Annotated in this window: 57 protein-coding genes (1 of these 57 only partly in view); 9 read left to right on the top strand and 48 right to left on the bottom strand. The window is 65.2% G+C overall.

Translation table 11 applies throughout. The annotated features are described in order from the left end of the window. From BMY30_RS06745 to BMY30_RS06705, 8 genes are all read right to left on the bottom strand, one after another. Positions 1–350, bottom strand: the 5' portion of a protein-coding gene (locus BMY30_RS06745) for a phosphatidylglycerophosphatase A family protein (RefSeq protein ID WP_089711865.1). It extends 124 nt beyond the left edge of the window; only the first 350 of its 474 coding nucleotides appear in the window; it begins with the start codon at positions 348–350; its stop codon lies off the left edge, out of view. Beyond that, positions 347–1306 (bottom strand): thiamine-phosphate kinase, encoded by a 960-nt coding sequence (gene thiL / locus BMY30_RS06740; protein ID WP_089711863.1) that lies wholly within the window; start codon positions 1304–1306, stop codon positions 347–349. The genes BMY30_RS06745 and thiL overlap by 4 nt, the downstream gene beginning before the upstream one ends. Positions 1307–1319: 13 nt before the next feature. Next, positions 1320–1823, bottom strand: a complete 504-nt coding sequence (gene nusB, locus BMY30_RS06735) for a transcription antitermination factor NusB (RefSeq protein ID WP_089711861.1) — start codon at positions 1821–1823, stop codon at positions 1320–1322. Beyond that, on the bottom strand, positions 1820–2320 hold the full coding sequence (gene ribH / locus BMY30_RS06730; RefSeq protein WP_089711860.1) for a 6,7-dimethyl-8-ribityllumazine synthase: 501 nt from the start codon (positions 2318–2320) through the stop codon (positions 1820–1822). Before ribH ends, nusB begins: the two co-directional genes overlap by 4 nt. Before the next feature lie 84 nt (positions 2321–2404). Beyond that, entirely contained in the window at positions 2405–3568 is a 1164-nt protein-coding gene (ribBA, locus tag BMY30_RS06725) for a bifunctional 3,4-dihydroxy-2-butanone-4-phosphate synthase/GTP cyclohydrolase II (RefSeq protein WP_089711858.1), read from the bottom strand. A gap of 364 nt (positions 3569–3932) precedes the next feature. After that, positions 3933–5081: a bifunctional diaminohydroxyphosphoribosylaminopyrimidine deaminase/5-amino-6-(5-phosphoribosylamino)uracil reductase RibD gene (gene ribD, locus BMY30_RS06715; protein ID WP_089711854.1), complete on the bottom strand. Its 1149-nt coding sequence runs from the start codon at positions 5079–5081 to the stop codon at positions 3933–3935. Then, entirely contained in the window at positions 5081–5566 is a 486-nt protein-coding gene (gene nrdR, locus BMY30_RS06710) for a transcriptional regulator NrdR (protein WP_089711852.1), read from the bottom strand. Before nrdR ends, ribD begins: the two co-directional genes overlap by 1 nt. An 85-nt stretch (positions 5567–5651) precedes the next feature. Continuing rightward, positions 5652–6116: a copper chaperone PCu(A)C gene (locus BMY30_RS06705; RefSeq protein WP_170840091.1), complete on the bottom strand. Its 465-nt coding sequence runs from the start codon at positions 6114–6116 to the stop codon at positions 5652–5654. Positions 6117–6310: 194 nt separating this feature from the next. Here BMY30_RS06705 and dsbG point away from each other — a divergent pair, with 194 nt between their 5' ends. Next, entirely contained in the window at positions 6311–7075 is a 765-nt protein-coding gene (gene dsbG, locus BMY30_RS06700) for a thiol:disulfide interchange protein DsbG (RefSeq protein WP_089711848.1), read from the top strand. Positions 7076–7168: 93 nt separating this feature from the next. Here dsbG and BMY30_RS06695 read toward each other — a convergent pair whose 3' ends face one another. The 14 genes from BMY30_RS06695 to BMY30_RS06630 form a co-directional block, all read right to left on the bottom strand. Next, on the bottom strand, positions 7169–8200 hold the full coding sequence (locus BMY30_RS06695; RefSeq protein WP_089711846.1) for a c-type cytochrome: 1032 nt from the start codon (positions 8198–8200) through the stop codon (positions 7169–7171). A gap of 12 nt (positions 8201–8212) precedes the next feature. Continuing rightward, positions 8213–8869, bottom strand: a complete 657-nt coding sequence (locus tag BMY30_RS06690; protein ID WP_089711844.1) for a c-type cytochrome — start codon at positions 8867–8869, stop codon at positions 8213–8215. 83 nt (positions 8870–8952) lie between these two features. Next, positions 8953–9381: a DUF6691 family protein gene (locus tag BMY30_RS06685; RefSeq protein WP_089711841.1), complete on the bottom strand. Its 429-nt coding sequence runs from the start codon at positions 9379–9381 to the stop codon at positions 8953–8955. Further along, positions 9378–9839: a YeeE/YedE family protein gene (locus BMY30_RS06680; RefSeq protein WP_089711839.1), complete on the bottom strand. Its 462-nt coding sequence runs from the start codon at positions 9837–9839 to the stop codon at positions 9378–9380. Before BMY30_RS06680 ends, BMY30_RS06685 begins: the two co-directional genes overlap by 4 nt. Before the next feature lie 12 nt (positions 9840–9851). After that, positions 9852–11660 carry a SulP family inorganic anion transporter gene (locus BMY30_RS06675; protein WP_089711837.1) on the bottom strand — a complete coding sequence of 603 codons (1809 nt, stop codon included), beginning with the start codon at positions 11658–11660 and terminating at the stop codon, positions 9852–9854. Positions 11661–11663: 3 nt separating this feature from the next. Next, positions 11664–12098 carry a protein tyrosine phosphatase family protein gene (locus BMY30_RS06670; RefSeq protein WP_089711835.1) on the bottom strand — a complete coding sequence of 145 codons (435 nt, stop codon included), beginning with the start codon at positions 12096–12098 and terminating at the stop codon, positions 11664–11666. A gap of 26 nt (positions 12099–12124) precedes the next feature. Continuing rightward, on the bottom strand, positions 12125–12991 hold the full coding sequence (locus BMY30_RS06665) for an MBL fold metallo-hydrolase (RefSeq protein WP_089711833.1): 867 nt from the start codon (positions 12989–12991) through the stop codon (positions 12125–12127). A gap of 132 nt (positions 12992–13123) precedes the next feature. Then, positions 13124–14032, bottom strand: a complete 909-nt coding sequence (locus BMY30_RS06660; protein WP_089711831.1) for an MBL fold metallo-hydrolase — start codon at positions 14030–14032, stop codon at positions 13124–13126. A 220-nt stretch (positions 14033–14252) separates the two neighbouring features. Then, positions 14253–14444: a YgaP family membrane protein gene (locus BMY30_RS06655; RefSeq protein ID WP_089711830.1), complete on the bottom strand. Its 192-nt coding sequence runs from the start codon at positions 14442–14444 to the stop codon at positions 14253–14255. A 28-nt stretch (positions 14445–14472) separates the two neighbouring features. Then, positions 14473–14775 (bottom strand): hypothetical protein, encoded by a 303-nt coding sequence (locus tag BMY30_RS06650; protein WP_244516138.1) that lies wholly within the window; start codon positions 14773–14775, stop codon positions 14473–14475. A 321-nt stretch (positions 14776–15096) separates the two neighbouring features. Next, positions 15097–16362: a serine hydroxymethyltransferase gene (gene glyA, locus BMY30_RS06645; RefSeq protein ID WP_089711964.1), complete on the bottom strand. Its 1266-nt coding sequence runs from the start codon at positions 16360–16362 to the stop codon at positions 15097–15099. A 168-nt stretch (positions 16363–16530) separates the two neighbouring features. Further along, positions 16531–17949, bottom strand: coding sequence for a hypothetical protein (locus BMY30_RS06640; protein ID WP_089711828.1), 1419 nt, complete (start codon positions 17947–17949; stop codon positions 16531–16533). 72 nt (positions 17950–18021) lie between these two features. After that, positions 18022–20622, bottom strand: coding sequence for an ABC transporter permease (locus BMY30_RS06635; RefSeq protein ID WP_089711826.1), 2601 nt, complete (start codon positions 20620–20622; stop codon positions 18022–18024). Continuing rightward, positions 20619–21335, bottom strand: a complete 717-nt coding sequence (locus BMY30_RS06630) for an ABC transporter ATP-binding protein (RefSeq protein WP_089711824.1) — start codon at positions 21333–21335, stop codon at positions 20619–20621. Before BMY30_RS06630 ends, BMY30_RS06635 begins: the two co-directional genes overlap by 4 nt. On the opposite strand from BMY30_RS06630, the gene BMY30_RS06625 reads away from it, so the two are divergent. Continuing rightward, positions 21334–22032, top strand: a complete 699-nt coding sequence (locus BMY30_RS06625) for an arylesterase (RefSeq protein WP_089711822.1) — start codon at positions 21334–21336, stop codon at positions 22030–22032. The two genes, BMY30_RS06630 and BMY30_RS06625, sit on opposite strands and share 2 nt — an antisense overlap. Here BMY30_RS06625 and BMY30_RS06620 read toward each other — a convergent pair. The 4 genes from BMY30_RS06620 to BMY30_RS06605 form a co-directional block, all read right to left on the bottom strand. Continuing rightward, complete coding sequence (locus BMY30_RS06620; RefSeq protein ID WP_089711820.1) at positions 22023–22913, bottom strand: DMT family transporter; 891 nt, start codon at positions 22911–22913, stop codon at positions 22023–22025. The two genes, BMY30_RS06625 and BMY30_RS06620, sit on opposite strands and share 10 nt — an antisense overlap. Beyond that, a complete protein-coding gene (locus tag BMY30_RS06615) occupies positions 22910–24379 on the bottom strand; it encodes a sodium/proline symporter (RefSeq protein ID WP_211607264.1) in 1470 nt (489 codons plus the stop codon). The genes BMY30_RS06620 and BMY30_RS06615 overlap by 4 nt, the downstream gene beginning before the upstream one ends. A 132-nt stretch (positions 24380–24511) precedes the next feature. Beyond that, positions 24512–24814 (bottom strand): nucleotidyltransferase domain-containing protein, encoded by a 303-nt coding sequence (locus BMY30_RS06610; RefSeq protein WP_139195487.1) that lies wholly within the window; start codon positions 24812–24814, stop codon positions 24512–24514. Positions 24815–24821: 7 nt separating this feature from the next. Then, the gene (locus BMY30_RS06605; protein ID WP_089711817.1) at positions 24822–25091 is read right to left on the bottom strand and encodes an Rdx family protein; all 270 of its coding nucleotides are present in this window, start codon (positions 25089–25091) and stop codon (positions 24822–24824) included. 221 nt (positions 25092–25312) lie between these two features. Here BMY30_RS06605 and BMY30_RS06600 point away from each other — a divergent pair, with 221 nt between their 5' ends. From BMY30_RS06600 to BMY30_RS06585, 4 genes are all read left to right on the top strand, one after another. After that, the gene (locus BMY30_RS06600; protein WP_089711815.1) at positions 25313–25747 is read left to right on the top strand and encodes a PAS domain S-box protein; all 435 of its coding nucleotides are present in this window, start codon (positions 25313–25315) and stop codon (positions 25745–25747) included. Positions 25748–25942: 195 nt separating this feature from the next. After that, positions 25943–26143, top strand: a complete 201-nt coding sequence (locus tag BMY30_RS06595; protein WP_089711812.1) for a PA3496 family putative envelope integrity protein — start codon at positions 25943–25945, stop codon at positions 26141–26143. A 107-nt stretch (positions 26144–26250) separates the two neighbouring features. Next, entirely contained in the window at positions 26251–27912 is a 1662-nt protein-coding gene (gene ettA / locus BMY30_RS06590) for an energy-dependent translational throttle protein EttA (protein ID WP_089711810.1), read from the top strand. Between the two features lie 302 nt (positions 27913–28214). Beyond that, positions 28215–29552 carry a DUF2254 domain-containing protein gene (locus BMY30_RS06585; protein WP_089711808.1) on the top strand — a complete coding sequence of 446 codons (1338 nt, stop codon included), beginning with the start codon at positions 28215–28217 and terminating at the stop codon, positions 29550–29552. Positions 29553–29568: 16 nt separating this feature from the next. Here BMY30_RS06585 and lpxL read toward each other — a convergent pair whose 3' ends face one another. The 19 genes from lpxL to BMY30_RS06485 form a co-directional block, all read right to left on the bottom strand. Further along, a complete protein-coding gene (lpxL, locus tag BMY30_RS06580) occupies positions 29569–30471 on the bottom strand; it encodes an LpxL/LpxP family Kdo(2)-lipid IV(A) lauroyl/palmitoleoyl acyltransferase (RefSeq protein WP_089711806.1) in 903 nt (300 codons plus the stop codon). Further along, positions 30468–31583, bottom strand: a complete 1116-nt coding sequence (gene alr, locus BMY30_RS06575; protein WP_089711803.1) for an alanine racemase — start codon at positions 31581–31583, stop codon at positions 30468–30470. The genes lpxL and alr overlap by 4 nt, the downstream gene beginning before the upstream one ends. Positions 31584–31649: 66 nt before the next feature. Continuing rightward, on the bottom strand, positions 31650–32654 hold the full coding sequence (rpoS, locus tag BMY30_RS06570; protein WP_089711801.1) for an RNA polymerase sigma factor RpoS: 1005 nt from the start codon (positions 32652–32654) through the stop codon (positions 31650–31652). Between the two features lie 122 nt (positions 32655–32776). Then, positions 32777–33970 carry a peptidoglycan DD-metalloendopeptidase family protein gene (locus BMY30_RS06565; protein ID WP_089711799.1) on the bottom strand — a complete coding sequence of 398 codons (1194 nt, stop codon included), beginning with the start codon at positions 33968–33970 and terminating at the stop codon, positions 32777–32779. Continuing rightward, a complete protein-coding gene (locus BMY30_RS06560) occupies positions 33963–34937 on the bottom strand; it encodes a DUF368 domain-containing protein (RefSeq protein ID WP_089711960.1) in 975 nt (324 codons plus the stop codon). Before BMY30_RS06560 ends, BMY30_RS06565 begins: the two co-directional genes overlap by 8 nt. Before the next feature lie 10 nt (positions 34938–34947). Further along, positions 34948–35616: a protein-L-isoaspartate(D-aspartate) O-methyltransferase gene (locus BMY30_RS06555; protein WP_089711797.1), complete on the bottom strand. Its 669-nt coding sequence runs from the start codon at positions 35614–35616 to the stop codon at positions 34948–34950. Continuing rightward, positions 35603–36349: a 5'/3'-nucleotidase SurE gene (gene surE / locus BMY30_RS06550; protein WP_089711795.1), complete on the bottom strand. Its 747-nt coding sequence runs from the start codon at positions 36347–36349 to the stop codon at positions 35603–35605. The genes BMY30_RS06555 and surE overlap by 14 nt, the downstream gene beginning before the upstream one ends. Beyond that, positions 36349–37464 (bottom strand): tRNA pseudouridine(13) synthase TruD, encoded by a 1116-nt coding sequence (gene truD / locus BMY30_RS06545; RefSeq protein WP_244516137.1) that lies wholly within the window; start codon positions 37462–37464, stop codon positions 36349–36351. The genes surE and truD overlap by 1 nt, the downstream gene beginning before the upstream one ends. Further along, positions 37457–37951, bottom strand: coding sequence for a 2-C-methyl-D-erythritol 2,4-cyclodiphosphate synthase (ispF, locus tag BMY30_RS06540; RefSeq protein ID WP_089711956.1), 495 nt, complete (start codon positions 37949–37951; stop codon positions 37457–37459). The genes truD and ispF overlap by 8 nt, the downstream gene beginning before the upstream one ends. Positions 37952–37970: 19 nt before the next feature. After that, entirely contained in the window at positions 37971–38741 is a 771-nt protein-coding gene (gene ispD, locus BMY30_RS06535; RefSeq protein ID WP_089711793.1) for a 2-C-methyl-D-erythritol 4-phosphate cytidylyltransferase, read from the bottom strand. Then, positions 38738–39088 (bottom strand): cell division protein FtsB, encoded by a 351-nt coding sequence (gene ftsB / locus BMY30_RS06530; RefSeq protein WP_089711791.1) that lies wholly within the window; start codon positions 39086–39088, stop codon positions 38738–38740. Before ftsB ends, ispD begins: the two co-directional genes overlap by 4 nt. 214 nt (positions 39089–39302) lie before the next feature. Beyond that, positions 39303–40361, bottom strand: a complete 1059-nt coding sequence (locus BMY30_RS06525) for a transporter (protein ID WP_089711789.1) — start codon at positions 40359–40361, stop codon at positions 39303–39305. Between the two features lie 155 nt (positions 40362–40516). Beyond that, complete coding sequence (locus BMY30_RS06520) at positions 40517–41314, bottom strand: hypothetical protein (protein WP_089711787.1); 798 nt, start codon at positions 41312–41314, stop codon at positions 40517–40519. Between the two features lie 44 nt (positions 41315–41358). Then, positions 41359–42063 carry a C39 family peptidase gene (locus tag BMY30_RS06515; protein WP_089711785.1) on the bottom strand — a complete coding sequence of 235 codons (705 nt, stop codon included), beginning with the start codon at positions 42061–42063 and terminating at the stop codon, positions 41359–41361. Positions 42064–42179: 116 nt separating this feature from the next. After that, on the bottom strand, positions 42180–43304 hold the full coding sequence (locus BMY30_RS06510) for a hypothetical protein (RefSeq protein WP_089711783.1): 1125 nt from the start codon (positions 43302–43304) through the stop codon (positions 42180–42182). A 52-nt stretch (positions 43305–43356) separates the two neighbouring features. Beyond that, complete coding sequence (locus tag BMY30_RS06505; RefSeq protein WP_139195486.1) at positions 43357–43944, bottom strand: hypothetical protein; 588 nt, start codon at positions 43942–43944, stop codon at positions 43357–43359. Between the two features lie 604 nt (positions 43945–44548). Next, entirely contained in the window at positions 44549–44998 is a 450-nt protein-coding gene (locus BMY30_RS06495) for a hypothetical protein (protein ID WP_089711775.1), read from the bottom strand. Positions 44999–45345: 347 nt separating this feature from the next. Continuing rightward, positions 45346–46521, bottom strand: a complete 1176-nt coding sequence (locus BMY30_RS06490; protein ID WP_089711954.1) for a sigma-54-dependent transcriptional regulator — start codon at positions 46519–46521, stop codon at positions 45346–45348. A 405-nt stretch (positions 46522–46926) separates the two neighbouring features. Continuing rightward, positions 46927–48066, bottom strand: coding sequence for a GNAT family N-acetyltransferase (locus BMY30_RS06485; RefSeq protein ID WP_089711773.1), 1140 nt, complete (start codon positions 48064–48066; stop codon positions 46927–46929). Between the two features lie 111 nt (positions 48067–48177). On the opposite strand from BMY30_RS06485, the gene BMY30_RS06480 reads away from it, so the two are divergent. The 3 genes from BMY30_RS06480 (at position 48178) to BMY30_RS06470 (ending at position 52620) form a co-directional block, all read left to right on the top strand. After that, on the top strand, positions 48178–49572 hold the full coding sequence (locus tag BMY30_RS06480) for a coniferyl aldehyde dehydrogenase (RefSeq protein ID WP_089711771.1): 1395 nt from the start codon (positions 48178–48180) through the stop codon (positions 49570–49572). A gap of 133 nt (positions 49573–49705) precedes the next feature. Next, positions 49706–51592, top strand: a complete 1887-nt coding sequence (gene edd, locus BMY30_RS06475) for a phosphogluconate dehydratase (RefSeq protein ID WP_089711770.1) — start codon at positions 49706–49708, stop codon at positions 51590–51592. 80 nt (positions 51593–51672) lie between these two features. Next, entirely contained in the window at positions 51673–52620 is a 948-nt protein-coding gene (locus BMY30_RS06470; protein WP_089711768.1) for an aldose epimerase family protein, read from the top strand. Positions 52621–52701: 81 nt separating this feature from the next. Here BMY30_RS06470 and BMY30_RS06465 read toward each other — a convergent pair whose 3' ends face one another. The 3 genes from BMY30_RS06465 to zwf all read right to left on the bottom strand — a co-directional run bounded on the left by BMY30_RS06465 (position 52702) and on the right by zwf (position 55674). Beyond that, a complete protein-coding gene (locus BMY30_RS06465; protein ID WP_089711767.1) occupies positions 52702–53376 on the bottom strand; it encodes a bifunctional 4-hydroxy-2-oxoglutarate aldolase/2-dehydro-3-deoxy-phosphogluconate aldolase in 675 nt (224 codons plus the stop codon). A 16-nt stretch (positions 53377–53392) separates the two neighbouring features. Further along, a complete protein-coding gene (gene pgl / locus BMY30_RS06460; protein WP_089711765.1) occupies positions 53393–54070 on the bottom strand; it encodes a 6-phosphogluconolactonase in 678 nt (225 codons plus the stop codon). Positions 54071–54162: 92 nt separating this feature from the next. Continuing rightward, the gene (gene zwf / locus BMY30_RS06455; RefSeq protein WP_089711763.1) at positions 54163–55674 is read right to left on the bottom strand and encodes a glucose-6-phosphate dehydrogenase; all 1512 of its coding nucleotides are present in this window, start codon (positions 55672–55674) and stop codon (positions 54163–54165) included. Between the last annotated feature and the right edge of the window lie 17 nt (positions 55675–55691).

Here is a 55691-nt window from a genome sequence, read left to right as displayed (position 1 = left end):
AAGACATCGAAGATTCGGAAGACCACGAACCCCCAGAGGGCGGCTTCCCAGGAGAAAGGCACCGCCGCCATGGTCAGCCAATAGCCGACGAACTCGTCCCAGACGATGCCCGAATGGTCGTGAACCCCCAGGTCGTGGGAGGTCTTGTCACACAGCCAGATGCCCCAGAAGAAGGCCACCGCCACCAGGCCCAGGTACCAGCCCAGCGGCAGCTCGGAGAGCAGCCAGTAGAAGGGAATCGCCGCCAGGGTGCCGAAGGTACCGGGCGCGAAGGGTACGCTGCCGCTGCCCAGCCCGAAAGCCAGGAAGTGCACGGGGCGTCGCCAGACGCTGGCGGGGGCCTGGTTCATGGGGCGCCGCCTCCCGCAAAGTGCTGCCAGCCCCGCTCGCCGGTAGCCGTCACACCCTGCACGCCGGATTCGTCGCTGAAGCGGCCGATCACCGTGAGGGCCAGGCCCAGCGCGGCCAGCCGGTCGCGAGCCTTGTCGAGATGTTCGGGGGGCAGGCCAAGCAGCAGCTCGTAGTCGTCACCACCATTAAGCCCGGCCTGCTGAGCTTCCTCCTCGCCCAGCGCCGCCACCAGACCCTCGGCCAAGGGCAGCGAGTCGAGCGTCAGCTCGGCCCCGACGCCCGAGGCGTCGAGGAGATGGTCAAGATCGGCCAGAAGACCATCGGAAACATCGATGGCGGCGCTGGCCAGGCCGCGCAGGGCGAGGCCCGCCTCGAGGCGCGGAAGCGGATGAAGATAGCGCTGCAACAGGGGGTGGTCGGTGTCCCGCTCGCCGCGTTGCCACAACGCCAGCCCCCCGGCCCCGCCACCCAGCGCACCGGTTACCACCAGCAGGTCGCCCGGCCGGGCTCCGCTGCGGGTCAACGCCTGCTCGGGGGGCACCTCGCCCATCACCGTCACGCCGATGGCCAGCTCGCCACGGGTCACGTCGCCACCCACCAGGGCCGTGCCAGCAGCGTCGCAGAGGGCATGGAAGCCGCGGGCAAAATCCGCCAGCCAGGCTTCGTCATCGGCCGCCGGCAGGGTCAGCGACATCAGGCACCAGCGGCCATGGGCGCCCATGGCGGCAAGGTCGCTCAGGCTGACCGCCAGCGCCCGGTGGCCGACCGCGACGGCCGGAGCATCCACGGGAAAGTGGATGCCGGCCACCGAGGTATCCACGCTGACCGCCAGCCGCTGCCCCGGCGTCGGCGCCAGCAGGGTGCAGTCGTCCCCCACGCCCAGGGTCACACCGGCCTCCGCCCCCGGCGGGTCTGGCGTGAAGAAGCGGGTGATGAGTTCGAATTCGCTATGCATCAGGGGCTGGCCTTCAGCGGCGGCGAGCGGTGACCTCGGCAGATCGCAATCGCCCGGCAAGCTTGTCGAGAATGCCGTTGACGTATTTGTGCCCGTCGGTGGCACCGAAGGACTTGGCCAGTTCGACCCCCTCGTTGATCACCGCGCGATAGGGCACCTCGAGGCGCCGGGAGAGCTCGTAGGCGCCCAGGCGCAGTATCGCCAGCTCGATGGGATCGAGGTCCTCGAGGCGCCGGTCAAGCAACGGCGAAATAGCGGCATCGAGCTCCCGGCGCTGATTCGCCACGTTGTGCAGCAGCTCGTGGAAGAGCGCCAGGTCGGCGATCTCCATGACCTTGTGCCAGTTCTCATGGTCCTCGAGATCATCATCGGCTACCTGGCTACGAAACTCGGCCTCCACGGCGGTGATCGACTTGCCGGTCATCTGCCATTGATAGAGGCCCTGCACCGCCAGCTCACGGGCCGCATGGCGGGACTGCTGGTCCTTCGAGGGGGGCCGCTGACGCTCGCCGCTCATGCCTCACCTTCCTCGTCGGCATCGTCACTGAAGCAGCGCAACAGCGAGACCATCTCCATCGCCGCCATGGCCGCCTCGGCACCCTTGTTGCCGGCCTTGGTACCGGCGCGCTCGATGGCCTGCTCGATGGACTCGACGGTCAACACGCCGTTGGCCACCGGGGTATCGAACTCCAGCTGCAGGTTGCCCATGGCGGTATTGCAGCCACCGGCGACATACTCGAAGTGCGGGGTGCCGCCACGAATCACCGCCCCCAGGGCGATCACCGCCTCGGGGCGTGCCACCTGAAGCACGCGCTTGATGGCCAGCGGCAGTTCCCAGGCACCGGGCACGTGGACAATATCGATGCCCTGCGGGTCGACGCCATGGCGCACCAGGCTGTCCACGGCACCCTCGACCAGGCTGTCCACCACATGATGATTGAAGCGGCCGACAACGATCACGTAGCGGCCATCGACGTCGACGAAGCTGCCTTCGACTTGGGAAATCGGTTGCATGGTTCTGTGTCCTGAAAGGTCCGGTGCTTGGGGATCCGGAAGGCACGGCGCGTGGGCCATGCCATGATGTTAAAGCCGGCAGCGCTAGTCGTCGCCCTGCTCGCCGGTTGCCTTCTCACTGGGCTCCAGGCGCTCCACCACCTCGAGGTCGAAACCAGAGAGCGCCGAGAACTTCCAGGGCGAACTCAGCAAGCGCATCCTGCCCACCCCCAAGTGACGCAGGATCTGCGAGCCGGTACCGATGGTCAGGTAGTTGCCCGCACCGTCGGAGTCGCTGGTGCGCGGCGTCCGCCGACGCTCCAGGAACACCTCGAGCAGGTCATGGAGGTCCTGATGCGGACGCCCGTCATCGAGCAGCACGAAGACCCCGTGCTCGGCCCGCGCCACCTCGGCGAGAGCCTGCTGGGCAGTCCAGCTCGGCGTGTCGCCCTTCTCCAGGGCGAGCAGGTCGCGCATCACGTTAGCCAGGTGCACGCGCACCGTGGTCAACGCCTCGGGGTGGGGATGGCCCTTGACCAGCGCCAGGTGATGGGCGCCCTGAATACTGTCGCGGAAGACATGCAGGCCGAGTTCGCCGAAGGCAGTCTCGACCGGCGTCGACTCCACCGGCTGCACGGTCTGTTCATTATGGATGCGGTAATGGATCAGGTCGGCGATGGTGCCCATCTTCAGATCATGCTCGACGGCGAAGCGCTCGAGCTCTGCCCGGCGTGCCATGCTGCCGTCCTCGTTCATGACCTCGCAGATCACCCCGCTGGGGTCGAGACCGGCCAGGGCGGAGAGGTCGCAGGCCGCCTCGGTATGGCCGGCGCGACGCAGCACACCGCCGGGCTCGGCCATCAGCGGGAAGATGTGGCCGGGCTGGACGATGTCGGAGGCAACAGCATCTCGGGCGACCGCGGCGCGCACGGTGCGCGCACGGTCGGCGGCGGAGATGCCAGTGGTCACGCCTTCGGCGGCCTCGATGGAGAGGGTGAACTTGGTGCCGAAGCCGGAACCGTTGTCGCGCACCATCAGCGGCAACTGGAGACGCTCGCAGCGCTCGCGGGTCATCGGCAGGCAGATCAGGCCCCTGGCGTGGCGCGCCATGAAGTTGATGTGCTCGGCCTCGACCTTCTCGGCGGCCATGATGAGGTCGCCCTCGTTCTCGCGATCCTCGTCATCCATCAGGATCACCATCTTGCCCTGACGAATATCCTCGACCAGTTCTTCGATGGGGGCCAGGCCCCCGGATGAGGATTGCACCATGGAGTCTCCATTGATTCAGCGTGGTGGCTGTCGGCATCCGGCGACGAACGGATCGCTATCGGACGTCGCCACCTCGAAACCGCGTCAGGGTACCGTGGCGCGTCTTCGGGCGCCAGTTTCAAGCGCCGAGCGCCAGTTCATACAGCTCGGAGCTGACCCGGCAACAGGTCCCGAAGTGTCGGACCATCGAGGAGGCGCTGTGAACCCATCCCTGGGCGCTACCGACGCCCTGCAACGCTCTCGCGTCCCGCTCCGCTTGCAGGGCCGGTGCTGGCCATCCATGGCCAGCCCGTTCGGAGCAGTGCTCCTCACCCATGGCGTAGGACCTCCTCTGCGCCCTGTCCCCGGCGTTCCTCGCAAAAAATCACGTCGATACCTGGGTAAGCCGCCGTGGCCTGGCGGTGATGCGCCAGTCATCCCCCACGGCACGAATATCGAGGATCTCCAGCCCCTTCTGTTGGGCCATAAGGCTCAGGCCCGGCAGCTCGAAAAGCGGCCGTGCCTCGCCGCCGAGCAGGGTCGGCGCCACGAACAGCTGCATCTCGTCGATCAGACCGGCCTCGAGCATGGCACCGGCCAGCGTTGCCCCGGTCTCCAGCAATACCTCATTGGCCAGCTCCACCTCGGCCAGGTGACGTAGCAGGGCGTCCAGGTCGACGCGGCCATCGGTACCCGCGGGCAGCGCCACGACCTCGGCGCCGGCGGCCTGGAGCGTCTCGCGCCGCTCGGGCTCGTGGTCGTCCAAAGTGACCACCAGGGTACGGCCGGGTTCGCGAAGACAGGCCGCGGCCAGGGGCAGGCGCAGCCGGGAGTCCACCACCACGCGCAACGGCTGGCGGGCGGCGAGCGCCTCGCCCTCGGGCAGATCGAGCTGCTCGGGGCGCACCGTGAGCCTGGCATTGTCGAAGATGATCGACTCGACCCCGGTAAGGATGGCGCTGGAGCGAGCGCGCAGGCGCTGCACCTCGCGGCGGGCCTGGGGCCCGGTGATCCACTGGGACTCGCCGGAACGCATGGCGGTGCGGCCATCGAGGCTCATGGCCATCTTCAGGCGCACGAAGGGGCGCCCGTGAGACATGCGCATCACGAAGCCGGCATTGAGCGCCAGGGCTTCGTCCTCGAGCATGCCCACCGCCACCTCAATGCCCGCCTCGTGCAGCATGGCGATACCCCGGCCGGCGACCCGGGGATCCGGATCCTGCATGGCCACCATCACCCGCGCCACACCGGCCTCGACAAGCGCCAGGGCACAAGGGCCGGTGCGTCCATGGTGGGAGCAAGGCTCCAGGGTCACGTAGGCGGTGGCACCACGGGCCTGCTCCCCCGCTGCTCGCAGGGCGTGGATCTCGGCATGGGGCTCGCCGGCCCGCTCATGCCAGCCCTCGCCGACCACTCGGTGATCCTTGACCAGCACACAGCCGACCCGCGGGTTGGGGTCGGTGGTATAGAGACCGCGACGCGCCAGCGTCAGGGCGCGCGCCATCCACGCCTCGGGGAAGGCGTGCTCCACCATCAGGAAGCTCCCGTCGGGTCCGCGGAGAAGCCGGGCTCCTGGGCCAGGCGGTCGATCTCGGCCCGGAATTCGTCAATATCCTGGAAGCTGCGATAGACCGAAGCGAAACGGATATAGGCCACCTGGTCGAGGCGCTTGAGGGCCTGCATGACCTCCTCGCCGATATCCCGGGCGTGGATTTCTCGCTCGCCTCGGGCGCGCAGGTTCTGGCGAATGCGCTCCACCGCCGCCTCGATGGACTCGGCGCTGACCGGTCGCTTCTCCAGCGCCCGCAGCATGCCGGCGCGCAGCTTGACCTCGTCGAACACCTCCCGCGTGCCATCGGACTTGACCACGCGCGGCATCACCAATTCGGCCGTCTCGTAGGTGGTGAAGCGCTCGCCGCAGGTCACGCACTGGCGACGCCGTCGCACCTGGTCACCCTCTGCCACCAGGCGAGAGTCGGTCACGCGCGTGTCGTTGGCGCCACAGAAGGGGCAATGCATAAAGGCAACCTGAGGTCGTTGGAAGGTGTCGCTGCATTGTAACGGTTAGCAGGGAAGGCGCCCAGTGACTGCCGGCCCGGGGAGATCAGTGGCTTCCGTGCTGGCCCTCTCCCTGCATTTCCATCGGCTGCACCCGTCGCACCGGCGCCTCGACACTCAGGGTCTCGCCGTTGTCGAGGGTCAGGGTCAACTCGACATGCTCGCCTTCACGCGGGATCCTGGCCAGTTCGAATAGCATCATGTGCCAGCCTCCCGGCGCCAGCCGCACGGTCTCGCCGGCCGGGACCGGAATCGCCTCGACCTGGCGCATCTGCATCACGCCATCGACCATCACATGGTTGTGCAACTCCAGGTTGCCGGCCAGGGGCGAGCTGCCCCCGAGCAGCGCCAGATCCATCTCGCCCGGGTTGGTCAGATTCATGAAGGCGACGGTGGTGGGCGAGCCTGGTGGCACCGCCCGCACCTGGGCCTGATCGATGGTAAGGGACTGTGCCTGGGCAGCAGTGATGAACAGCGAGAACAGGGCCAGCGGTAAGGCAACGAGTCGCATCTCGGTGGGCTCCGGAGGTTCAAGGGAAGAACACGAGCTTACTCGGCATCGGCGTTGACGGGCAGCGGGATGCGACATTGCGCCCCGCCGACAGGCGCGGTAATTGATTCGCGGCTAATACCAGCGTGACGGGATGGGAACTCCCTGATTCCCAGCGGGTCCCCACGACACCCCCTTACCAACAGGATACCGCGATGCGACCCTCTCCCCTTTCCCTGACGGCCGGCCTGATCACGCTCTCGCTAACCTCGCCACTGCCCGCTGACGACCACTGGCCGGCGCCGGTCCAGGCGCTGGTGGACCAGGGCCTGGAGATCCATGGCGAGTTCGCGGCCCCGGGCGGCCTCAGTGGCTACGCCGCCAGCCACCGGGGGCGCGAGATGACCGTCTTCCTTACCCCGGACGGTGACCATGCCGTGGTCGGTACCCTGCTCGATGTCGAGGGCAACGACCTCTCCGCGGCGCCCCTGGACGAGCACGTGCGCAGCGGCCAGGAGGCCGAAGTATGGCAGCGGCTCGAGGAGAGCCATTGGATACAGGACGGCAACCCGCAGGCAGCACGCGTGATCTACACCTTCACCGACCCCAACTGCCCCTACTGCGCCCGCTTTCACGAACAGAGCCGCCCCTGGGTCGAGGCCGGCGAGGTGCAACTGCGTCACATCATGGTCGGTATCCTGCGCAGCGACAGCCCGGCCAAGGCGGCCGCCTTGCTCGGCGCCGAGGACCCCTCCGCCGCGCTGCAGGCGCACCAGGACAGTGACGAAGGCATCGAGGGTTCCGCCCAATCCCGAGAAATCGAGGAGCAGGTCTACGCCAACAACCAACTCTTCGAGATGCTGGAGCTGATGGCCACGCCCACCAACTATTACCGCAACGATGAGGGCCGCCTGGAAAAGGTCGAGGGGGCACCGAACGAGGAGCGCCTCGAGGCGATGATGGGCGCGCCACGCCCCTGACGCCGCTCGAATGACTCGTCGCGTCTCCGCAACGTAAACGGGCCCCGCTGCCATCGGCAGCGGGGCCCGCTTGTCTCCAGGTGGAGCCTTCTGTCAGTCCTCCATGTCCTCGAAGCGCGACTGGCCGACGTTCCAGGGCTTGACCTCCTCGCCCTTCTCGCCCCAGTTGGCATGATCCCCTAGGCGATGGCCATCGTGCTCACGCACCTCGCCATAGCTGGAGTTCTTGTGGAAGGTGGGCCCGAACTTTTCCAGGGTTTCCTCCACGTCGCCGGTGTAGCGCGGGTCCTGCGGGCGCTCCTGGCGGGTCATGTAGTAGGCGATGTCCCAGGCTTGCTGGTCGGAGAGCGACAACGGCTGGCCCAGCGGCATGTTGTTCTTGATGAACCCGGCCGCGGTATGCGTACGCACGATGCCGGCGCCCCAGTTGTTGGAGCCGTCGCCCCAGGGGGCGGGAAAGACATACTCGCCATCCTCGTAGAGGCCTGAGCCATCCTCGCTGTGACAGATCGCGCAGTTATCGAGATAGCCCTGCTCGCCGCGTGCGTAGCTCAGCTCCTCGGGGCGCTCAGGGGCCGGGAAGCCGCGGCCGTAGATAGGCTGGTCCGGATACATGGGCGCCCCAGTGGCCAGCCACTGGTGGTAGGCGGAGAGGGCCAGCATGTCGTCACTGCCGTACTCGGGCGGGGTGCCGTTCATGGAGTAGGCGAAGCAGCCGGCGATGCGCTCCTCCAGGTTGTTGACGTGCTGGTTCTTGCCCCGGAAGTTCGGCAGAATGATCGCCGCCGGCCAGATCGGTGCGCTGAACGGCTGGCGGCCCTCGCCCAGGTGGCAGCTGGAGCAATTCATGTCATTGAAGACGTTCTCGCCACGCAGCTGCTGGGTGTTGGTGAAGAGGTCGTAACCACGGCGGATGACCTTCTTCAGCTCGGGATGCAGGTCAGCCTCCTCGAGAGCCGCCATGGTCGGCGGCACATGCACCAGCTCGCCCTCCTTGGGGGCGGGATAGCCCATCGCCACGAGGGTCTCGTACTCCGCCCAGGCGGCCATGCTCATGTCGGCGGCCAGGGTCGCACTGGCCAGGACCAGAGTTGTTCTGCCCAGGGTGTTAGTGTGACGTTTCATGCTCTGTTCCCCTTATTCGGACACCACTGACTGATTGGCCAGCCAGGCCGAGACGGCACGGATATCCTCGTCGCTCATGCGCTGGGCGATGGCCCCCATCAGGTTCTGGGGATCGTTGTTGCGCTCCCCTTCCTGCCAGGCATGCAGCTGAGCCTCGATGTAGCCGGCGTGCTGACTGGCGATGCCGGGAAAGGTGCTGCCGGCACCCGCGTTACCCGGGCCATGGCAGCTCTTGCAGGAGACGATGTACGCGTCCCAGTCCCCGCGCAGGGCCAGCTGCTCGCCACGCGTCAGCAGCGCCTCCTCGGCCTCCTCGCCACCCTGGGCGTCGGTCACCGGCATCTGGCTGTAGTAGGCCGCCACGTCGGCGATCTGCTGCTCATCGAGCATGTTGGCAAACGGCATCATGCTCGCATTCTGGCGGCGGCCCGCCTTGAAGTCGTGCAATTGCTTGGCGATGTAGCCGGCATCCAGGCCGGCCAGTCGGGGCCAGGACTCGCCCCTTGACACGTTCATTCCGCTGCCATCGGCCTGGTGGCAGGCCACGCAGGTACCGGCCGCCGCCTGGCCGCGCTCTGCGTCACTCTCCTGCTGGGCCTGGACCTGCCCGCAGGCCAGACCCAGGCCCAGCAGCAGGCCAAGCCCACTCGCGATCCTCATGATCATCATGTCGGTTCCCCCTCATCGTTATCGTTGATCCCTTGCGGGGTTGCTTCCAGGTGCCGTGCGATCCGGCCACCTCAAACTCGACGTCAGCGGCTGGCGGGAATCGCGCGGGCCAGGAACCAGCCGGCCACCATGGCAATCAGCATAGCCAGAAGCGGCACGCTGAGCCCGGCGATAGAGGCGAAAGCCGGCCCCGGGCAGTAGCCGGAGAGCCCCCAGCCGATGCCGAACAGGGCAGCGCCGCCGATCAAGCGGCCATCCAGGTCCTGGCGGGTCGGCAACTGGAAGGCGTTGCCGAAGAGCGGTGCCTTGCGACGCAGTACCAGCCGGTAGCCGAGGAAGTTGGTGACTACCGCACCACCCAGTACGAACATCAGGGTGGGGTCCCAGGCACCGAAGAGGTCGAGGAAACCCAGCACCCGTGCCGGGTCGGTCATGCCGGAGATGGCCAGACCGAGGCCGAAGATCAGGCCGGCGATATAGCCCGCCAGGGTCTTGAGATGAGAAGCCTTCATGCGCCACCTCCGATCATGTGCCGCACCACGAAGACGGTAATGATCGCCGCCACCAGGAAGGTCAGGGTCGCCACCAGGGAGCGTGGAGACAGCCGCGCCAGGCCGCAGACCCCGTGGCCGCTGGTACAACCGCTGCCGATCCCCGTGCCCAGGCCCACCAGCAGGCCGGCCACCAGCATCAGCGCCACGCCACCGGCGGGCTCACCGACCACCTCGCCCGGCGCGCCAGCGACGTTGCCCAGGCCGCCGCCGAGCAGCATCAGAACGATGGGGCCGCTGATCAGGCCGAGCAGGAAGGTAAGACGCCAGGCACTGTCGCCCTTGGGCCGCACGGTAATCAGATTGCCGATGATGCCGCTGATGCCGGCGATGCGGCCCAGGGTGGCCATCAGCCAGGTGGCAGAAAGGCCGATCAGGATGCCACCGGCCAGTCCCTGCAGGGATGAACTCCAGTCCACTCTCTTTCTCCTTCAGTGCGTCCGCGGATGCGGACGTGTCGAAACATCGTTCGGGGGGCCCAATACCGGCATCATCTGCATCTCTAAGCAGCGGCGCGACAGACTGCCGTCGCTCTCGCCGCGCAGCTCCCGCCAGGCATCATAGGTACTGAGGAACACGTGCCCGGTGAGCTCGCGGCAGAACTCGGTGTTCTGGAGCCGATCCATCACCGGCCCCTTGACCTCGGCCAGGTGCAGGGTGACCCCGGAGTCCTTCAGGCGCCCATTGATGGCCTCGAGGCTCTCCAGCGCCGAGGCATCGATGAGATTCACCGCCTGGCAGGCCAGCACGATATGCTCGAGGGTCGGTTGGCGGGCCGCCAGCTCCATCACGGTATCCTCGAGGTAGCGGGCGTTGGCGAAGTAGAGGCTCTCGTCAACCCGCAGGATCGCCAGGCGGTCGTCGGTCTCCACGTCGTGACGCTTGATGTTGCGGAAGTGCTCGCTGCCCGGCACCCGCCCCACCACGGCACTATGGGGCCGGCTGGTACGGTAGAGGTGCAGCGCCAGGGAGAGCCCCACCCCCACGGTGATGCCGCTTTCCACGCCAACGCCCAAGGTGACCAGGATGGTCGCCAGCATCGCCGCGAAGTCGCTGCGCGAATAGTCCCAGGTGCGCTTGATGGCCGGGAAGTCGACCAGCGAGAGCACCGCCACGATGATGGTGGCCGCCAGCGTGGCGATGGGCAGGTAAGCGATCAACGGCGTGAGCAGCAGCGCTGCCCCGGCGATCCCTACCGCGGTCAAGGCTCCGGCCGCCGGCGTCTCGGCCCCAGCGTCGAAATTCACGACGGAACGGGCGAAGCCGCCGGTGACCGGCATCCCGCCGGTGAAGGAGGCAGCGATGTTGGAGGCGCCCAGGCCCACCAGCTCCTGGTCGGGATCGATGCGCTGGCGGCGCTTGGCCGCCAGGGTCTGACCCACCGACACCGATTCCACGAAGCCGACGATGCTGATCAGCAGCGCCGCTAGGAACAGCTGGCTCCACAGGCCGCTGTCGAAGCCGGGCAGGGTCAAGGGTGGCAGGCCTGCCGGCACGCTGCCGACCACGGCTACACCGCGCGCGTCGAGGCCCAGCTCCCAGGTGGCCAGGGTGGTGACCGCCACCGCGAGAATCGGCGCGGCCTTGGTCAGCATGTCCGCCGGCCGGACCGGTACGCCCAGGCGGAGCAGCCCCAGCTTGAGCCAGCGCCGTGCGGCATAGAGGAAGACCAGCACAGAGGCGCCGATGATCAGGGTCGGGCCGTTCATTCCGCCGAGCCCCCGGGCCAGACCAGCCAGCAGCTCCAGCAGGTTGTGGCCGCTGGCCTCCACGCCCAGCACATGCTTGAACTGGCTGGCGGCGATGATCAGCCCCGAGGCGGTGATGAAGCCCGAGATCACCGGGTGGCTCAGGAAATTGGTCAGAAAGCCCAGCCTCGCCACGCCCATCAGAGTCAGCATCAGCCCGGACATCAGCGCCAGTACCAGGGCGGCACCGAGATATTCCGGCGACCCCTGGGGAGCGATCTGCCCTACCGCCGCCGCCGTCATCAGCGACACCACCGCCACCGGCCCCACCGCCAGGGTGCGACTGGTACCGAATACCGCGTAGACCACCAGCGGCGCAATGCTGGCGTAAAGACCCACCTGCGGCGGCAGCCCGGCCAGAATGGCGTAGGCCAGGGACTGCGGAATCAGCATGACGGTCACGATCACCGCCGCCAGCAGGTCGCTTCCCAGGGTGGCTCGGCCATAGCCGGGTAGCCACTGCAGGATGGGCAGACAGCGCTTGAGGTTCATCGCTCACTTCAGCCCGGCGGCGGCTTCCAGCATCGGGCGGCGCGCTTCCAGGTCATGGCCGGCGGCATGCGCGGCGGCCAGTAGCGCCGGGATGTCGCAGCCCGCCTGCTGGCTGCGCGCATGGGCCCAGAGATGCACGGCCCGCTTGCCGGTCTTGCAGAAGGCCAGAATCGGCGTGGGTAGACCGTCGAGGGCCTGGCCGAAGGCCTCGATGTCGGCCTCCGAGTACTCACCGGGAGTGACCGGGATAGAGCGCCACTCGAGGCCGAGCTCGGCGGCGCGGGCCTTCAGGGCACGGTCGTCGGGGTGATCCTCGGCTTCGCCGGGCTGGCGATTGCAGATCACCGAGCGAAAGCCGCGGCGGGCGACCTCGTCGAGATCGGCAGGCGTCACCGCATCGGCGATGGCGAAGCCGGGTTCGAGTTCATGAATCTGCATGGACGTTCTCCTGGAAAGCTGGGGTCTCAAAACTTGTTGATCGGTACCTTGAGGTAGACCTGGCCGTTGTCCTCGGCCGGCGGCATGTGCCCGGCGCGCATATTGACCTGCACCGAGGGCAGGATCAGACGCGGCATGCCCAGGGTCGCATCGCGTTCGGTGCGCATCTTGACGAACTCCTCTTCGCTGATGCCCTCGTGCACATGCACGTTCTGCTGACGCTGCTCGGCCACGCTGGTCTCGTGCTGGAATTCCTCACGCTCCGGGGCCTTGTAATCGTGGCACAGGAAGATGCGGGTCTCGCCCGGCAGGGCCAGCACCTTCTGGATGGAGCGGAAAAGCGTGCGGGCATCGCCGCCGGGGAAGTCGCAGCGGGCGGTGCCGTAGTCGGGCATGAAGAGGGTATCGCCGACGAAAGCGGCGTCGCCGATCACGTAGGTCAGGCAGGCCGGCGTGTGGCCCGGCGTGTGCAGCACCCGCCCCTCCAGGTGGCCGATGGTGAAGGTGTCGCCCTCCTCGAAGAGGCGGTCGAACTGGCTGCCGTCGCGGGCGAACTCGGTACCGGCATTGAAGGCCTTGCCAAAGACGTCCTGCACCACGGTGATATTGGCGCCGATGCCCGTCTTTCCGCCCAGTGTCTCGTGCAGATAGGGGGCGGCGGAGAGGTGGTCGGCGTGGACGTGGGTCTCGAGTACCCACTCCACCTCGAGGCCGTTGTCACGCACGAAGTCGATGATCGTGTCGGCGGATCGCACATCGGTGCGCCCGGCGGCGTAGTCGAAATCGAGCACCGAATCGAGGATCGCGCAGGCACGGCTCGAGGGATCCTGCACCACATAGCTGAAGGTATTGGTCGGCTCGTCGAAGAAGTGGGTGACCACTGGCTGTGACATGGGAAACAACCTCCATTGAATGTCGCTGGCCGAGAGATGGCGTCAGTATAAGGCCAAGCAAGTTCTAAGAATAGAATATTTAATTCTATGAGGCTTGCGAAGCATATCGCTTCCCGACATCAACGAGGCCAGCTACTCCCAGGCACCCCCCTCCAGGGCATCCAGCGGAATCTTCAGGTAGCGCTTGCCGTTGGTCTCGGACTCCGGGAGGCGGCCGCCCCGAATGTTCACCTGCAGGGAGTGCAGGATCAGCTTGGGCATCGGCAACTCGCTGTCACGCTCGTGGCGCATCGTCACGAAGTCGTCCTCGAAAACATCGACCAGGTGCTTGTTAGTCTCGCGTTGCTCGCGCACCGTGCTTTCCCACACCGGCTCCCGGCCATCGGGCATGTAGTCATGGCCGGTGAACAGCCGGGTCTCGTCGGGCAGCGCCAGGATGGCCTGAATGGAGCGCCACAGCTGGTGGGCGTCGCCACCGGGAAAGTCGGCCCGAGCGGTACCGAAATCCGGCTGGAAAAGGGTGTCATGGACGAAGGCGGCGTCGCCGATCACGTAGGTGATCGAGGCCAGGGTATGGCCCGGCGAGAACATCACCCGCGCCTCGAGTTCGCCAATGCGGAACGTCTCCCCCTCGGCGAAGAGGCGTTCCCACTGGGAACCATCCGCGGGAAAGCCGGGCCAGTGGTAGAGCTCCTTCCACAGCTTCTGGACCGCCACGACCTTCTCGCCGATGGCGGTGGGCGCACCTGTCTTGGCTTTCAGGTACTGCGCCGCGGAGAAGTGATCGGCATGGGGGTGGGTATCGAGGATCCACTCCACCTCGAGCCCTTGCGCCTGCACATAGGCAAGCAGCTCATCGGCGTGGTGGGTGGCCGTGGCGCCGGAGGTCTCCTCGAAGTCGTGGACCGGGTCGATGATTACGCACTTGCGGCTCGCCGGATCGCTGACCACGTACTGGATGGAAAAGGTGCGTGGATCGAAGAAGCCTGCCACATCGGGCGTGCCGGCCCCGGTATTCTGCGAGAACGCGAAGGTCTTCATGGTGTCATCTCCTGTTGGCGCCAGGATTTGGTCAGGCGTCAATTACATAATATGTAATAACCTTAGAGTTTTTTTGCTCTATACAGCGATGGAGGCCATGAATCGAGACGATAGCCGACGCACAGCGCGGAATCCGGTCTTGCAAGGCATCAACGCAAGGCGCCCGCGACTCGGGAGTCGCGGGCGCCGCACCGAAGGTTACCGGCCGGGGTCGGCCCGGCTACCTGGTTGACTTGCGGGTATTGACGTCCAGCAGCTTCCAGGCCGGACAGAAGTTGAACAGGCCGGTGGCCAACGGCAATATGCCGATCCAGCCCCAAACGCCGATCGTGCCGGTCAGGGCCAGCAGGATCAGCACGGCGCCGACCACGATACGGGCTATCTTGTCGATGCCGCCCACATTGCTCTTCATGAAAGACTCCTTCTGTTCGCTGGGACACTCAGAAGTTGTAAACGGGAATGGACGGATCGCGCATCATCTCGGCCATCGGGCCCGGCGCAGCCACACCAACCTCCTCGCGCAGGTTGTCCTCACCCAGGTCGCTGCTGGGCAAGTAGATCGCGCAGACATCCACGCTGGTCCCGTTGCTCATCAGCATGCTTAGGACACCTTCCGGCTTGACCTGGCCCGCCGGGTTACTGGGTGGCGTGTTGATCGCCTCTGCACTCGCGTAACCGTCAACGGCCAGGTCACCGGCAGCGTCACAGAGCAGAATGTGCAGGTCGGTACCCTGCTGCTGCATGGGTTGCCGCCAGCAGCGAACTCGTCAGCAGAAGATGCCTCAACTTCATAATAAGAACCTCTAAGCAAATAACATATTTCACGTTCTCGAAGCTTAGGGCACAGGCGCATCTTTCACATGAGGCATTTGGACGCGGCTTGATGCAGGTCAAATTTATCGAAGCAATCCTGCAAAGAAATAGATGGATCGGGTCAAGGGCACATATCCTTGCATGGCGATCTGTCATGAAAGTTGAGGAAGAATCTCACAACGACAGCACCCCGCTCCGTGAAAAAAGGCGCGGGGTGCTGTATGTCAAGGTTGGCGAGACACGCCGAGTGATCAGCGATAGACCGGCAGGCGGACACAGACGGCCTCGACCTTCGACTTGACCTCGATCTCGATGGTCGCGGGGTCATCGCCTGCGGCCATGACGTCGAGGATGTCGCAGATCCAGCCGGCGAGGTCCCGACATTCGGTCTCGCCGAAGCCGCGGGTGGTCACCGCCGGTGTACCGATGCGCAGGCCAGAGGTAACAAAGGGGCTCTGCGGATCACCGGGCACGGCGTTCTTGTTGACGGTGATATGGGCGCGTCCCAGGGCGGCGTCGGCGTCCTTGCCGGTCAGGCCCTGCTTGATCAGCGAGAGCAGGAAGAGATGGTCCTCGGTGCCGCCTGAGACCACCTCGAAGCCACGCTCGATGAACACCCCGGCCATGGCCTGGGCATTCTTGACCACCTGCTGCTGGTAGGTCTTGAACTCGGGTTCCATGGCCTCCTTGAAGCAGATCGCCTTGGCGGCGATGACGTGCTCCAGCGGGCCACCCTGCCCGCCCGGAAAGACCGCGGACTGCAGCTTCTTCTCGATTTGCTCGTCACCTTCGCTGGAAAGGATCAGGCCGCCACGCGGGCCGCGCAGGGTCTTGTGGGTGGTGGTGGTGACCACATGGGCGTGGGGCAGAGGTGTCGGATAGACCCCGGCAGCCACCAGGCCAGCCACGTGGGCCATATCCACCAGCAGGTAGGCGCCAACCTCGTCGGCAATCTCGCGGAACTTCGCCCAGTCGATGATCTGGGAGTAGGCGGAGAAACCGGCGATGATCATCCTGGGCTTGTGCTCGCGGGCCAGTTTCGCCACTTCGTCGTAATCGATGCGGCCGGCCTCGTCGATACCGTACTGCACGGCATTGTAGTGCTTGCCTGAGAAATTGGGCTTGGCGCCATGTGTCAGGTGGCCGCCGGCGTCGAGGCTCATGCCGAGGATGGTGTCGCCCGGCTTGACCAACGCCTGGAACGCAGCACCGTTGGCCTGGGAGCCGGAGTGGGGCTGAACGTTGGCATAGGTCGCGCCGAACAGCTCCTTGGCATAGTCGATGGCGAGTTGCTCGACAATGTCCACGTACTCGCAGCCGCCGTAGTAGCGTTTGCCGGGGTAGCCTTCCGCATACTTGTTGGTCAGTTGGCTGCCCTGCGCCTCGAGGACTCGGGGGCTGGCATAGTTCTCGGAGGCGATCAGCTCGATGTGCGCTTCCTGACGCGCCACTTCCTTCTGCATCGCGTCGAACAGGGCGTCATCGAAACCGGCAATCGTCATGTCATGGCTGAACATCGGCGGGGAACCTCGTATCACGGGATAATCTGAGGTCAGCATGATACCCCAGCCCCCGACGGCTTTCACATGAAAGGCAATCATCCCGAGCGGCGGGCATTTCATCTTGCCCCCACCCGATTATCGGGCCTATCACTATCCTGGGAAGCCTTGCTCGGACCGCTTCGCTCAGCGCGTTTCCACGCGCATCTCGAGACGCTCGGGCAACCCCATGGGATCGCCGGTGTAGGTTTCCAGGTTGCTCTCCGCCGGAAGGGTGACGGCAACCTCGAGCTCATCGGCGGCGCCTTCGGCCAGGGACACCAGCCCCAGCAGGAACTGCTGCACTTCAGGGCCGAACATCATGCCGAAGCCCTCGGCCTGGGTGCGCGCCTGCTCGATGTACTGGCTTTCGGTTATCCCCTCCATGGCCGCACCCAGAGTGGTCAGGCGACCCAACAGCCCCTGCTCGTTGAGGATCAGTCGAAGGTTCCCACCCAGCAGTTTGGCCGACTCCAGCACCCCGGCATCGGCAAATACGGCCGCCGGGGTGACCCCTTCGGACAGCACCACCGGCAGCTCGACGTCGACCAGCAGCCTCAGGGCATCATGGATCGTGACATGGCTATCGCTGGTGATGAGGCTTTGCATCTCGCCCTGTTCCCAGTTTCCGAGCAGGGCGGCATCGATACGCAATTCGCCGCTGCCGTCGGTCAGCACATTGCTGGCCATGCGCAACTGGGCCCTCTCCTCCTCTGGTGCCAGTTCGATCATGCGTGCCAGATCAGCCTGAAAAGCATCGATCTCCAACCCGCCCTGGCCGTCGCTGAAGTCGCCATCGAGGCTCAAGTGCGCCAGACTGCCGACAAACCGCTCGGCGTCGACGACCAGGTCGTTCAGCTCGAAACGATCGAGCTGCTGCTCGTTCTCACCTTCCCCCATCTCCTCATCCAGACCACTGAGGCCCTCGAGGTGGAGGGAGGAGAGGCTGAAGGAGCCAGAACCCAGTTCGCCGAGATCCTGGCTAACGCCCTTAACGCCGATGACTTCCACCATGCCGATGGCTTGATGGGAGAGCGATTCGCCACGCACCAGCTCGATTGCCAGGCTGCCCTCGCCCTCTTCCAGGGAGGGGTCATCGAAGAGCTCCGCGGCAAACTCGGAGCCCAAATCGATGACGATGTCATCGATGGTCAGTCTGCCCACTTCGATCTCTCCCGGCTCGCTGCCACCCAGCGGGAACACCGCCTGGGATGGCTCGTCCAGAACGATGCGCTCGACGCTCATCAGCAGCACCTCGGTGAGGCTGTCCTCGAGACGGACGCCCTCGATGGTGACCTCGTCGGGCTGGTCATAGTCGCCGTTGACGACATAGCGGTCGATCAGCAGGCGCTCACCCTCATCAGCCTGGAAGCGGATCGCCTCGGCGATAGTGCGATCGCGGATCGTCCCCTCGGCGATATTGCCCACTTCGAAGGCCCCGTCAGCCCCGAACAGGGCACGCAGGTCGGCCTCGAGGCGGTCGGCATCGGCCAGGCCCAAGCTGGGAACGATCAGCAGCGCCAAGGTGACGGCATTGAGAGTCAAGCGGCTTGCGGACGACATCATCGTGTTTCACCTCTCGAGTGATTGTTCGATATCAGATGCCAGTGTAGCGGAAGACGGAGAAACTGGTCAGTGTCAGGCCTCGCCCAGCAGGCCGAGGCTGGCCGCCGGAGCCTGGCGGCGCAGGCCCCGAGAGAGCAGATGGCCGATGAGGCCGATCAGCAGCGCGCCGGCCAGCGGCAGGATCAGCCACAGCTGCCAGTGGACCCTGGGGGCCAGGTCGAACCAGGCCAGGTAGATTCCGGCGGTCGCCAGCTCGGCCAGCAGCGCGCCCATCAGCCCACTGGCCAGCCCCAATACGGCGAACTCCGCCGCCTGCATCCGCGACAGCAGGCGGTTGCCGGCCCCGAACACCCGCAACAGGCCGCTCTCGTGGGCTCGCACCGGCAGGCTGGCGGTCAGCGCCGCATAGAGTACGCTGATACCGGCCAGCAACACGAAGCCCAGCACCAGCTCCACCGCGCGGGTGACTTGGGTCAGTACCTCGCGCACCTGGCCGAGGATGGCCTCCACGTCGAGCAGGGTGACGCCGGGAAATTCCTGTACCAGACGACGCAGCAGGTCGCGGTCGTCGTCGCCGAGATGGAAGGCGGTGATGTAGCTATGGCCGAAACGCTCCAGGGTCCCGGGCGGGAAGATCACGAAGAAGTTGGGCCGAAAGCTCTCCCAGTCGAGGCTGCGCAGGCTAGTCACCTCACCGGTGACCTCGTCGCTACCGATGGTGAAGGTCAGGCGATCACCGAGGGCGAGACCGAGGCGCTCGGCCAGACCGTCCTCCACAGAGATCGGTACCGCCGCGTCACGGGCCGTGGAGCTCGGCTCGGCGTCCACTTCGTCCAGCCAGCTTTCCGTCGCGGCCGACTGGCCCTCGGCGAACCACTCCCCTGCCACCACCCGGTTGCCCTTGGGCAGGGTCTCGCGCCAGGTCAGATTGAGCTCGCGACGCAGGGCGTTGTCGCCTCGCGACTCCGCCGGCACGACATCGCGCGGGGGCTGGTCGTTGATGGCGGTGAGGCGCCCGCGGACCATGGGATAGAGGGCGCTGCGGGCATCCGTGGCTTCTTCCAGGGCCGAGGCGAAGGCGTCCCGCTCCTGGGGCTGGATATTGATGGCGAAGTGGTTGGGAGTGTCCTCCGGCAACTGGGCCTGCCAGGTGGTGAGCAGATCACCGCGTACCAGGGCGATCATGGCCACGGCGAAGAAGGTCACCGAGAAGGCCAGCAACTGGCCGAGGCTCGCCTGGCGGCGCCGCGCCAGCTGCTGGCCGCCCAGCCGCACGGCCGTGACCAGGCCATCCGACGCCCCGTGGCCGCGCGGCAGGCGTGAGGTGGCCCGTAACACCAGGCCGAGCAGCCCGCCGCCGAGCCCCCATAGCACCACCAGCATTACCAGCCCGCCCAGCAGCAGGCCGACGGCGAGCCAGGGGTCGCCGGAATAGAGCCACAGCAACCCGCCAAAGACCAACGACGCCACACCTACCACCAGCCAGGCCGAGGGTGGTAAGGGATCCAGCTCACGGCGCAGCACCTTGAGGGCGCTGACCCGCTTGAGGCGCAGCAGGGTCGGTCCGGCGAAACCGGCCAGCACCGCCAGGGCGGTAAACACCCCGAGCCACAGCGGCAGCAGGCCGGGCGCCGGCAGGCTGAACGGCAGGAAGACCGACAGCATCCTCACCAGCAGGGCCTGACCGGCCAGGCCCAGCAGGGCTCCCAGCGCCGAGGCCGCCAGTGCCAGCCACAGCAGCTGCAGCACGAAAAGGCGCAGCAGTTCGCCTTGGGTGGCACCGAAGCAGCGCAGCAGCGCGGCAGTATCCAGGTGGCGGTCGACGTAGCGCCGGGTGGACATGGCCACAGCCACACCGGCCAGCAGCACTGCGGCAAGCCCCGCCAGGCCGAGATACTGCTCGGCCCGCGACAGGGCACTACCCAGCTGGGGACGGTCGCTTCGCACGTCGCGCACCTCCACCCCCTCACGGCGCAGCCCCTCCAGCAGCGGCTCAACACGGGCCACCGCCTCGGCGCTGCCGGCGGCCAACAGCTCGAACTCCACCCGCGAGCCCTCCTGGACAAGCCCGGTGGCGTCCAGATCATCGTGATGCATCATCAGCCGCGGATTGAAGCTGCCGAAGCCGGCCGACTGGTCAGGCTCGCGCTCGATCACGCCGCTGACCTCGAGCTCAGTCTGGCCGAGGCGAATCCGGTCTCCCACCTCGAGTTCCATCAGCAGGGCGAGACGCGGCGCCACCCAGACCTCGCCCGGCGACGGGCCATGGGCCAGCGACTCGATGCCGTCGCCGCGGTCCACGCGGGCCGTGCCGTAGTGCGGATAGACATCATCGACCACCTTGAGGCTGGCCGGCTGGAAGCGGTCACCACGGCTGATCATCGAGACCATGTCGACCTGGTCAGAGAGCGTCAAACCGGCATCCTCGAGGGCCTGGCGGACCTCCTCGTCGAAGGGCCGGCCCTGCTCCAGAACCACGTCGCCGCCCGAGAGCTGGCCGGCCTGGCGGGTCAGGCCGCGGTCGAGACGATCGAGAAAGAAGCCGATCATCGTCGAGGCGGCCACGGCCAGCGCCAACGCTAGCGCCAGGGCACGCACGTCGGCGGAACGCAGGTCACGGATCAGGCTTCGGCCCGAGAGGCGCAGCAGGGCCGGCCAGCCGGTGCGGCTCATGCCATCACCTCGTCGTGCGCCATCTCGACCAGCCGGCCGCCCTCCAGGCGCAGGCAGCGATCACAACGCCGCGCCAGGGCATGGTCATGAGTCACCAACACCAGGATCGTACCGGCCTCGCGGTTGAGCGAGAACAGCGCCTCGATGATACGCTCGCCGGTAACCGGGTCCAGGTTGCCGGTGGGCTCGTCGGCAAATACCAGCTCGGCCCCGGTGACGAAGGCCCGGGCCAGAGCCACACGCTGCTGCTCGCCACCGGAAAGCTGCTTGGGCAGGTGGTTCAGGCGCTCACCGAGGCCGACGCGGGTCAACCAGTCGCGCGCCTGGGCTTCGGCCCCGGGGCTCGGCGACAGCTCCAACGGCAGCAGCACGTTCTCCAGGGCCGTCAGGGTGGGCAGCAGCTGGAAGTTCTGGAACACGAAGCCCACTCGTCCCGCCCGCAGGGAGGCCCGGCCATCCTCGTCGAGCGCGAGCAGCGACTGGCCGAACAGCGACAGCTCACCGCCACTGGGCGTGTCAAGACCTGCCAGCAGGCCCAGCAGGGTCGACTTGCCGGCGCCGCTCTGACCAAGAATCGCCACACTCTCCGCGGGGAACACCGACAGCGACAGGTCACTCAGAATGGTCAGCCGTCGTTCACCACTCTCGACGTCCTTGGCGAGGTGGTCAGCGTGTAGAATCGGCGAGGCATCCGTTCGAGAGGAGATGGACATGGCGAAGGGCTTCCCTGTAGGTGCGTTGAGCCGGCATGCACTCCGCCGGCTCGCTGGGCGCTGGTTCACAGCACTCTGGTTGGCATTGCTGCTGGCCGGCAGCGCGGCCCAGGCGGCGGAGAGACCGGTGCTGCTGGTGATGGGCGACAGCCTGAGCGCCGCCTATGGTATCGAACAGGGGGCCGGCTGGGTCAGTCTGCTGCAGGCGCGCCTGGACGGGAAGGCGCGCGTGGTCAACGCCAGCATCAGCGGCGAGACCTCGAGCGGCGCCGCCGCCCGCCTGCCCGACCTTCTCGGACAGCACGAACCCGATATCGTTGTGCTGGAACTCGGCGGGAATGACGGCCTGCGCGGCCTGCCCCCGGGCCAGTTCGCGGCCAACATGGCTGACATGATCGAGGCCAGTCAGGCGGCGGGCGCCGAGGTACTGCTGCTGGGCATCGATATCCCGCCAAACTACGGCCGGGCCTACCGCGACGCCTTCACCGGGGTCTACACGCGGCTTGCCGATGAATATGACCTGCCACTCGTGCCCTTCCTGCTCGAAGGCGTCGCCCTGGAGGACGAGCTGATGCAATCCGACGGCATTCACCCCACCGCGGCCGCCCAGCCGCAGATCCTCGAAAACGTCTGGCCGGAACTCGCGCCACTGCTGGAGGCCAACGGTGCCGCCATGGCGGAGAGCACTCAGGACTGAGCCACCGGTACGGGCGTCTTCTGCCACTGCTGCAGCGCGAGGCCTCCGAGGATCAGCACCAGGCCCACCAGGGTGGAGGCAAGGATCGGCTCGCCGACCACCAGGTAGAGCAGCAGCAGCGACACCGGCGGCGAGAGGAAGATCAGGTTGGACACCTTGGCCGTGCGCGAGACTCGGTGAACAGCCAGCTGCCAGAGCACGAAGGCGATACCCATCTCGAACAGCCCCACATAGACGCCGGCTCCCAATGCCGCCCAGCCGTGCCAGGAAAGCCCAGGCCCGGCCACCAGTAGCACCGTGAGAACCGGCACACCGACGCTGAAGTTCTGCCACTGTGCCACCAGCGGCGGGCGATGGTCGCGGGCATTGAGCAGCCAGTAGAGCGCCCAGAGCAGCGTCGAGGCGAGAGCCAGGCCGACGCCCAGCGGGTCGGCGAAGGCCACGTCGAACACCGCCCCGCGGGTGGCGATCACCCAGACGCCGGCATAGGCGATCAGCCCCGCCAGCACGTCGATGCGCGTAAGACGCTGCCCGAGGATCGGCACCGCCAGAAAAGCCATCGCCAACGCCCAGGTGTAGTTGAGCGCCATGGCCTCCTGGCCCGGCAGCCGATCGTAGGCGCCGAACAGCACCAGGTAATAGGCCACCGGATTCATCAGCCCCGCCCAGGCGGCAGTGCGCCAGCCATGCCTGAGCGCCTGACCCAGCAGCCCCTGACGCGCCACCAGCACGCCGATCAGCGCCCAGGAGACCAGCGAGGCAATCCACATCAGCGCCAGCGGCGACATGTAACCGAGCGCCACCTTGAAGGCCGTGGCCACCGTCGACCACAGCGCCACCGCGCCCAGCCCGAAGAGCATCGCCTGGCGATCAGAGCTCATCGCCGATCCGCATTCTGCGCCGCTCGCAGCGCCGCCTTGCCGTGGCGCAGGCGCACCACGAAGGACCCGAGCGCATAAGCCAGCCCGCCAGCTAGCATGCCCGGCAGAATCTCGTAGACGGTGCCTACGAGACGCGGATCCAGTAGCTGATAGAGCAGCACCACCGCTGGCCCCGTTACTACCATGGAGATGGTCAGCCACTGGGGCGGGCAACGTCCCAGTGTGTAGACGATGAGCAGCGGGGCGAATGCGGCACCCAGGCCCGACCAGGCGTGCAGAACCAGCCAGAAGACGGTCTCGTTGGAGTAGAGCGCGATCAGCAGTGCCAACACGATCATCACGAGGGTAGCGACACGGGTGGTGGCGTAACTGTGCCAGCGCTTCGGCAAGAGATCGCGACTGATGGCCGCCGAGCAGGTCAGGATCAGCGAGTCCGCCGTAGAGATCGTCGCAGCGAACAGGCCCGCAAGCACCAGCCCGGCGAGAATGCCCGGCAGTAGCTCCGCCGCCATGACCGGCAGGGCCAATTCGGTGTCCTGCTGAACGTCGAAGTCAGCAATATCCGGCAGCAACAGCCGAGACATCAGACCTACCAGCATGGCCAGACTGTAGAAGGCGGTGAACCAGCCATAATAGTAGTAGCGGGCGCGGCGCATGCTGTGCTCGCTATCCAGCGACATGAAACGCACCATGATCTGCGGCTGGCCGATCACGCCTATGCCTGCAAACAGCCAGCCGATCACGAACAGCAGCGGGCCCAGCCCACCGAAGGCCAAATCGGTCGGGAACCAGTTCATGTAGGTGGCCGATACCGCGTTCAGGGCCTCCCAACTCGGCTGGACACCACCCTGCTCGGAGACGGTGATCCATACCATCAGGCCCATCCCCAGCAACATGACGCTGGACTGAGCCGCATCGGTCCAGACCGAGGCGCGCAGCCCTCCGGAGAAGCAGTAGAACAGCACCATGGTTGCGCCCATGACGACGCCGAGCCACTGCTGCCAACCGAAGAGCACGTTCAGCGCCTTACTCCCGGCGCTGAACTGGGCGGCAGCATAGATGCCCAGAAACACCACCGCTATCAACGCCGTCACGACCCTCACGCCCACCTGATTCTGGCCGAACCAATTGCCCAGCAACGTCGGGTAGGTGAGGGAGTCGAAGCTGCCAGTGGCTCGCCGCAACCGCCGGTGCACCACCAGCGAGATCAGGAAGTCACCGACGATCCACCCTATCATCAGCCAGATCGCCGCCATCCCCGACGAGTAGGTGTAACCGATGACACCGATGAACATGTAGCCGCTGTTGTTGGTCGCCACGGCCGATAGCCCGGCCAGGGAGGGCGGCAGGTTGCGCCCCGCCAGCAAATAGTCGGTGCTCTCCTTGCGTCTTACCAGCACCGATGAGAAGCCGATGAGCAGGAACACCAGCATAAAGAAGATGAAGCTTCCCTGAAGCATGGGCATCAATCGACCTCCTCTGCCTGGTTTTCGAACGGCTCACCGATGACGAGGCCATACAGCATCGCCTGACCATCTCGGGTCATGTGCTGTCGCCATATCTTGCCACCAGGATATGCTGGCGATAGATCTCATTGGTCATAGCCTGACCCCCTGTTCAAGGGTGTCACGATGTATCGGCCGCAGGGTTGCCTCAGCCAAGCGAATCAACAGATCGATGCGCCGGGGGCCAAGCAGCCCCCAGAGGCTCCGCTGCAAACGGGTCTGAATACGGGTGCGAGATCCATCAAGCTCGAAGGCCTCGATATAGAGATCGATATCTCCTCTGCGACACCCGTCATCGACCCGTGAGCCGAACAGGTAGACACTCGCCTCCTCACCCAGCAGATCGGTCACGGTGTCATGGATGATGGAAACGTGGTCCTCGGTCGGCCGCATCATCAGTTCCTTATCGATCGATATGCCCCAAGTCTCGCTCGGGGTCAAGACGATCACGCACCGTCTGCTTGAGGGCCTTGATGTCAGGGAAGCCGCCGTCGCGTTTGCGTTCCCAGAGCGATGCCTCGTCACAGAGGATCTCGAAATGGCCGCCATGGGATGGCACCAGGGCCACCTCCTTCAGGTCTTCGCCGAAGGTGGAGAGCAGTTCCTGAGCATACCAGGCGCTGCGCAGCAACCATTGGCACTGGGTACAGTAGTGGATTCGGATACGTGACATGGAACCTCGAGGATCGTGACAACAGCAGCGCAATGATAACAGCCAGACCCGCCTCTACGAGTGGATCATCGGTGACGAGGACAGCCTGCAGTATGCGCCTGGTGCTGCCCTGGCAGCGCCGGCGCGTTGAAATCCCGACGCCGCCTGGCCATGATGAAGGCAATATCCCGCTCCTTGCCGCCACGTGATGCGGCTGGGGCACCGCGACAGGAAGCCCCTGCATGAAACGATCCCCCCTGATCAGCCCGGAACTGCTGGAACGCATCATCGATGCCTCCGAGGACGGCATCGTGGTCGCCGAGCAGGAGGGCGACGAGAACATCCTGATCTACGTCAACCAGGGCTTCGAGCGCCTCACCGGCTACAGCGCCGACGAGATCCTCTACCGGGACTGCCGCTTCCTGCAGAACGAGGACCGCGACCAGCCGGGGCTCGATACCATCCGCAAGGCCCTGAAGGCGGGTCGCCCCTGCCGCGAGGTGCTTCGCAACTATCGCAAGGATGGCACCATGTTCTATAACGAGCTCTCCATCACTCCCATGTACGACGAGGATGACAAGCTCACCTATTACATCGGCGTACAGAAGGATGTCACCGAACGCGTGGAGGCACAGCAGGAACTCGACCGGCTCAAGGCCGAACTCGGCCTGAGCTGAATCGGCGCAACACGGCGGAGGAAAGCAGAGAAAAAAGTTACGCGAGGGCTTGCCCTTGACGTTATCTGCCGGTATATAGCCAGCAGGCAACGGCCGTTGCCTGCTGGCGCTTCAGGTTCCACACCCGGGACGGGAAGCGATCGAATGATCCGCCGGACACTCAGTGTCCGGCCCCGAGCCATGGGAGGACGTCGCATGAGCCATGAACCCCTTCTCGACACCAACGACGATGACGATCAGGACTACCTGGAAGCGGTCAATGACGACTACGGTCGCGTCCGCCCCAGCAGTCGTGCCGACACCCTGAAGGCCCGTCGACGCGTAGAGGCCCTCATCGAGGAGCGTCGCCTGCAGCGTGCCATTGAGGATGACTGGAACCTCGAGGAAGAAGAGTAAGGCGCAAGCGCCTGGAGCCTGGAACCGGGGTTGCCAACGGCTGGCCATCCTCGGTTTCGGGCTCTATCATCTCGAGTCAGCCCATTTCTCCAACCAAGTGGAACTCCATGGCGCAATACGTCTACACCATGAACCGGGTGGGCAAGGTCGTGCCCCCCAAGCAACACATCCTCAAGGACATCTCACTGTCCTTCTTCCCTGGCGCCAAGATCGGCGTGCTGGGCCTCAACGGCTCCGGCAAGTCCACCCTGCTGCGCATCATGGCCGGTGTGGATACCGAAATCGAGGGCGAGGCTCGCCCCATGCCGGGCATCAACATCGGCTACCTGCCCCAGGAGCCCGAGCTCGACGACACCAAGAATGTCCGCGAGACCGTCGAGGAAGCCCTGGGTGAGATCATGCAGGCCCAGGAGAAGCTCGACGCCGTCTATGCGGCCTATGCCGAGCCTGATGCCGACTTCGACGCCCTGGCCAGCGAACAGGCCCGGCTCGAGAACATCATCGAGGCCTCCGACGCCCACAACCTGGAGCGTAAGCTGGACGTGGCGGCCGAGGCCCTGCGCCTGCCGCCCTGGAGCGCCAACATCGGCACTCTCTCCGGGGGGGAGCGGCGTCGTGTGGCCTTGTGCCGCCTTCTGCTTTCCAGCCCCGACATGCTGCTGCTCGACGAGCCCACCAACCACCTGGACGCCGAGTCGGTGGCGTGGCTGGAGCGCTTCCTCCACGATTATTCCGGCACCGTGGTGGCCGTCACCCACGACCGTTACTTCCTCGATAACGTGGCCGGCTGGATTCTCGAGCTGGACCGCGGCCAGGGCATTCCCTTCGAAGGCAACTACTCCCAGTGGCTAGAGGCCAAGGAGAAGCGCCTGGAGAAGGAAGCCAAGCAGGAAGCCTCCAAGAACAAGGCTATCAAGCAGGAGCTGGAGTGGGTGCGCAGCAATGCCAAGGGCCGACAGGCCAAGAGCAAGGCGCGCCTCAACCGTTTCGAGGAGCTGCAGTCCGGTGACTTCCAGAAGCGCAACGAGACAAACGAGATCTATATACCGCCCGGCCCTCGCCTGGGCGACAAGGTCATCGAGTTCCACGACGTGGCCAAGGCCTTCGACAATAAGCTGCTCTATGAGGATCTGACCTTCACGGTGCCCAAGGGCGCCATCGTCGGCATCATCGGCGGCAACGGAGCGGGCAAGTCGACGCTGTTCAAGCTGATTACCGGCCAGGAACAGCCCGATGCCGGCGACGTGGTGGTCGGCGAGACCGTCGACATCGCCTACGTCGAGCAGCTGCGCGACAACCTCGACGACAAGCAGACGGTGTGGGAGGCAGTCTCCGACGGCCAGGACATCCTCAACATCAATGGCCACGAAGTCTCCTCGCGGGCCTATGTGGGCCGCTTCAACTTCAAGGGCAACGACCAGCAGAAGCGTTTGAGCGAGCTCTCCGGCGGCGAACGCGGCCGCCTGCAGCTGGCCCAGACCCTCAAGCAGGGCGCCAACGTGCTGCTGCTCGACGAGCCCTCCAACGATCTGGACATCGAGACGCTGCGCGCCCTCGAGGAGGCCCTGCTGGCCTTCCCCGGTTGCGCCCTGGTGATCTCCCACGATCGCTGGTTCCTCGATCGTATCGCCACGCATATCCTGGCGTTCGAGGGCGACTCCCACGTGGAGTTCTTCGAGGGCAACTACACCGAGTACGAGGCGGATCACAAGAAGCGCGTCGGCGACGACACGCCGCACCGCATGAAGTATAAGCGCATCGACGCCTGAGGAAACGCTGAATCCATGGCTGCGCGGCTCACTCACTGCGTTACGCGGTGCTCGCTATCCTCATGTAGCAGGCTACACTCTCCGGGAGCTGCGCTCCGGGCGCCTTGTAAGTGAGCCTGCTCGCCGATGCCTTCAGCGCTCTCTCGGTTGTTTGGACAATGCCCTATAAACCCCTCTGACCTTGCGGTCGTGGGGTTTTCTTGTAGCCTACGGCTTAGCGCTTGCAACTCCCGGGTATAGGGCGGGGTTGCCCCGAACGACATGACGGGCCATAAGGGGGTTATTCCCGCGAGGAGTCTCCCATGCGCGCCTTCCTTTCCTGGCCGATCCACCTGCTCAAGGCTTATCGGCAGAGCATCGCCTACCTGCCCTCCCTGCTGGCGTTGGCCTACGCCTTTCTGAGCCTCATCGCACTGCTCCTGCCGATCTCCGACGACCGACTGCCGACACTGCTGACAATGCTGGGCCTCGAGGCGCCTGAGGACACCCTTCCGCTGCTCGTCGCCCTGCTCGGCGGCATGATCTCGCTGATGGTCTTCAGCTTTTCCATGGTGATGTCGGTGCTCTCGCAGGCCGGCGGGCAGTTTTCCCACAAGCTGGTGTTCGGCCTTATCTCGGAGCGTCCTCACCAGTGGGTGCTGGGCCACTACCTGGGGACCATTCTCTTCATCCTGATGCTGATGATGGTTCCGAATGTCGCCGACGGTCAGGCGACCTGGCGATCGCTGGCGATCTACCTGGCCTGCGCCATGGTGATTCACTGCCTGGCACTCTTCGTCTACTTCATCCACAAGGCCTCCCAGTCGATCCAGATCGACGCCGTGGTCACCGACCTGCACCAGTCCACGCTAGCCTCCATGCAAGTGCTGCAGTCACAACAGCAAGGGCAGGAGTGGCGTATCCTGGCCGTCGCCGCGTCATCAGGTCATCGCCACTACCCCGTGCATGCCCGAAGGGCCGGCTACCTGCAGAATGCCGACCTCAGCGCACTGGCCGCGTTGGCGCACCGAGTCGACGGTGTCGTGCACCTTCACTTCCGCTTCGGGGACTATGTGGTGAAGGGGCTGCCGATCCTCTCGCTGGAGGCAGCGTCGCCCCCAGAGGCGAGCTGGTGCGACGAGGTTCGTGCCACCCTGACCTATGTGGAAGGGGAGTCGATCACAGAGCATCATGTGTTCGGCTTGACCCAGCTGATGGAAGTGGCCGTGAAAGCGCTCTCGCCGGGCATCAACGACCCCGGCACCGCACGGCTGTGCCTGCATCGTCTGACCGACCTGCTGGGCCGGCGCCTCGAGTGGCAACCCTGCAATTCACTCTTCGACCGGGACGGGACCTGTCGGCTGACCTGGAAGGTGGAGGATTTCGAGAGCCTGCTCTATCGGCTCTTCCAGCCCATCCTGCGCTACGGAAGGGAGGATCTGAGCATCGGCCTGGGCGTACTCAAGGCCCTGAAGACCCTTTCGCTGTTCGCCGAGGAAAAGGATCTCGAAACTCTTCAGGCCCATGCCGACCGAGTGGTGGAGACGCTGTCCCAAGCGGCAGACCACCCGCTGGACCGGCGCTTTGTCTCGGCACGCCTGGACGACGGCATCCATCGGCTGACCCTCCCGCGTGTCCTGCCCGGCCGGCAGGACACCTGACTTCTGCCCAACGGCGTCAGTAAAGCTTGGGCTCGCCCGCCGGCCGGGTCTTGAAACGTCGGTGCAGCCAAAGATACTGCTCGGGATGACGGCGTATCGCTGCCTCGATCACGGCGTTGACGCGGGCGGCATCGGCCGCCTCATCGCCGCTGGGGAAGTTCTCCAGCGGCGGCAGATACTCCAGGGTATAGGTGCGGTCATCGGGATTGCGGTGGAAGATCAGCGGGATCACCGGCGCGCCGGTCATGCGTGCGATACGCGAGGTCATCCGGACCGTGGCCGCCGGGATGCCGAAGAAGGGGGCAAAGACGCTGGCATCGCGGCCAAAGTCCTGGTCAGGGGAGTACCAGACCGCATGGCCGGCCTTGATCCGTCGGACCACGCCGCGCAGGTCGTAACGGTCGAGGACCGCATCGAAATAGGGTGCCCGGGCGCGCCCCATGAAACGATCGAAGAGCGGGTTGTCATGGGGGCGCTGGACGGCGTCGGCGCGGAAGTAGAGCGCATGCAGCGCGGCCCCCAGATCCAGGGTCGAGAAGTGCACCCCGAGGATCAGCGCCCCCCTGCCCTCGACCTCCAACCTGGCCCTGTGCGCCTGCCCCAGGAATGTGACGCGGTGGCGCAGATGCTCGGGGTCACGGCACCAGCCGGTAGCGGTCTCGACGATGCCGATGCCGTTGGCGACAAAGGTATCGCGCACCAGCCGCGACTGCGCCGCCTCGTCCAATTCCGGGAAGCAGAGGCGGATATTGGTCTCGGTGATATGGCGACGGCGCTTGGCAACGCGCCAGGCAGCAAGGCCAATCGCCCGGCCGACCCAAAGCTTCGGCCGCCAGGGCAGCCAGGCAACGACATGCATGGCGCCGATGGCCAGCCAGGTGGGCCAATGGCGCGGGTGGGCGAAGTTGCGCTGGCTCATTGGGGGGTAATCCCCGCTTGATGATAACGCCTGGGTACCCTCGGCAGCACCCCGGTGAGCAGGGTATAGCTGATGGTGTCGCAATGGCGGCCCACCTCGTCCACCGACAGCAGCGCACCGTTTGCGGCACGTCCCCAGAGCACTACCTCACTACCGATGTCGGCCTCGGGGATGTCGGTAATATCTACCGTCAGCATGTCCATGGAGACCTTGCCGGCGATGGTCGTGCGTTGTCCGTTGACCAGCACCGGAGTACCGTCGACCGCATGTCGGTCGTAGCCGTCACCATAGCCGCAGGCGACCACGCCGATCCGCGAAGGCCGTGGGGCCTTCCAGCGTCCGGCATAACCCACCGGTTCACCCCTGGCGATCTCGCGCACGGCGATGATTGCCGAGCGCAGAGTCATCACCGGCGCCAGCCGACGGCTGGCCTCGTTGGAGGCCTCCAGCGGGTCGCTGCCATAGAGCATCACCCCGGGGCGGTTCCAGGCGCCGTGCGCCTCGGGCCAGGCCAGGGTGGCTGGCGAGTTGGCGAAGCAGGTGGGGGCCTCGAGCCGTACAGCCAGGTCGTCGAGTAGTTCGAGCTGGCGCCGGAAGTAGCCGGGCTCCAAGGCATCGGCGGTGGCGAAGTGGCTCATCAGGTGCAGGTCGCAGGCGCGGTCGGTCGCCGCGGCGAGACACGCCCAGACCGCCTCGGCCTGCTCCGGCGAAAACCCCAGCCGATGCATGCCCGAGTCCACCTTGACCCAAACCGGAATGGGGCGCACGGGACGATAGGCGAGCAGCGCCTCCAGTTGCCAGTCGGTGTGTACCGTGATCCACAGCCCCAGCGCCTCGACCCGCTCGAGTTCGGTGACCTCGAAGATGCCCTCGAGCAGCATAATGGGTGCCGTGATACCCCCTTCGCGCAGGATCTGTGCCTCCTCGAGGCAGGCCACGGCAAACGCCGGTGCCATATCCTGAAGTGCCCGGGCACAGGCCACGGCACCATGGCCGTAGGCATCGGCCTTGATCACGGCGATGGCGCGACTGTGGGGGGCCTGGTCACGGGCCAGGCGATAGTTTTGACGCAGGGCGTCGAGGTCGATGTCGGCAATCAGCGGCCGAGCCATGGTCGGGGAATCCTGAAGGCATTGGCAGTGGCGTGCGGGTGCCGGAGGTCCCCTCCGGCACGGACGTCACTCGAAGATGGCATCCAGCGAGAGGCCCTGCTTGTCGAGCATTCGACGCAGCTTCTTGAGCGCTTCTACCTGAATCTGACGGACCCGTTCGCGCGTCAGGCCGATCTCCTCACCGACCTGCTCAAGGGTCGCGGCCTCGTGGCCGCGCAGGCCGAAGCGGCGCACCACCACCTCCATCTGCTTCTCGGTGAGTTCGGCGAGCCAGTCGTCGACATGCTGGCGCACGTCGCCATCCACCAGAGTGGACTCGGGGCCCTGGTCATTGTCGTCGGCCAGGGTCTCGATCAGCGGCTTGTCGCTCTCGCTGCCCATCGGATAGTCAACGGAGGAGACGCGCTCGTTGAGGCCCATCATCTTCTTGACGGTCTCCACCGGCTTATCGAGATAGTCGGCGATCTCTTCGGCCGTGGCTTCGTGATCCAGCTTCTGGGTCAGCTCACGGGCCGCCCGCAGATAGATGTTGAGTTCCTTGACCACGTGGATCGGCAGGCGGATGGTGCGGGTCTGGTTCATCAGCGCCCGCTCGATGGTCTGGCGGATCCACCAGGTGGCGTAGGTAGAGAAGCGGAAACCACGCTCGGGATCGAACTTCTCCACCGCGCGGATCAGGCCCAGATTGCCCTCCTCGATCAGGTCGAGCAGGGTGAGGCCCCGGTTGAGATAGCGCCGGGCGATCTTCACCACCAGACGCAGGTTCGACTCGATCATCCGCGAGCGGCCCAGCGGGTCCCCCTTGCGCGCCAGGCGGCCGTAGTAGACCTCTTCCTCCGGCGTCAGCAGCGGGGAAAAACCGATCTCATTGAGATAGATCTGGGTGGCATCGAGGCTGTGACGTTGATGGCGATCCTCGCGACTCAGCGCCTTCTCGAAGGCTTCCTCGTCGCCAACCACCTCCTCGTCCTCGATATCATCGCGCTCCTCTCCGACCTCGACGGCGTCTTCGTCCGCCTCGTCGGCGGATGCCAGATTCACATCCTGAAGATCCCGTTCAAGCATGCTCATCGAATAGCTACCCCATGGTTGCGACCGGGCGCCGTGGGTCCGTGACCGGACGTTCGACGCGTGATGTTATTTTTGTGTGGTATCCCGTTCATCTTGCAGTGGAGGTTGGCCGACCATCAGGGTCAGCGGGTCGGCAGGAACTCGAGGGGATTCTCAGGCTGGCCGTCCTTGCGCACCTCGAAGTGCAGCCTCACGTCCTCGGCATCGCTGTCACCCATGGTGGCGATGACCTCTCCGGCCTCGACCACATCGTTCTCCTTGACGTTCAGGGTGTCGTTGTGGGCATAGGCACTCAGGAACTGATCGTTGTGCTTGAGCAGGATCAGGTTGCCGTAGCCCCTGACGCCGCTGCCTGCATAGACCACGATTCCCGGGCCGGCTGCCTTGACAGGTTGCCCCTTTTGACCAGCGATATCAATGCCGGCGGTGATGCTGCCCCCCTCGCCGAACTGACCGACCACATCTCCCTCTACGGGCCACTGCCAGGGGACCTCATCCACCGGGGTGTAGCTGCGACCGGAGCGCTGCTCGGACGCCGGCTCACCGGCCACCGAGGTGCCCGCATCGGCGCTAGCATCGCCCTCGTCGTCTCTCTCCGACGACGCCCGGGCGACCTGTGCCGCCTCGTCCTCGGCCGCGGCGTCGGGCGCATCTGGCGTTTCGGTGTCGCTTTCCGCCGCCGCGCCAGCGGCCTGCTCCTCTTCCGCTCGCGATGCCAGTTCACGCCGTTCGGCCAGATCGCGCTCGCTCAGGTTGCCGTCCGCTCCCGGGCTGTCGTAGCTGTAGACCGGTCCCGGCCCTTCGTCAGCGCCTTCGGTCGATGCTTCGCTGGCCATGGCCGCTTGGCTGGACTCCTCAGGTGAGTCATCCCCCTCACGGCGTTCGGCCGAGAGGCGACGGTTGCGTTCGATGGCACTCTCGTCGGGCATCAGCCAGTCGAGTTCCTCGTCGCTTCCTGACGGCTCGCCCCCGAGACCGGTGGCCACGACCTCACGGCCGCGAGATTCGCCATCATCGAGGTCCTGGCCGGAGGCCGCGGTGGCCCTTCCCTCGCCGCCCAGCACCAGTCGCTGACCGGGCTCGATGCGGTAGGGAGGGCCAATGCGGTTGAGGCGGGCCAGGTCACGGTAGTCCATGTCATGGCGCCAGGCGATGCCGTAGAGCGTATCGCCGGCTTCCACGGTGTATTCGGCAGGCGTCGTGTCGGCCCGACTGGCCGACAGGTCGCGGACATGGACCGGTGCTCTCTCGCCCTGCTGGGCGGCACAGCCGGCCAACGCCAGGGCCAGGCCGGAAATAAGAAATACCTTACGCATCGGAGCCTTTCTCCTTGTCAGCACCTTGTCGGTTACCGGATGTCGCGGGCCGGTTGGCCCGACTGATCAATAGCACCAGGGCCGCACCGGCCAGCATCAGGGCAACCACCGCCGGCAGCCGGGCAGGGTCGCCGGTCAGCTCGGCGAAGTCGGCCGGGGTCAGGTAACGGTAGTCGAGAGGGATCATCTGGCCCTCGGAACCCAGCTGGTAGCGTACCAGTTCACGCCATGGCCAGAGTACCGGCAGCGAACCGATGATGAAGCCGACCAGCAACTGCAGGGTCGCGGTGTGATGGTGGCGCAGCAGCCAGGAGAGCAGCCGCGAGAAACCGAACAGGCCGATCAGGCAGCCCACTCCGAACAGTCCGATCAGTCCCAGGTCGAAGCCACGGATGCCCTGCATCACCGTGCCATAGAGGCCCATGGTCAGCAGCAGGAAGCTTCCCGACACGCCGGGCAGCAGCAGGGCACTGATGGCAATGGCCCCCCCTACCACCAGCACCAGATCCGGACTGCCGAGCTGGGTGACCAGTGGCATCAGCGACGGCAGGCCGTGGGCAAGCAACAGGCCGGCGACGAGCGGCAGCAGGTGCCACCATTTCCAGTCGGCCGGGTGGCGGCTGACGACAAGGGCCGAGGCAGCCACCAGGCCGAAGAAGAAGCCATCGAGCAGCTGGGGGAAATCGTCCATCAGCCAGACGACGAGATGGGCCACGCTGACCAGGCTGAGGGCGATGCCGGCCAGCAGCGGCAGCACGAAGGTCAGGTTGAGATGCGTCGCCAGGAGTGGCAGGCCACCGCGTCGCCAGGCGACGAAGGCGCTGGGGCCGAACTGCTTGATGCTATGGATCAGCTCCTCGTAGATGCCGGTGACGAAGGCGATGGTACCGCCGGACACGCCGGGCACTGCATCGGCGGCCCCCATGCCGGCGCCCTTGAGGAAGATACCGAGATGACGCTTCAACAGCTGACTCCTTTCAACGAATGACGCCTTCCAGCAGCGGCACGAACCGTACCGCCTCCAGCCGCTGTGTCTCGAAGCCATCACCGCTGCGGCGCACACGGGTCAGCCATTGTTGGCCATCCGGCTCAGCCAGCGGCGTGATCAACACGCCTCCTTCGCCAAGCTGGGCAAGCAGCGGCGTAGGCAGCTCGCTGGCACAGGCGGTCAGCAGGATGACATCGAAGGGCGCCTCTTCCTGCCAGCCATGGCCGCCGTCGGCGAGGCGCAGCCGGGTATTGCGGACCTCGAGCAGTCGCAGGCGGCCTCCGGCGCGGCGATGCAGGGCATTGATCCGTTCCACCGACCAGAGTTCCTGGACCAGCCGTGACAGCACCAGGGTCTGGTAGCCCGAACCGGTACCGACCTCCAGCACCCGGGAGGGCGCCTCCTGGATCACCAGCTCAGTCATCCGCGCCACCATCCAGGGCTGGGAGAGGGTCTGGCCATGGCCGATGGGCAGCGAGGTATCCTCGTAGGCACGATGCGCCAGGGCCTCATCGAGGAAGAGATGACGCGGCTCCCGAGCCATCACCTCCAGGACCCGTGGGTCGAGGATTCCCTGATCGGCCAGGCGGCCCACCATGCGGTCCCGGGTGCGCTGCGATGTCATGCCGACACCGCGCAGCAGATCAGGTGAGTGCATCCAGCCAGTCCTGAACGTCGTCGCGCGCTGCATGCCGTGTCAGGTCGGTCTGCAGTGGCGTGATGGAAACATAGCCCGCCTCGATGGCGGCGAAGTCGGTGTCCGGCCCATCGTCGGCGTTCTCGCCCACGGCGGCAATCCAGTAGCGCAAGCGTCCCCGAGGATCCCGAACCTCCAGAGGGCGGGCTGCCGGGCCGCGATAGCCCATCCGGGTGACCCGAAAGCCCTGGATCTCGCTCCACGGCAGGTCCGGCACGTTGACGTTGAGCAGGCTGCGCGGCGGCAGCGAAAGCTGGTCGGCCGCCCCGACCAGGCTCGCCGCCACCCGTCCGGCAGTCTCGAAATAGTGCGAGCCCACCAGCGACATGGCAATGGCCGCCATGCCCAGGTTACGCCCCTCCATGGCGGCGGCCACGGTGCCGGAGTAGAGCACGTCGTCGCCGAGGTTGCCACCATGGTTGATGCCCGAGATCACCAGGTCGGGCCGCTCGTCCCAGACGCCATTGACCCCGAGGTAGACGCAATCCGCAGGGGTACCATCGACGCTGTAGAAGCCGTTATCGAGCGAAGAGAGGGCCAGCGGCCGACTCAGCGTGAGGGAGTTGCTGGCCCCGCTCTTGTCGCGATCCGGCGCGACGACACGCAGCCGCGCGTGGGGCAGCAGGGCATCATGGAGGGCGCGCAGTCCCGGGGCATGCACCCCGTCGTCATTGGAGAGCAGCAGTCGACGCATCACAGGCTCCTGTCGGTGGGAGGGGCCCCGAGAGAGGGGTGGGAAATCAGTTCACGCAGCACCGCAGTGGCAAAGGCCCCCCGCGGCAGGCTGAAGGCCAGCCAGAATTCACCGTCGCCGCGCGTCAGCCGAGGCTCGCCCAGGCGCAACCGCAAGGCCCGGCGGGCCAGGCGCACGCCGGCCTGCTCAAGCCCACCGCAGAGGCCGGGATACCGCGCGGCCAGAGCGGCCTCGTGGACTCGGGCCTCGCCGGCGGCACGCGACTCACCGACGCCCCAGAGTATTCCGGCGGGATGCAGGTCGAGCCGCCGGGCCCGCTCGGAAAGCTCGGCGAGTTGGGTAGCATCCTCAGGCGCCACACCGAACTGGCTGGCGCTGCCGTCGAGCATCACCACTTCGCCAGGCAACGGCGTCGCCCAGCTGCGGTCGCAGACCCGAGCGGCCAGCAGCTCGTTGAACAGGAAGCTGCGGGCCGCCGAGAGCAGCATGCCCTCGCGGTCATCGCGCTTGCGCCAGCCGCGGGCCAGCACGGCCCGGGCACGCTGCAGGTTCCTCCCGTCCGCGCCGAACCGTTGAGGACCAAAATAGTTGGCGACTCCATCGTCGCAGAGGCGCTGCCAGCGTGCCTCGAGCGCCGGGTCGGCCACGGCTGCCCCGGTGATCCGCAGGCGGAAGCGGTTGGCCCGGTGCACGCCACGCTTGAGCTTGCGCGGGTGGCGGGCCTGGTCGAGCACCCGGATGCCACGCTCGGCGAGTTGCGTCACCAGCCCCTCGGGGGGCTCGCGACCGGGCAGCTGCACGGAGAGCCATTGGCGGGTCACGGCGACACGGTCCTTCATGCCTGCATAGCCGACCACCCGCGGTGAGACCTCGCAGAGCCGGGCCAGGTCACGGGCCACCATGGCCGTGGTCAGGTCGCGCTTCTCGATGAACAGCCAGAGGTGCTCGCCCTCCCCCTCAGGAACGAAGTCGAGGACCTCCTCGACGCGGAAGTCCTCGGGGACGGCGCGATAGTCGCCCGACGGCGGCACGCCGAACTCACTCTCCAGCACCCGTGGCCAGGCCGGCGGCCAGTCGATGGCATCCTGGATACCCTGCGGTGCGACCTCACTCACCGGCCGACTCCACGTCGCTACGCACCAGCAGCGCCACCGCCTCGGCGGCGATGCCCTCGCCGCGGCCGGTGAAGCCGAGCCGTTCGCTGGTGGTGGCCTTGACGTTGACCGCGCCCCGGGAAAGGCCGAGATCGTCGGCGATATGTCGAGCCATGGCGTCGACGTGGGGCGCCATCTTCGGTGCCTGAGCGATCAGGGTGGCGTCCAGGTTGCCCACTCGGTAGCCAGCCTCGCTCACCAGCCCAGCGACATGGCGCAGCAAGGCACGGCTGTCGGCACCCGCCCAGGCCGGGTCGGTGTCGGGGAAATGACCGCCGATGTCACCCAGAGCACAGGCCCCCAGCAGGGCGTCGCAGAGCGCATGCAGCAGTACGTCGCCGTCGGAATGCGCAACGAAACCGTGGTCGAAGGGAATGGTGACGCCGCCGATCATCAGGTGATCGCCCTCGCCGAAGCGGTGGACATCGAAGCCATGGCCGATTCGCATCATGTTCTTCTCATGCTCCCTACTTATACTCCCTACTTAGATTCCCTTCGTGCCGCGCGGAGGCCTCGGGGTAGATCCTCGAGGTGGCCTGGGCGGCCAATTCCTGGGCTGACAGTACCAATTCGGCCAGGATCAGGTCCTCGGGATGGGTGATCTTGAGGTTGTCGCGGCGTCCGGAGACCAGCCGTGGCGAGTGGCCCGCCGCCTCCACCGCCGAGGCCTCATCAGTCACGGCCACGCCCGCCGCCAACGCCTCACCCAAGGCGCGGCGCAGCAGGCCGTAGCGGAAGCCCTGGGGGGTTAAGGCATGCCAGAGGCCCTCGCGGGACTCGGTGGTCCTCACCCGCCCGGCACCGTCGTCACGCTTCATGGTGTCGGCCGCCCGAGCCGCCAGCAGCCCGCCCACGGGGTCGTCGGCGATGGCGGACAGCAGCCGAACCAAGTCATCGACGGTGACGCAGGGTCGGGCGACGTCGTGGACCAGTACCAGATCGTCCTCCGCGGCATCCGGGGCGATGGCCTCCAGGGCACTGACCACCGAGTCGACCCGCTCGGCCCCGCCGGGTGCCCTTCGCCAGTCGGCGAAGGGCACCCAGGCCGGGTCGAAGTGGCCATCATCCGGGTCCAGGCAAAGGCAGAGACGGGCCTCAGGGAAGGCCTCGTGGAGCCGAGCCAGAGTGCGCGCCAGCACCGGCTGGCCAGCCAGCGGCAGGTACTGCTTGGGACGGTCGGCGCCCATGCGTCGTCCCTGCCCCGCGGCGGGCACCACCAGCCATAGATGCCCGCTCACGGCTCATCCTCCGTCCCGGGTGCCGGCATGCCAACCAGGCTGTCATTGATCTCGAGGCCGGAGGCCTCCACCGCCACCCCCGGCACCCAGAAGAACTGCTCATCGCTGCGCACCATGCCGATGTCGCTGCGGGCCCGCTCCTCGATAGCGTCGAGGCCGGTCTTGAGGTCCACCACCTCGGCGGCCAGGCGTGCATTGCGGTCGCGCAGCGGCTGGTTATCTTCCTCCAGGGTAGCCACGCGCTGGCGTACCTCGGTGAGCTCGCGCATGCCACCCTCGCCGAGCCACAGCCGGTACTGCAGCAGCGCGAGCAGGATGATGAGCACGATGGCCAGCCACTTCAGCATGCGGGGAGTCCGTCACGAGGTTGCCGATGACGGGCATTATGCCATCTTGTGACGCAGGGCGGCGAGGCGACACGCAGAAGCATGGCAAGGGCTATCTATACACTATAGACGGCAGAGCTCTGCTTACAGGTCGCCTCCCGTGCGTATGACAGAGAAAAGCAAGCAAGCCACCAACCTGGGTGGCTTGCTTGAATAATTGCGATTCGAACGAAGACTACATTTGGAAGGGCATGCGGAAGGTCAGGCTGATGTCCGAGGCATCATCGGTGAGGCCCACGCCGAGGCTGGTGACGATGGAGGTGCTGTCATTCAGTGCGTAGGTCCCACCCAGGTTCAGTACCCCGACATTGGCGTCGCTGCCGATCACCTTGCTGGTAGCACCGCCCTGGGTTGTTTCAGATTGCTGAATATATTCATGGGAGTAGGAAAGCGATAGGCTGAAGCTCTCGTTAAGTGCAAAAGCCGTCCCGAAGCCGGCTCGAATGGTATCCCCAAGCTTTACATCCCCAGGCTGATTGCCTTCATTAGCAGAAATGTCGTCAAAGCTCTCCTCGAAATTATACGTATAGCCAAGATTGGCAAAGACAATGGCCGGATCCAGTGTCTTGAGGAGCGATATACCGGTGTTGACACCCCATACGCCGTTCCCGGTAGGCAGCTCCGTAGGGACATTCAAGTTGGTATTGGAGTCCTGACGCACGTCAACACCGTACGGATCGGTGCCTGTCGGCGCACGCACGCCAAAATTCCAGACGAGATCGGGACGTGTCTGCGTTTCTGGCATCAGTCGATAGGAAAGTGACAGGCTGATATCGCCGAGATCCGCTTCATCCACGGATGTCTCACTGTTCTTCTCGGTAGAAAAATCATCTCCGATGGACTGGTATGTACTGGAACGATAGACGAAGGGCAAGTTCAGCCCTACTTCCAACCTATTTGTCAAACCATAACGGGTATTAAGGTCAAACGTCGTGATATGGCTCTCTACCGCATCGACATTGATCTCACCCAGGAAGATAGCGTCGAGAGCAAGAAAGCCCCGAAGGGCCAGCTGGGAGCGATCCGAATAAGAGTAGTTGATGCCCGGCTCGATGGTCAGTCGGTCCGAGAAGAGGGCATGCTCCTCGCGCAGGACGTTCTCGACACTCTGGCTGGGCCTGGCCTCGCGCACCACCTCCCCATCATCGTTGCTCATCTGCGCCTGCGCCATCGTGGCGGCACCCAGCGAAAACGCCACGATGGGAAAGGCAAGAATTGACACCTTGTTCGGCATGAATGCTTTCGACGTAACCACACATATCTCCTTGTGCTTGAGCAACCAACCTGTCGGACACCTCCTCGAGCCGTTGACAACATACCACGAGCACGATGGCGACCGCCCTAAGACAGCCGTAGTGTAGACCAGCATAGCGTTGATGCTGGTTATCTTCAGCGCTTGAGCTGACGCGCCGACTCAACGGCACTACGCACGCCGGGGGCGCCGGCATTGGCACTGCGACGGTCCATGTAGAGTTGCAGCCGCGTCAGGTTGCGTACCTGCTGCAGGTCACTGGTCAACTGGATCGACTGACGCAGGCCACGGCTGGGGACAATGGCCTGGCTGATCCGCCCTACGCCGGGCACCTGCATCTCGACGCCCATCCCCTGGTCGCTCTGGCGCGCCGATACCCGCGTACCGGATGGCAGCCGCCATTCAAGCGCGCCACTCGCACCACCTTGGTTCACGTCCCTTCGGGTCGAGGCATCCAGCACATCGATCTGCAGGTCGTTGGCCGCGGCGTTGAAGTCCCCCCCCGCCTGGATGGTCTGCACCACCCCACGGGCGTTGCCGGTGCCGGCATCCCGAACGGTAGCACCGTTACCGCCAAAGCCGGTTGCTCCTTGCTCGTTCATCGAGACCATGGTCAGGCGAGGCTCAAAACTCACCGTGGGAACACGGCCGCTAAGGTCCCCCCTCAGGTTGCCCTGTACCATGAGATGCTCGCCCTGGGACGTTCGCCACTCGCTGGTCATCTGCACGCCGAAGAACATCAGACTCCCCTTGTCGACGAAGCGGCCCCGCAAATGTCCGAGTTCCTCGTCGCTCAACTGTCTGCCCGAGGCGAAATCGGTGAAGTCCGAGACTCCGGCCTCTGCCGGCGGCGCCGACAGGCCGATAGTGGAGATCGCCAACAGGGCGGTGATGCCGCCTCTCCTCACATTGTGTTTCCAAACGTGCTTGAACATGTTCGTCACCCTCAGATCGACTGTGGCCTATTCACCCCGCAGGGTCAGAAGAGGTCCGCATGCCGAAAGCCGAAATCGAGCAGTTTCTGCCTGGGCACCGGTGCAAAGATGTCCTGCATGCGGTGCGCCGTCAGTGGCTGCCTGGGGTCAAGCAGCGCGGTATTGCGATCGAATCCTTCACCGACGATGGCGAAGATGATGCTGTTCCAGGAGGCCATGAACTCATCCCGCGACATCACACGGTTACCCAGCGCCGGATCCCCTACGTAAACCCGATCACCACTGGCCTTCTTCATGACCACGAAATGCTTGTAGCCATCGAGGTCCAGCAACACGATGACTGGGATCGAAACTTCGTCCAGGGTTTCGGGTGCCACCTCGTAGCCTCGGCCGCGATAGCCGAGAGTTTCTACGTAGTTCTTGAGGTCCAGCAGTGAGAACCCCCGCTCGCGCACGACCTCGGGGTCCGAGACCTCCAGCATGCCGGCCAGCACGCTCTCCTCGGTAACCGAGGGTTGCCCATAGGCATGCTTGAGGATGGTCGCCAGCGACGCCGCCCCGCAGGAGAAGTCCGTGCGCTGCTCGATCAGGTTCTCGAACCGACGCTCCCGGATGGACTGCACGTCCTTCTGGATCACGGTACCGGACATGATGTTGCCCAGGCGTACACTGGCCGCCTGGGCATCGAAAAAGGGGAGGGAAAGCCCCAGGACCAGTAATGGCATCCAGCTCAAATAGCTCGGCTTCATGACTGACTCCTCGGCAAGCCCTTGTTAAATCCATTCATTTCGCTCAACACCCGGCCTGCCGAGGCAGGCCGGGAATTTAGCTAGATGCAGTAGTAGCATCTTGGCTGGTTCAACTACTACTCGGTTGGAGCACCGGCATTTGAACCTGCAGAAGCCGAGGCAATGGCCATGGAGTTACGCTGCAGGTTGTTGGTACCAGCGGCCACGTTCACCCCGATATTGCCGCTGGCGCCGCGCAGGGCATTGCCGCTGAGAGACGCGTTGTTCTCATTGGCCACATAGACGGTGTTGGTAGTGGTAACTCTTCCGGATAGCGTGCCGGAAAGCGTCATATCACCGGTCTCTTCGAAGCCAAGATCACCTTCGAATTTACCATCAGATCCGTCGAAGTTGTTGTCATCAAAATCGGCATGACCCCAGTATTGAGGACCACCTACACCATGACCTTCGCCACCTTCCCAGATTTCTGGATAGACATTATTAGTTTGGTTCCACGACCCAGAGCCACTTCCATCATAGGTGCCAGTCATTTCACCACTAACGGAGACACGCACCGTATCGGTAAAGGTCTCTTTATGGCCCTGGTTGGTGGTGGTGTTGTTGTAGGTGGTCTGTACGCCACCGGTGGTGGCATCGGCAGACCCGCTATTGGTGTTGGCAGAAGCCGCCAGCGAGTTCTGCTGGGCGTTGGCGACGCCTGCCGCGACGTTGACGCCGATATTGCCGGTGGCATTCTGCAGCGCATTGCCGCCCAGGCGGGCATTGTTGGGGCTGCCAGAGTTCAGCACGACGTTATTGGAGGCCGACTGCGCCGAGAACGCCGCCGCCTGACCAAACACATGAGCGGCATCCGAGGCGGAGAGAGCCGCATCGTTGGCCTGGCTGTTGTTGTCGCCAGCCGCCACGTTCACCCCCACGTTGCCGGAGGAGCCGCGCAGGGCGTTACCGTCCAGAGTGGCGTTGTTGTCGGAGGCCTTGTTAGTCACACCGTTTTTGTTGCTCAGCTGCTTGCTGTCGACCGTGGCACCGGAGTAGTGCCGTGCAACGTCGATGGTAAAGACCTTGGTATAGAAGTCCTTGTAGGTATCGGAGTCGTGCGTGATCTCGACATCGATCTTATTATCGAAGTCCGAATCGATGGTGCTATCGGTGTCGAACTTGTTGCCATCAGCCAACGCATAGGGCGCTACCATCAGCGCGGTGATTGCCAGTGCCAGCGGAGCTTTTTGGAACGTTTTCATGATCTTTCTCCTGAATGAACCGAATCGTTCTGATTCCTGCTTTGCGATCTCGCTACTGCCCCAGCGCCATATTCATACGGAAGCTGTTGCGCGTAGCGTTCCCCGTGCCGGCTGACTGGTTGACCTGGATGACACCCCGGGCCCCCTCGAAGGTCGTCTTGTCGATTTCGACCTTGCTGGAGGAGTTGCTCGAACTGTCACCAGTACCACTCAGCCCCTGCTTATCGGCCAGCACCTGTTGCAAGGTGTTGTCGTTGAGGTTGCTGGCCGATATGCCCAGAGCCACACCGAAGGTGTTGCTCTGCACATTCCCTTGACCCGCTGCCTGGTTGATCGACATCCATCCTTCGGCCTGCCGAAAGGCGCGGTCCTGAATTCCTACCCTGTCCTGTTGGGCAGCGATTCGCTCCTCGATCCTTGTCTGCTGCACCAGCGTGTTCGCCGTGTTGGCGACCTTGCCGATGGCCATGGCACCACTGTTGCTCTGCAGGTTGCCCTCGCCGGCCGCCATGTTGGTGGTGCTCACGCCGCTGATATGGCTCAAGGCACTTCCACCCAGGGCGGTGCTGTTGCGAATACCCAGCCCTTCCTGAGCCATGGCGGCGTGAATGCCACCGATCAGCAGAAAGGCTCCCACCATGGCGACGAACCCTTTCCTGTTGCGGTTTCGAATTCCGCCGCCCAAGCCGTAGCCTGTGTTGTCCGTATGAAGCATCGCCATGATCAGTTCCGTCCTGTCAGTGGTGAGAGAGCCTTGCCGATGGTGCCCGAGAGCCCGGAGGTGACGGAGGTGACACGTCCACCCGCCCTGCCGCCGCCGAGACTTCCGGTCACCCTGCTGGAACTGGCTCCGTGTGATGCCGCACCCCCCGTCCGTTTGCTGTCGGTTCCCAGGGCACGATGCAGTGAATTGACCGGCCCCTGGACACTGCTCCGAATACCGGCGGCACGATCATCGGATAACGATATCGCCTGCACGCCGGGGAGACGCTGCTGCAGATCCATCGCGCTGTCCCGAGCATTGACCCTTGACTCGATAGGGCCGGCATGGCGATCACTTCTCCCTACGGGCACCGGCTCGACCCGGCGCAGGATCACGACGTCTCCAGGGCGAACGCCGGGCTTAAGCTGCTGGGTAGACCCGGTATCGGCCGTACTAGTACCGGCAAAGGAGCCGACCAGGATGCTCGTCAACAGCGCGGTACGAGCGAACCTTATGGCCTGATATCGCTGAATCGTCATAGCTACTGTCCCCGCCGTGTTGTCACCGTGGTGCTCTGCTGGTTGCCGAGCCCGGTGGAGAGAGACCTGCCGGTCCCGTTGCCATCATTGCCGGTTCCTCTTCCGGGACGTTCGTCCCAGAGAATGACGGAATCCTCGCCCCCTTCTCCCAGCATCCGAACATCGACGTAACGACCGCGAATCGTCTCAAGTGCCGTGTCATCCAGGCTCTCTGTCAGATGCATACGCGTGACGCCAAACACCTCTTCTGCTGATCCGCCGCCTGCGGTCGTCGCATCGCTCGCCTGGACTAGCTGAGTGGCTGCCAGGCACGCTGTCAGCAAACCCAGCGTCACCACATACTTCAGCTTCAGCGAACCTTCGCTCAGGAGACGGCTACCGTCTGCGCCACGCATCGCAGCCTCGGCGCGGTGGCCTGCCTGTTGGCGCTGTATGATGGTGGTCAGTTGCATGGCAGCTTCTCCGTAACGTCTCGTCACTGTTCTTTACGATAACTAGAGCAATTGCCGTGCCAACTTTTTAAGTCATTGTTTTTATTGGCCTGACGATTCAGGTTTCGTAAAGAACTGTTAACCCTATGTAACAGCCGAGTGGGCATGGTAGGCGTCTGGTGCTAACAACTCAGACAGATGCTTAAAAATCAATCAGTTAGCCAGGGTCCAGGCAACCGTCACAGTGCTGAACCCATTGCCGCTCACTCCGCGACTTGCCACAGAAAAAATGCCTGTCTGGAAGCCAGACAGGCATGATGGGGAAGTGTAAAGGGGGGAGTTCGGGAACAATCGAGACGAAAGGCAGGCTAGCTCTTCGCGGTGGGACAGGCCTCAGGCCGGGATAAGCCATGTTTTTCCATCAGCCGATAGATGGTGACTCGGGAAACCCCCAACTCCTGGGCCGCAGGAAGCACCTTGTGCCTGTTGCGGCCCAGGGCGGCGACCAGCGCCTCACGCTCGGCGGTGTCCCGGGCCTGGTCGAGCGACATGCTATGACGCGAAATCTTACGCCGTTCGATGCCGAGATCCTCGGGTTGGATAAGCGGGTTCTCGCACATGACCATGGCGCGGCGTATGCGGTTGATCAGTTCGCGAATGTTCCCGGGCCAGTGGTACTGCCGCATCACCAGCAGGGCCTCACGGGAGAAGCCTTTCAGCCGGGACGCTTTCTCGCTGGAAAAGCGCTCGAAGAAGTAACGGGCCAGGATTTCAATGTCTTCCTTGTGCTCACGCAGAGGTGGCACCTTGATCTGTAACACGTTCAAACGGTGGTATAGATCTTCCCGGAAGCGGCCCTCCTCGACGGCCTTTTCGAGATCGACGTGCGTTGCCGCGATGATGCGTACATCGACGGCGATATCTTCCAGGCCGCCGACGCGCTGGATGGTACGGGTCTCGAGGAAACGCAGGAGGTTGACCTGGAGTTCCAGAGGCAGATCGCCGATCTCGTCCAGGAAGAGGGTCCCGCCATTAGTGGCTTCGATTCGGCCGATCTTGCGCTGTGCCGCACCGGTAAAGGCGCCCTTCTCATGCCCGAACAGCTCCGACTGGATCAGGTGATCGGGCAAAGCGCCGCAATTGATAGCGTGAAAGGCCGCCGAAGTCCTCGGTGAACGCTCGTGGATGGCCTGGGCCGTCAGTTCCTTGCCGGTTCCCGACTCGCCGCTGATGAATATCGGCGCGTCCACGGCAGCCACCTTGCGAATGGTCTGAAACAATTTCCACATGGCCGGCGTCGTTCCCACCATCTCGTACTCCGCCGCGTCCGACGACATGGCGGCAGCGCTGTGTCGGCTTTCGGCATCCTGAGTCTGAAGCCAAGAAAGAAAGGCCGTGTGCTTTATCAGGCACCCCAGATCGGAGCTGGCCGATTCCGGCTCCACGACACCATGACAGAGCGTCGCAACGAGCCTTCGATGGTCAGCGTCCTCCATGACAGAAGCAGACGCAACTGCCAGCCACAGGCAGTGACTCTTGATCATCAGGGACTCCAGCTGGCTCAATTGCTTGCTAGACAAGCCCTCCAGCAGAACCACGCCGACCTCACACCCCTTGCTTTCCAGCTCACCACATTCCGAGAACGGGGGTGACAGCCGGTGCACCTCCCAACCGAGCGACTCTAGAAGATCTTCCAGGTGGCTTGGGTCCCTTGTTCCTTCATCGACCAGCCAACAACGAGCATCTTTTTCCATTGCATCTCACCTCACTCCTTGTCTGCAGCGAATTGCCTTGTGTGCCAAGCATCAGGACCACACAGTCTCCATCAGCATCAACATCACTAACTCTCACTCCCTGCCTGGGCCATGCATCAGAGACCAATCACAGAACGTTAATGAAACATTTTGAAACAGTCTCGTTACATTTTCGAATTGGAGTATAGCAGCCGCTTAGCAATCTCTCCTGTATGGAAGTGCCGCTTCCGCCGCCCGGCAGTAGGCCTCGACATGAGCCTGTTCCTCGGTGCAGAAGCGCGAAACGGCGTCGCGCAGGCGCGGGTCGGCAATATGATGCAGTGAGGTGAGCCGCCTCGGAGCGAAGCCCCGGGCGAGCTTGTGCTCTCCCTGGGTCCCCGGGTCGAAGAGGGTCAGACCGCGTTCGAGACAATGCTCGATGCCCTGGTAGTAGCAGGCCTCGAAGTGCAGGCAATCGGCCAGCACCTCGCTGCCCCAGTAACGCCCGTAGAGGGTGCGCGCGCCCTGCAGGCAGAGCGCGGCGGCCACCGGCCTCCCTTCCAGTCGGGCCTGAATCAGCAGCAACGACTCGGACAGGGTCCAACGCAGGCGCTCGAAGAAGTCGAGGCCGAGGTAGCCGTGGCGACCGCGTTCCAGGTAGGTGATCTCGTAGCAGCGGAAGAAGTGGGCCATCGCCGCCGCATCGATGGCCTCCCCCTCCAGGCGATGCAGGGTCAGGCCCTGGTCGGCCACCAGGCGCCGTTCGCGGCGAATCGTCTTGCGCCGCTTCGCCGTCAGGGCGGCCAGGAAGCCCTCGAAGTCGCCGAAGCCACGATCGCGCCACTGGAACTGCACGCCGTAACGCGCCAACAGTGACGGACAAGCGGCCTGCCAGGATTCGACCTCGCTCGGCTCGGCAAACAGCAGGTGCCAGCTCGACAGCTCGCTGGCTTCCCAGGCCTCGGCCAGCACCCGGCGGGCGGCAAAGGGATCGATGTGCGACGCCAGGGCCAAGCGCGGCCCCGGGGCCGGAGTGAAGGGAATTGCCGAGAGCCCTTTGGGATAGTAATCGCCGCCGGCACGCTCCCAGGCATCTGCCCAGCCCCAGTCGAAGACGTATTCACCGTAGGAATTATGCTTGTGGTAGTGCGGCATGGCGCCGACCAGCGCATCGCCCTGCCACAGTGTCAGGTGGCGCGGCTCCCAGCCGGTGGCGGGACTCACCGCGCCGCTGGCCTCCAGGGCATGCAGGAACTCGTGGCGCAGGAAGGGATGGTCGTCGCCGGCCAGGGCGTTCCAGGCTGCGGCCGACACCGCTTCGATGGCGGGCAGTTCGCTCAGGACCAGCTCCGACATGGGGACTCCCGGGGTAATATAAGGTGGCCTGCGGCTGACAAGCCGCTGGCATTGCGCCACCATTGTGCGCAGACCCTTTCACCGATGCCACCACTGACCAGGGAGACGCGCATGGCCGACGCCCGCGCCCTGCAGGCGCGCCTGGAACAGCAGCGCCACGCCTTCGCCGCCGAGCCTTTCCCCTCGGCGGAGACACGTCGCGACCGCCTCGCGCACCTGGCGGACATGACACGCCACCACCGCGACGAGATCAGCCAGGCGATCCACCAGGACTTCGGCCACCGCGCCGAGGCCGAGACGCGCCTGGCCGAGGTGTTCCCATTGCTGCAGGCGGTAGGCCATGCCCGTCGGCACCTGAAGGACTGGATGCGTCCGCGCCGCGCCGGTGTGCCCTGGCGATTGCAACCGGCCCGGGCGCGCATCTACCGCCAACCGCTTGGAGTCGTTGGCATCATCGCCCCGGCCAACTACCCCTGGAGCCTGGCCCTGCTGCCGGCGGTGGATGCCCTGGCCGCCGGCGACCGGGTGATGATCAAGCCCAGCGAGCAGACCCCTGCCACCAGCGAGCTGATGGCAAAGCTCGCGGCGCGTTATTTCGACGGCGATGAGCTGCGCGTGGTGACCGGCGATGCCGACACCGCCCGGGCCTTCGCCGCCCTGCCCTTCGACCATCTGTTGTTCACCGGCAGCCCACGGGTCGGCCGTGAGGTAGCCAAGGCCGCAGCCGCCAACCTCACGCCAGTGACCCTGGAGCTCGGTGGCAAGACCCCGGCCATCGTCGCCGATGATGCCGATCTTTCACATGCCGCCCGGCGCATCGCCTTCGGCAAGTGGCTCAACGCCGGCCAGACCTGCATCGCCCCCGACCACGTGCTGATCGATGCGGCGCGGCTGCCGGCCTTCATCGAGGCGATCCGCGGGGCGGTCAAGGGGTTCTATCCAGATGGCACCGCCAGCAACGACTACTCGGCGCTGCTCGGCGAACCCGCGCGTCAGCGGCTCGAGGGCGTGCTCGACGAGGCGCGCGATCACGGCTGCCGGGTGATCGAACTCGGCGAGCGCCAATCGCTCAACCAAGGCACCAAGCTGCCCCCCACGCTAGTGATCGACCCCACCGCCAACTTGGCGATCATGCAGGAGGAGGTCTTCGGGCCCTGGCTGCCGGTGATCGGGGTGCGCGACTTCGACGCCGCCCTGGCCAGAGTCGCCAACGGCCCTAGCCCCCTGGCGCTTTATGCCTTTACCGACGACCCTGCCCGTCGCCGGCGCCTGCTGGAGCAGAGCCGCTCGGGCGGCGTAGTCTTCAACGACACCCTATGGCACTACGCCGTGCCCGCCCTACCCTTCGGTGGCATCGGCGAGAGCGGCATGGGGGCCTATCAGGGCGAGGCCGGCTTCCTACGCTTCAGCCACCAGCGCAGCGTCTTCCTGCAAGCACGCCACAACGCCGTGGGGTTGCTCAACCCGCCGTATCGCAAGTGGTTGATGCGGCTACTGGGCCTGTGAGCCGATCTCTCGACAATAAAAATAGCGGTAATAAAACTCCAAATACTACCGAATGGCAGGTAACATTGACGAATAATTGGACACTTTATTAGTAAGTTTACAATATAACTGACGCTCGATGCCGAGGTGCCCCATGGCCAGCACGACCCCCGCTCTCAATCCCACCGTTGCCGACGTCACTCGCCGTATCCGCGAGCGCTCCGCCGAGCGCCGCGCCCTCTACGAGAGCCGCATGGCCGACCAGCACAAGCGTGGCGTGCACCGCGGCGAGCTCTCCTGCGGCAACCTGGCCCACGGCTTTGCGGCCTGCGGCGAGACGGACAAGAATTCGCTGAAGCTGATGAATTCGGCCAACCTCGGCATCATCTCGGCTTACAACGATATGCTCTCGGCCCACCAGCCGCTGGAGACCTTCCCGGCCGTGATCAAGGAAGCCGCACGTGCCATGGGCTCCACCGCCCAGTTCGCCGGCGGCGTACCGGCCATGTGCGATGGCGTCACCCAGGGCCAGCCGGGGATGGAGCTCTCGCTGTTCTCTCGCGACGTCATCGCCATGGCCACTGCCGTGGGCCTCTCACACAACATGTTCGACGCCGCCCTCTACCTCGGCGTGTGCGACAAGATCGTCCCGGGGCTGTTCATCGCCGCGGCGCGTTTCGGCCACCTTCCGGCGATGTTCGTGCCGGCGGGCCCCATGCCCAGCGGCCTGCCCAACAAGGAGAAGGCGCGGATCCGCCAGCTCTACGCAGAGGGCAAGGCGAGCCGCGAGGACCTGCTGGAAGCGGAATCCGAGTCCTATCACAGCCCCGGTACCTGCACCTTCTACGGCACCGCCAACTCCAACCAGTTGATGATGGAGATGATGGGCCTGCACCTGCCGGGCACCTCCTTCGTCAATCCGGGCACAGAGATGCGCGAGGCCCTGACCCGCTATGCCACCGAGCAGACGGTCCGTAACACCGAACCCGGCGGCGACTACCGCCCCTTCTACAAGCAGATCGACGAGCGCGCCATCGTCAACGCCATCGTCGGCCTGCTGGCCTCTGGCGGCTCCACCAACCATACCCTGCACCTGGTGGCCATGGCCGCCGCCGCCGGCCTGACCATCACCTGGGAGGACTTCACCGACCTCTCCGCGGTGACGCCAAGCCTGATGCAGGTCTATCCCAACGGCCAGGCCGACATCAACCACTTCCAGGCCGCCGGCGGCATGAGCTACCTGTTCCGCGAGCTGATCGCTGCCGGCCTGGTGCACAGCGACATCTCCACGGTGTTCGGCAGCGACCTGACCGCCTATACGCGGGAACCCTTCCTCGAGGACGGCAAACTGGTGTGGCGCGAGGGGCCGGAGCGAAGCCTCGATACCGAGGTGCTGCGCGGCGTGGCGGAGCCCTTCGCGACCACCGGTGGGCTCACCGTGCTCGACGGCAACCTGGGCCGCGGGGTGATCAAGGTCTCGGCGGTCAAGCCCGAGCATCGCGTCGTCGAGGCGCCCATCCGGATCTTCGAGGACCAGAACGACCTCAAGGGCGCCTTCGAGGCCGGCGACCTGGACCGCGACGTCATCGCCGTGGTGCGCTTCCAGGGTCCCAAGGCCAACGGCATGCCGGAGCTCCACAAGCTGACACCCTATCTCGGCGTGCTCCAGGACCGTGGCCACAAGGTGGCACTGGTCACCGACGGCCGCATGTCCGGCGCCTCCGGGAAGGTGCCCGCGGCCATCCATATCAGCCCCGAGGCACTTGACGGCGGCCCACTCGCCAAGCTGCGTGACGGCGACATCGTGCGCCTGGATGCCGATAGCGGCAGCCTCGAGGCCAAGGTCGACGCCCGTGAATGGGCCGAGCGCGAGCTGCGCGTCGGCGAGCTGGACCACTACCACGTCGGCTTGGGGCGCGAACTGTTCGGCGGCTTCCGCCACCTGGCCATGCGCGGCGAGGAAGGCGCGGGTGTCTTCGGCGGCTTCGAGGCCGACGACCTGGCCCGCCAGGCCGGCCAGATCCACGAAGAAGACGCCTGAGTCGGATCGTGCCGTCATGCTAGGCTGGGCGGTTACTTTCCGCCACGGCCACGCCGCCATCACAACATCCCGGAGGCACCATGATTCCCGCTTCGCTCAGAACCCTTCTCGACGAGACCACCGGCCAGCGCCGCGCCGAGTGGGCCGGCCGCGAGGTGTGGCTGGCCAACGAAGCCTGGGGGGAACTGGCGGTCTCACTGCAGGGCGCGCAAGTGCTTCACTACTATCCGGCGCCCGAAGACGCGCCAGCTGAAGGCTCTCTCCCCGCCGGCACCACACAGGGCCCCGAGGGCATGGTAGCCGGAGGCTGGCTATGGGTGACGCCCACGCCCCAGGCGCTGCCGGGGGCAATCCGTGGCGGCATCCCGCTGTGCTGGCCCTGGTTCGCCGACGAGAACACCGCCGACGAGTCTCCGGATCGCTCCGGCCCCATGCACGGCCCAGCGCGCAAGGCGCAGTGGCGCCTCGACGCCGTGGACGAACACGAGGAAGGCGTGGAGTTGCACCTGTCGCCCGAGGAACGTCTGCATGGGCAGCTGGTGCCCCGCGCGGTGATCCAGGCCAATGCCCGGCGCCTGCACGTGGAGCTGATCACCGAGCATGTCGGGGAGACACCGGTGAAGATCAGTGGCGCCCTGCACAGCTACCTGGCGGTCGCCGATGCCTTCGCCTGTCGCGTCGAGGGCCTGGCCGGCGCGACCTACCTGGACAAGCTGGCCGACTTCGCCGAGCGCGACCAGAAAGGCGAGTTGGGCGTCCGCGGGCCGCTCGATCGCATCTACCGCAGCAATGCCGAGCTGTGCCTCGACGACGGCACCCGCCGCCTGAGGATCGCCCGCCAGAGCAGCGATTCCGCGGTGGTCTGGCATCCTGGCGCTACTCCCCCCGAGGACACCTCGATCGAGGCCGCCCGTCACTTCCTGTGCGTCGAGTCGGCGAATACCCGGCTCGACCCGGTGTGGCTCGTCCCCGGCGCCCAGCATCTGCTGGGCACCACCCTGAGCCGCGAGGAAACAGCGATCCCATAAGCCCCGTGACCGGCCTTGAAGACCGGGTAAACGACAGCAAAACGCTGTCGAGCACACAGGGTTACCGAATCGGGAAACGGCTCAGTGATGAAATCGCTCCGCCGCCTCGCGGGCCAACGAGCGGATGGCGTCCCAGTCCTCGGCGTCGATCAAGGACTTGGGTGTGAGCCAGGAGCCCCCCACGCACATCACGTTCTTGAGCGCCAGGTAGTCCTCGGCATTGTTGATGCCGATCCCGCCGGTGGGGCAGAAACGCGCCTCGGGAATCGGGCCGGCGAAGGCCTTCAGGGCCTTGATACCGCCACTGGCCTCGGCCGGGAAGAACTTGAAGCGACGATAACCGTACTGCCAGCCGGTCATCAGTTCGGAGACGGTCGCCACGCCGGGCAGCATGGGTACAGGGCTGGTGACGCCGTAGCGGTAGAGCGCCTCGGTGGTGCCGGGGGTCACCACGAAGTCGGCGTTCACCTCCTCGGCCTGGCGATACTGGGCCGGCGTCAGCACGGTACCCACGCCGATGCTGGCATGTGGCAGCGCCTCGTTGATGCGGCGGATCGCCTCCAGGGCACAGTCGGTGCGCAGGGTGATCTCCAGCACGGTCAGGCCGCCTTCGAAGAGGGCGCGCGCCAGGGGCACGGCATCCTCGATGCGCTGGACGGCCAATACCGGAATCACTTCGGCCTTGAGGCAGATGCTGTCCAGTTCGGTGGTCCGGGTCGAGGGCAGCTGCTTGTCGATACTCTTTTCGACGGTCATGTTGGTCTCCAGAAACTCAGGGGGCCCAGTACGTGGCCAGCGGGCAGGCCAGAAAGGCGCGGATAGGCAGCTCGCGGACGTCATCGCCGGACAGCGCCCGGGCCAGCACGGCGCGCTTGTCGCCGCCGGTAATATGCAGCAGGTGACGATGGGCCTGATGCAGCCGGTCGGCACTCAGGGTGATCCGCGGCTGAGGCTGGCTCGGCGTGCGAACCGCCACCGTCGCGGCGCCGGTAGTCAGGGCCAGTTCGAGCTCACGGCTGTCGGGAAAAAGCGAAGCGGTGTGGCCGTCGCCCCCCATGCCGAGGATCACCACGCTGGCCGGCCATGCCAGACCATTGATGCGTTCGGCCACCGCCTCGGCACCCTGCTCGGGCGTGGGATTGTCAGTGGTCAGCGGCACGAAGGTGGCGAGGGCGGCCGGCCCCTGCAGCAGGTGCGCGCGCACCAGGCGAGCATTGCTGTCGACGGCATCCTCGGGCACCCAGCGTTCATCGGCCAGGGTCACCTGGACGCGCTCCCAGGGCAGCTCGCAGGTCGCCAGGGCCTCGAAAAAAGGCACCGGCGTGGAGCCGCCGGAGACCACCAGCAGGGCATTGTCCTGACGGGCCAGATCGACCCGCAGGGCTTCGGCCACGGCCTCGGCCAGCTGCCGGGAAAGCTGTTCACGGGGCGACGGGGTCGTGTTGGTCATCTCAGTCATCCTCTTACCAACTGCGGTCATCCTGGGTGATCATGGCGATCTTGAGAGAGTCGCTACCGGGCCCGGGGGCCAGCCTGAACTGCTCAGTAGTCTTCATACCAGCTGCGACCATCCTGGGTGATCATGGCGATGGATGCGACCGGCCCCCAGGAACCGGCCGGATAGCGCCGCGGCGGCTCGTCGCGGTCGGCCCAGGCGGCAACCAGATTGTCGCACCACTGCCAGGCATGCTCGACCTCATCGCGACGCACGAAGAGATACTGCTGGCCCTTCATGACCTCGAGCAGCAGCCGCTCGTAGGCGTCGGGAATCCGCGTCTTGGGGAAAGCGCTGCTGAAGTCCAGGTACAAGGGCCCGCGGCGCAGCCGCATGCCCTTGTCCAGGCCACTGTCCTTGGTCAGCACCTCCAGCGCGATGCCCTCCTCCGGCTGCAGGCGGATCACCAGCTTGTTGGAGGCCAGGCCACGCTGATCGGGGTCGAAGATGTAGTGCGGCTGCTGGCGAAAGTGGATGATGATCTGCGAGAGCTTCTCCGGCATGCGCTTGCCAGTGCGCAGGTAGAAAGGCACGCCGGCCCAGCGCCAGTTGGCCACCCCGGTTTTCATGGCCACGAAGGTCTCGGTCTGGCTCTCGGTATTGGCTCCCTCCTCCTCCAGGTAGCCCGGCACGGCCTGGCCATCCGTGGTACCGGCCATGTACTGGCCACGCACCACGTCACGTCCCAGCATGTCGTCGGTGAAGGGTTTGAGCGCCTTGAGCACCTTGACCTTTTCGTCGCGGATGGCGTCGGCATCCAGGTTGGCCGGCGGGTCCATGGCGATCAGGCAGACCAGCTGCAGCAGGTGGTTCTGCACCATGTCGCGCAGCTGGCCGGCCTCGTCGAAGTAATTCCAACGCCCCTCGATACCGACCTTCTCGGCCACGGTGATCTCCACATGGGAGATATGGTTCTGGTTCCACTGGGTGCCGAACAGCGGGTTGGCGAAGCGCAGCGCGATGAGGTTCTGCACCGTCTCCTTGCCCAGATAGTGGTCGATGCGGTAGATACGCGACTCGGGGAAGACCGCACCGATGGCATCGTTGATCTCGGCGGAGGAGTCGAGGTCGTAGCCGATGGGCTTCTCGACCACTACCCGGCTCTGCTCGTCGAGGCTGCCGCTGGCCTCGAGATGGTGGCAGATATCGCCGTAGATCTTCGCGGCCACCGAGAGGTAGACCACCATGGGACGCAGCAGGCCCTGCTGGCGCCACTCGCGGATGGCGTCGTAACCCTCGGGCTGCGTGAAGTCGAGCTGGATGAAATCGAGGCGGGCCAGGAAGCGGGCCAGCGCCTCATCCTCAAGCTCCTCGCCCTTGACGTAGTTCCTGAGCGTCTTCTCGACCTGCATGCGAAAACCGTCCAGGTCGACGTCCTGACGGGCCAGGCCCAGCAGGCGGGTAGCGGGGTCCAGTAGCCCCTCGCGATCGAGCTGGTAGAGTGCCGGATAGAGCTTGCGCTGGGCCAGGTCGCCAAGCGCGCCAAACAGCGCCAGGTCTATCTCCGTGCTGCCGGCGTCGGTGGGCTTGGCCTTGCCGGCGCGATTGCGTTGAGTCATGTCCGCCCCATCTGGTT

Source organism: Halomonas daqiaonensis (genome assembly GCF_900109725.1).
Classification (GTDB): domain Bacteria; phylum Pseudomonadota; class Gammaproteobacteria; order Pseudomonadales; family Halomonadaceae; genus Halomonas; species Halomonas daqiaonensis.
This window is presented reverse-complemented; position numbering and strand designations above follow the sequence as displayed.

Bases quoted from the DNA above. Each gene is read 5' to 3' on its own strand.
- thiL (WP_089711863.1), bottom strand. From the start codon at position 1,306: ATGCATAGCGAATTCGAACTCATCACCCGCTTCTTCACGCCAGACCCG.
- nusB (WP_089711861.1), bottom strand. From the start codon at position 1,823: ATGAGCGGCGAGCGTCAGCGGCCCCCCTCGAAGGACCAGCAGTCCCGC.
- ribH (WP_089711860.1), bottom strand. From the start codon at position 2,320: ATGCAACCGATTTCCCAAGTCGAAGGCAGCTTCGTCGACGTCGATGGC.
- ribBA (WP_089711858.1), bottom strand. From the start codon at position 3,568: ATGGTGCAATCCTCATCCGGGGGCCTGGCCCCCATCGAAGAACTGGTC.
- ribD (WP_089711854.1), bottom strand. From the start codon at position 5,081: ATGGTGGAGCACGCCTTCCCCGAGGCGTGGATGGCGCGCGCCCTGACG.
- nrdR (WP_089711852.1), bottom strand. From the start codon at position 5,566: ATGCATTGCCCCTTCTGTGGCGCCAACGACACGCGCGTGACCGACTCT.
- BMY30_RS06705 (WP_170840091.1), bottom strand. From the start codon at position 6,116: ATGCGACTCGTTGCCTTACCGCTGGCCCTGTTCTCGCTGTTCATCACT.
- dsbG (WP_089711848.1), top strand. From the start codon at position 6,311: ATGCGACCCTCTCCCCTTTCCCTGACGGCCGGCCTGATCACGCTCTCG.
- BMY30_RS06695 (WP_089711846.1), bottom strand. From the start codon at position 8,200: ATGAAACGTCACACTAACACCCTGGGCAGAACAACTCTGGTCCTGGCC.
- BMY30_RS06690 (WP_089711844.1), bottom strand. From the start codon at position 8,869: ATGATGATCATGAGGATCGCGAGTGGGCTTGGCCTGCTGCTGGGCCTG.
- BMY30_RS06685 (WP_089711841.1), bottom strand. From the start codon at position 9,381: ATGAAGGCTTCTCATCTCAAGACCCTGGCGGGCTATATCGCCGGCCTG.
- BMY30_RS06675 (WP_089711837.1), bottom strand. From the start codon at position 11,660: ATGAACCTCAAGCGCTGTCTGCCCATCCTGCAGTGGCTACCCGGCTAT.
- BMY30_RS06670 (WP_089711835.1), bottom strand. From the start codon at position 12,098: ATGCAGATTCATGAACTCGAACCCGGCTTCGCCATCGCCGATGCGGTG.
- BMY30_RS06665 (WP_089711833.1), bottom strand. From the start codon at position 12,991: ATGTCACAGCCAGTGGTCACCCACTTCTTCGACGAGCCGACCAATACC.
- BMY30_RS06660 (WP_089711831.1), bottom strand. From the start codon at position 14,032: ATGAAGACCTTCGCGTTCTCGCAGAATACCGGGGCCGGCACGCCCGAT.
- BMY30_RS06655 (WP_089711830.1), bottom strand. From the start codon at position 14,444: ATGAAGAGCAATGTGGGCGGCATCGACAAGATAGCCCGTATCGTGGTC.
- BMY30_RS06650 (WP_244516138.1), bottom strand. From the start codon at position 14,775: ATGCAGCAGCAGGGTACCGACCTGCACATTCTGCTCTGTGACGCTGCC.
- glyA (WP_089711964.1), bottom strand. From the start codon at position 16,362: ATGTTCAGCCATGACATGACGATTGCCGGTTTCGATGACGCCCTGTTC.
- BMY30_RS06640 (WP_089711828.1), bottom strand. From the start codon at position 17,949: ATGATGTCGTCCGCAAGCCGCTTGACTCTCAATGCCGTCACCTTGGCG.
- BMY30_RS06635 (WP_089711826.1), bottom strand. From the start codon at position 20,622: ATGAGCCGCACCGGCTGGCCGGCCCTGCTGCGCCTCTCGGGCCGAAGC.
- BMY30_RS06625 (WP_089711822.1), top strand. From the start codon at position 21,334: ATGGCGAAGGGCTTCCCTGTAGGTGCGTTGAGCCGGCATGCACTCCGC.
- BMY30_RS06630 (WP_089711824.1), bottom strand. From the start codon at position 21,335: ATGTCCATCTCCTCTCGAACGGATGCCTCGCCGATTCTACACGCTGAC.
- BMY30_RS06620 (WP_089711820.1), bottom strand. From the start codon at position 22,913: ATGAGCTCTGATCGCCAGGCGATGCTCTTCGGGCTGGGCGCGGTGGCG.
- BMY30_RS06615 (WP_211607264.1), bottom strand. From the start codon at position 24,379: ATGCCCATGCTTCAGGGAAGCTTCATCTTCTTTATGCTGGTGTTCCTG.
- BMY30_RS06610 (WP_139195487.1), bottom strand. From the start codon at position 24,814: ATGATGCGGCCGACCGAGGACCACGTTTCCATCATCCATGACACCGTG.
- BMY30_RS06605 (WP_089711817.1), bottom strand. From the start codon at position 25,091: ATGTCACGTATCCGAATCCACTACTGTACCCAGTGCCAATGGTTGCTG.
- BMY30_RS06600 (WP_089711815.1), top strand. From the start codon at position 25,313: ATGAAACGATCCCCCCTGATCAGCCCGGAACTGCTGGAACGCATCATC.
- BMY30_RS06595 (WP_089711812.1), top strand. From the start codon at position 25,943: ATGAGCCATGAACCCCTTCTCGACACCAACGACGATGACGATCAGGAC.
- ettA (WP_089711810.1), top strand. From the start codon at position 26,251: ATGGCGCAATACGTCTACACCATGAACCGGGTGGGCAAGGTCGTGCCC.
- BMY30_RS06585 (WP_089711808.1), top strand. From the start codon at position 28,215: ATGCGCGCCTTCCTTTCCTGGCCGATCCACCTGCTCAAGGCTTATCGG.
- lpxL (WP_089711806.1), bottom strand. From the start codon at position 30,471: ATGAGCCAGCGCAACTTCGCCCACCCGCGCCATTGGCCCACCTGGCTG.
- alr (WP_089711803.1), bottom strand. From the start codon at position 31,583: ATGGCTCGGCCGCTGATTGCCGACATCGACCTCGACGCCCTGCGTCAA.
- rpoS (WP_089711801.1), bottom strand. From the start codon at position 32,654: ATGAGCATGCTTGAACGGGATCTTCAGGATGTGAATCTGGCATCCGCC.
- BMY30_RS06565 (WP_089711799.1), bottom strand. From the start codon at position 33,970: ATGCGTAAGGTATTTCTTATTTCCGGCCTGGCCCTGGCGTTGGCCGGC.
- BMY30_RS06555 (WP_089711797.1), bottom strand. From the start codon at position 35,616: ATGCACTCACCTGATCTGCTGCGCGGTGTCGGCATGACATCGCAGCGC.
- surE (WP_089711795.1), bottom strand. From the start codon at position 36,349: ATGCGTCGACTGCTGCTCTCCAATGACGACGGGGTGCATGCCCCGGGA.
- ispF (WP_089711956.1), bottom strand. From the start codon at position 37,951: ATGCGAATCGGCCATGGCTTCGATGTCCACCGCTTCGGCGAGGGCGAT.
- ftsB (WP_089711791.1), bottom strand. From the start codon at position 39,088: ATGCTGAAGTGGCTGGCCATCGTGCTCATCATCCTGCTCGCGCTGCTG.
- BMY30_RS06525 (WP_089711789.1), bottom strand. From the start codon at position 40,361: ATGCCGAACAAGGTGTCAATTCTTGCCTTTCCCATCGTGGCGTTTTCG.
- BMY30_RS06520 (WP_089711787.1), bottom strand. From the start codon at position 41,314: ATGTTCAAGCACGTTTGGAAACACAATGTGAGGAGAGGCGGCATCACC.
- BMY30_RS06515 (WP_089711785.1), bottom strand. From the start codon at position 42,063: ATGAAGCCGAGCTATTTGAGCTGGATGCCATTACTGGTCCTGGGGCTT.
- BMY30_RS06510 (WP_089711783.1), bottom strand. From the start codon at position 43,304: ATGAAAACGTTCCAAAAAGCTCCGCTGGCACTGGCAATCACCGCGCTG.
- BMY30_RS06505 (WP_139195486.1), bottom strand. From the start codon at position 43,944: ATGGTGGGAGCCTTTCTGCTGATCGGTGGCATTCACGCCGCCATGGCT.
- BMY30_RS06495 (WP_089711775.1), bottom strand. From the start codon at position 44,998: ATGCAACTGACCACCATCATACAGCGCCAACAGGCAGGCCACCGCGCC.
- BMY30_RS06490 (WP_089711954.1), bottom strand. From the start codon at position 46,521: ATGATCAAGAGTCACTGCCTGTGGCTGGCAGTTGCGTCTGCTTCTGTC.
- BMY30_RS06485 (WP_089711773.1), bottom strand. From the start codon at position 48,066: ATGTCGGAGCTGGTCCTGAGCGAACTGCCCGCCATCGAAGCGGTGTCG.
- BMY30_RS06480 (WP_089711771.1), top strand. From the start codon at position 48,178: ATGGCCGACGCCCGCGCCCTGCAGGCGCGCCTGGAACAGCAGCGCCAC.
- edd (WP_089711770.1), top strand. From the start codon at position 49,706: ATGGCCAGCACGACCCCCGCTCTCAATCCCACCGTTGCCGACGTCACT.
- BMY30_RS06470 (WP_089711768.1), top strand. From the start codon at position 51,673: ATGATTCCCGCTTCGCTCAGAACCCTTCTCGACGAGACCACCGGCCAG.
- BMY30_RS06465 (WP_089711767.1), bottom strand. From the start codon at position 53,376: ATGACCGTCGAAAAGAGTATCGACAAGCAGCTGCCCTCGACCCGGACC.
- pgl (WP_089711765.1), bottom strand. From the start codon at position 54,070: ATGACCAACACGACCCCGTCGCCCCGTGAACAGCTTTCCCGGCAGCTG.
- zwf (WP_089711763.1), bottom strand. From the start codon at position 55,674: ATGACTCAACGCAATCGCGCCGGCAAGGCCAAGCCCACCGACGCCGGC.